Below are 49,570 nucleotides of genomic sequence, written 5' to 3'. Positions count from 1 at the left end.
GTGGCGCGAATGACGGGACTTGAACCCGCGACCTCCGGCGTGACAGGCCGGCGCTCTAACCAACTGAGCTACATCCGCATCAGGCTCCGCCGAAGCGAAGTGCGACCCGCCGTGCGGCGAGGGGCGTCTGATATGTCGCGCCGATGAACGTGTCAACGGCCATGTCGTGGAAGCTGTGAGTGAATGCTAGTTGCGATCGTTTCTCAATGTGTCGCAGGCGTTTGAAGCGCCGATGACACTGAGCTACAACCCGCTCGATTCAAGCCAAGGGCTGTCATGAACGCCTTCCTTCTCCAGTATCTGCCGATCGTGATCTTCCTCGGGATCGCGGCGGTGTTGGGCATCGCCTTTATCCTCGCGGCCGCGGTGCTCGCACCCAAGGCGCCGGACCCTGAAAAGCTGTCCGCCTACGAATGCGGCTTCAACGCGTTCGACGACGCGCGCATGAAGTTCGACGTCCGGTTCTACCTGGTCTCGATCCTGTTCATCATCTTCGACCTGGAAGTGGCCTTCCTGTTCCCGTGGGCGGTCGCGCTGATGAAGCTGCCCCACGACGTGGCGGCCTTCGCCTTCTGGTCGATGATGACCTTCCTGGGCGTTCTGACTGTCGGCTTCATCTACGAATGGAAGAAGGGCGCCCTCGAATGGGAGTGATCGTTCCCGCCAACAGCTCGCCCCCCAATGGCGCGTCGTTAGTTCCGGCCGGCTCCGCCGCCCGGTCGACGGTCGAGGGCTATGACCCCAAGCGGCACGACCCGTATTTCGACGGTCTGTCCGGTCAGCTGGCCGACAAGGGCTTCGTCACGGCGGCCGCCGACGACCTGATCACCTGGGCGCGCACCGGCAGCCTGATGTGGATGACCTTCGGCCTGGCCTGCTGCGCCGTCGAGATGATGCACTCGGCCATGCCGCGCTATGACCTGGAGCGCTACGGTTTCGCGCCCCGCGCCAGCCCGCGTCAGTCGGACGTGATGATCGTCGCCGGCACCCTGACCAACAAGATGGCTCCGGCCCTGCGCAAGGTCTACGACCAGATGCCGGAGCCGCGCTACGTCATCTCGATGGGCAGCTGCGCCAACGGCGGCGGCTACTACTATTACAGCTACAGCGTCGTGCGCGGCTGCGACCGCGTGGTGCCGGTGGACATCTACATCCCCGGCTGCCCGCCCACCGCCGAGGCGCTGGTCTATGGCGTGCTGCAATTGCAGAAGAAGATCCGTCGCACGGGGACGATCGAGCGATGACCGACGTTGTTTCCGCTGAAGTGACGCTTTCGCCGCTCGAGGCCCTGGGCCAGACCATCGTCGCCAACTCTGCCGGCGCGATCACCGCCTATTCCGTGGCGTTCGGCGAGCTGAACCTGCTGGGCCCGGCGGGCCGGGTCGTCCAGGCGCTGGAGTTCCTGCGCGACCATCCCGACTGCCGGTTCCACCAGCTGGTGGACCTGTGCGGTGTCGACTATCCGGAGCGCGAGCGCCGGTTCGACGTCGTCTACCACCTGCTGTCGCTGATCAAGAACCATCGGGTGCGCTTCAAGGTGCAGACCGACGAGGACACCGCCGTGCCCAGCGTCACGCCGGTGTTCCCGGTCGCCGACTGGTTCGAGCGCGAGGCGTTCGACATGTACGGGATCTTCTTCGAAGGCCACCCGGACCTGCGCCGCATCCTCACCGACTACGGCTTCCACGGCCATCCGCTGCGGAAGGACTTCCCGATGACGGGCTATGTCGAGGTCCGTTACGACGACGAGCTCAAGCGCGTCGTCTACGAACCCGTGAAGATCACCGAGTTCCGCGCCTTCGACTTCCTGTCTCCGTGGGAGGGCGCCAAGTACGCCCTGCCGGGCGACGAGAAGGGCGAGAAGCGGGCAGGGGACGCGTAAGCTATGACCGGTTCCAATTCACCCGCCGCTGCGACCGACTTCTTCCACGACGCGCCTTCGCTGCCGATCGTGCCGGAAACCCCGGTCCGCAAGTTCAACATCAACTTCGGCCCGCAGCACCCGGCCGCGCACGGCGTGCTGCGCCTGGTGCTGGAGCTGGACGGCGAGATCGTCGAGCGCGTCGATCCGCACATCGGCCTGCTGCACCGCGGCACCGAGAAGCTGATGGAGGCCCGCACCTACCTCCAGAACATCCCCTATTTCGACCGCCTCGACTACGTGGCGCCGATGAACCAGGAACATGCGTTCTGCCTGGCCATCGAGAAACTGCTGGGCGTGGACGTGCCCAAGCGCGGCAGCCTGATCCGCGTGCTGTTCTGCGAGATCGGCCGGGTGCTGAACCACCTGCTGAACGTGACGACCCAGGCCATGGACGTCGGCGCCCTGACGCCGCCGCTCTGGGGCTTCGAGGAGCGCGAGAAGCTGATGGTGTTCTACGAGCGCGCCTGCGGCGCTCGCCTGCACGCCAACTATTTCCGGCCGGGCGGCGTCCACCAGGACCTGACCCCGTCGCTGATCGACGACATCGAGACCTGGGCCAAGGCCTTCCCGAAGATCTGCGACGATATCGAAGGCCTGATCACCGACAACCGCATCTTCAAGCAGCGCAACGTCGACATCGGCGTGGTGAGCAAGGAAGACGCCCTGGCCTGGGGCTTCTCCGGCGTGATGGTGCGCGGTTCGGGCATCGCCTGGGACCTGCGCCGCAACCAGCCCTACGAGTGCTACAACGAGTTCGAGTTCGACATCCCGCTGGGCAAGAACGGCGACTGCTACGATCGCTATCTGTGCCGCATGCAGGAGATGCGCGAGTCGACCCGGATCATCCTGCAGGCCATTGAAAAGCTGCGGGTCACGCCGGGTTCGGTGATGACGCAGGACAACAAGGTCAGCCCGCCGCGCCGCGCCGAGATGAAGCGGTCGATGGAAGCCCTGATCCACCACTTCAAGCTCTACACCGAAGGCTTCCGCACCCCGGAAGGCGAGGTCTACGCCGCCGTCGAGGCGCCCAAGGGCGAGTTCGGCGTGTTCGTGGTCAGCAATGGCACCAACAAGCCGTACCGCTGCAAGATCAAGGCGCCGGGCTTCTCGCACCTGGCGGCGATGGACTGGATGAACCGCGGCCACCAGCTGGCCGATGTTTCGGCCATCCTGGGTTCGCTCGACATCGTGTTCGGCGAGGTCGACCGGTGAGTCTGGAAGACATCGCTCAAGCCCAGCTGGACGCCTACAACGCCCAGGACCTGGACGCTCACTGCGCCCACTTCACCGACGACGTCGTGGTCGCCGGCCTGAACGGCGAGGTGGCCCGCACGGGCATCGAGGCCTATCGCGCCTGGTACGAGGTCGCGTTCGCGCAGTTCCCGAACAACAAGGCCAAGCTTCTCAACCGCATCGTGGTGGGCGCCAACGTGATCGATCACGAGCACGTCGACCGCGGCAACGGCGACGCGCCCTTCCAGGTCGCCGCCATCTACACCTTCAGGGGCGACAAGATCGCCCGCGTGGATTTCGCACGATGAGCGTACGTCGCCTCGCCAAGGACCAGCCGGCCAGCTTCGCCTTCTCGAAGGACAGCCAGGCCAAGGCCGAATGGTGGAAAGCCAAGTATCCCGCCGAGCGCAAGCAGTCGGCGGTGATCCCGATGCTGTGGCTGGCCCAGAAGCAGGAGGGCTGGGTTTCCGAACCCGCCATCCAGGAGATCGCCAAGCAGCTGCAGATGCCGGTCATCCGGGTGCTGGAGGTGGCCACCTTCTACGTGATGTTCCAACTGCAGCCGGTCGGCAAGGTCGCCTTCGTCCAGCTGTGCGGCACCACGCCGTGCCAACTGCGCGGCGCGCTCGACCTGAAGGCCGTGCTGAAGGCCAAGATCGGCGAAGCCAACGACGTCTCGGCCGACGGCAAGTTCAGCTGGGAAGAGGTCGAGTGCCTGGGCGCCTGCTGCAACGCGCCGATGGCCGCCATCAACGACTACTATTACGAGGACCTGACGCCGGAGAGCCTGGCCCAGATCCTCGACGACTTCGCCGCCGGCAAGTCGCCCAAGCCGGGCAGCTACGACGGCCGCAAGGCCTCGGAGCCCAAGGGCGCGATCAAGACGCTGACGGACCCGAAGCTGTACGACGGCTCGCTGGCCAAGAAGATCAAGATCCCCAACCTGCCCGAAAAGCCCAAGAAGGCTCCGAAGAAAGAGCCGGCCGCCTGATGTCCAACGACGCCGCCCTGATGCAGAAGAAGCGCCTGACGACGATGTTCGCCATCGACGCCGTGTGCTTCGTGCTGGCCGGCGCGGCGATCATCGGTCACGTGGCCTTCAAGCAGGGCTGGCTGATGCCGGTGTTCCTGGTCTCGATCGCCGTGGGGCTGGGCGCCCAGATCTGGTTCATCCTGGGCTGGATGAAGGCCGCGAAGGCGGAAGAGGAGGGCAAGGCGTCGTGAGCGATGATCCCGTCCTGCTCGCCAAGCGCGTGGCCTATGTCCGGACCGTTCGCGGCCTCTACCGCGTCGAACGGCTCTCGGGCCTGGCGGCCTGCCTGGTCGGCGCCCTGGTGCTGATCTGGGGCCGCATGGCTCCCGCGGCGCCCGCCTGGGCCGTCCCCGTGGGCCTTGTGACGATTGCGGCCGGCTGGCTGCTTTTCGCCTATGTCATCCTTCGTCGGACGCGCTATGTGCGCGCCCATCCATTCGATCCGCAAAGCTGAGTCATGGTCGGTATCCTCGAAGACAAGGACCGCATCTTCACCAACCTCTACGGTCTCCACGATTGGGGCCTGGAGGGTGCGAAGAAGCGCGGCTGCTGGAATGGCACCAAGGACATCCTGGACGCCGGGCGCGACTGGATCATCGACAACATGAAGAACTCCGGCCTGCGCGGCCGGGGCGGGGCGGGCTTCGGCACCGGCCTGAAGTGGTCATTCATGCCCAAGGAAGTGAAGGACGGCCGTCCGCACTACCTGGTCGTCAACGCCGACGAGTCCGAGCCGGGCACCTGCAAGGACCGGGAGATCATGCGGCATGATCCCCACCTGCTGATCGAAGGCTGCCTGATCGCCTCGCGCGCCATGCTGGCCAACGCCTGCTACATCTACATTCGTGGCGAATATGTCCGCGAGCGCGAGGTTCTGGAAGAAGCCATCAAGCAGGCCTACGACGCCAAGCTGATCGGCAAGAACAATATCCACGGCTGGGACTTCGACCTCTACGTCCACCACGGGGCCGGCGCCTATATCTGCGGCGAAGAGACCGCCCTGCTGGAAAGCCTGGAAGGCAAGAAGGGCCAGCCGCGCCTGAAGCCGCCGTTCCCGGCCGGCGCGGGCCTGTACGGCATGCCGACCACGGTCAACAACGTCGAGAGCATCGCCGTCGCCGGCACGATCCTGCGGCGCGGCGCGGCCTGGTTCACCGGCTTTGGCCGTCCCAACAACGCCGGCACCAAGCTGTTCTGCGTCTCGGGCCACGTGAACCTGCCCTGCAATGTCGAAGAGGCGATGAGCATCCCGTTCCGCCAGTTGATCGAGGATCACTGCGGCGGCGTGCGCGGCGGCTGGGGCAACCTCAAGGCCGTGATCCCGGGCGGCGCCTCGGTGCCGATGATCCCGGCCGAGCAGTGCGAAGACCTGCCGATGGACTTCGACGCCCTGCGCAATCTGAAGTCGGGCCTGGGCACCGCCGCCGTCATGGTCATGGACAAGGACACCGACCTGGTCCGCGCCATCGCTCGCCTGAGCTACTTCTACAAGCACGAGAGCTGCGGCCAGTGCACGCCGTGCCGCGAAGGCACCGGCTGGATGTGGCGGGTCATGGAGCGCATGGCCACCGGCGAGGCCGATCCCAAAGAGATCGACACCCTGCTGGACGTCACGACCCAGGTCGAGGGTCACACCATCTGCGCCCTGGGCGACGCGGCCGCCTGGCCGATCCAGGGCCTGTTCCGTCACTTCCGCCACGAGGTGGAAGACCGGATCGCATCCTATCGTAGCGGTCGCCTGCACGTGCAGGGCGCCAGCCTGATCGCGGCGGAGTAAACGATTATGGCAATCGCCAAGGTCAACGGCGTCGAGGTCGAGTTCGAGCCCGGCATGACGGTTCTGCAGGTCGCGGAACTGGCCGGGGAAGAGATCCCGCGCTTCTGCTACCACGAGCGCCTGAGCATCGCCGGCAACTGCCGGATGTGCCTGGTCGAGGTGAAGCCCGGTCCGCCGAAGCCACAGGCGTCGTGCGCCCTGCCGGCCGCCGAGGGCCAGGAGATCTTCACCAAGACCCCGATGGTCAAGAAGGCCCGCGAAGGGGTGATGGAGTTCCTGCTCATCAACCACCCGCTGGATTGCCCGATCTGCGACCAGGGCGGCGAGTGCGACCTGCAGGACCAGGCCATGGGCTATGGCCGCGACGACAGCCGCTACGAAGAGAACAAGCGCGCGGTCGAAGAGAAGGCCATGGGCCCGCTCATCAAGACCGTGATGACCCGCTGCATCCAGTGCACCCGCTGCGTGCGCTTCATCACCGAGGTCGCCGGCTCGCCGGAGATCGGCCTGATCTCGCGCGGCGAAGACGTTGAAATCACGACCTATCTGGGCGCGGCGGTGACGTCGGAGCTCAGCGCCAACGTCATCGACCTGTGCCCGGTCGGCGCCCTGACCTCCAAGCCCTACGCCTTCGAGGCGCGGCCCTGGGAGCTGAAGAAGACCGAGAGCGTCGACGTCATGGACGCCCTGGGCTCGGCCATCCGCGTCGACGCCCGCGGCTCCGCGGTGCTGCGCGTGCTGCCGCGCGTCAACGAGGACGTCAACGAGGAGTGGATCAGCGACAAGACCCGCTACGCCGTCGACGGCCTGCAGCGCCAGCGCCTTGACCGCCCCTATGTCCGCGTCGGCGGCCGTCTGGCCCCCGCGACCTGGGCCGAGGCCTTCGCGGCCGTGGCCGGCAAGCTCAAGGCCGCCAAGCCGGAGCGCATCGGCGTCATCGCCGGCGACCTGCAGGACGCCGAGAGCCTGAAGGCCACCAAGGACCTGTTCACCGCCCTGGGCGTCAAGAACCTCGACGCCCGTCAGGACGGCACGGCGCTGGGCCATGGCCCGCGTGAGAGCTGGCTGTTCAACTCGACGATCGCCGGCATCGAGAACGCCGACGTCGTGCTGCTGGTCGGGACCAATCCGCGCCTCGAGGCGCCGGTGCTCAACACCCGCCTGCGCAAGCAGTGGCTGGCCGGCAAGGTCCGCGTCGGGGTGATCGGCGAGCAGGGCGACCTGACCTACGACTACGACTACCTCGGCGCTGGCGGGAAGACCCTGTCGGGCCTGGCCAAGAGCAAGTCCGACTTCGTCGCCGCCCTGAAGAACGCGCAGCGTCCGGCGATCATCGTCGGCCAGGGCGCCCTGACCCGCGCCGACGGCGCGGCCGTGCTGAAGGCCGCCGCCGCCGTGGCCAAGAGCTTCAACGTGGTCCGCGAAGGCTGGAACGGCTGGAACGTGCTGCACACCGCCGCCGCCCGCGTGGCCGGTCTCGACCTCGGCTTCACGCCCGGCGAGGGCGGTCTGACCGCCGGCCAGATGGTCCAGAAGGGCGCGCTGGACGTGCTGTTCCTGCTGGGGGCCGACGAGATCGACGCCTCGGCCTCGGACGCCTTCAAGGTCTATCTGGGCACCCACGGCGACGCCGGCGCCCACAAGGCCGACGTCATCCTGCCGGGCGCGGCCTATACCGAGAAGAACGGCCTCTATGTGAACACCGAAGGCCGCGTCCAGATGGGCGAGCGGGCGGTGTTCCCGAAGGGCGAGGCCAAGGAAGACTGGTCGATCCTGCGGGCCCTGTCCGAGATTCTCGGCCACAAGCTGCCCTATGACAGCCTGGACCAGCTGCGGGCCAGGCTGTTCGCCGAGCACCCGACCTTCGGCCAGATCGACTTCGCGCCGGGCTCGGTCCCGACCGTGTTCGACCTGTCGGGCCTGGGCGCCGCTGGCGAGCTGGCCGACACGCCGTTCGAAGGCACGGTGAAGGCCTTCCACCTGACCAATCCCATCGCGCGCGCCAGCGTGACCATGGCCGAATGCGCGGCCGTGGTTTCCGGCGCCGCCAAGATCGCGGCGGAGTAGACCGTGGCCAACATGTCTCCGCTTCTCTGGTTCGGCATCACCCTCGGGCAGATCGCCCTGGTGATGATCTGGATCCTGCTCAGCCTGGCCTTCCTGCTGCTGGCCGACCGCAAGATCTGGGCCGGCGTCCAGATGCGCAAGGGCCCCAACGTGGTGGGTCCGTTCGGCCTGCTGCAGTCCTTCGCCGACTTCCTGAAGTTCGTGCTGAAGGAAATCGTCATCCCGTCGGGCGCCGACAAGGTGGTGTTCATCCTGGCCCCGCTGTTGAGCTTCGTCCTGGCCTTCGTCGGCTGGGCCGTGGTGCCGCTGGCTCCGGGCTGGGTGGTGGCCAACCTCAATGTCGGCATCCTCTACCTGCTGGCGATGAGCTCGCTGGGCGTCTACGGCATCATCATGGGCGGCTGGGCTTCGAACTCGAAGTACCCGTTCCTGGGCGCGCTGCGCTCGGCGGCGCAGATGGTGTCGTACGAGGTCTCGATCGGCCTGATCATCATCACGGTGATCCTGCTGGCCGGCACCATGAACCTGACCTCGATCGTCGAGCAGCAGTCCGGCTGGATCTGGAACTGGAACGTGTTCGGCGGCGGGTTGAGGAACCTGATCCTGGCCCCGGTGATGATCATCGCCATGGGCATGTTCTACATCTCGGCCCTGGCCGAGACCAACCGCCCGCCCTTCGACCTTCCCGAAGCCGAATCCGAACTCGTGGCCGGCTACCAGGTCGAGTACAGCTCGACCCCGTACCTGCTGTTCATGATCGGCGAATATTCGAACATCGTGCTGATGTGCGCGATGATCAGCGTGCTGTTCTTCGGCGGCTGGAATCCCGGTTTCCCGACGCCGTTCCTGAACGGCCTGCCGCCGACGGCGGTCAGCATCTTCGGGTTCCTGGTGTTCTTCGCCAAGATCATCTTCTGGTTCTTCATGTTCGCCATGGCCAAGGCCATCGTGCCTCGCTACCGCTACGACCAGCTGATGCGGCTGGGCTGGAAGGTCTTCCTGCCGATGTCGCTGGTGCTGGTGGCGCTGGTGGCCGGCTGGCGCGTGTTCGGAATCCAGGCGTGATCGGCAAGACCACCATCCTGGCCTCCATGGCCCTGCTCGCCGGCCTCGGCCTGGCCCTGGCGGGCTGCGCGACCGACGACGTGGCCTCGGGCAAGACGTCCTATTCGCTGGGGCGTGGGGTGGCCAGCTATGACCAATTGCGTCGCGACAGCGAGAAATGCGCCGCAGACGGCGGCAAGATTGAATCCAAGCAGGACGGGGGCGACCCCGCTCAGCTTTCGAACTACACCTGCGTGATCTCGAAGGGTAAGCAGCGTCCATGATGCAACGCATTTCCCAAGCCATCAAAGGCGTGGCGCTGCTCGACTTCGCGGGCGCCTTCGGCCTGGCCATGAAGTACATGATCGCCCCGAAGAAGACGGTGATCTATCCGAACGAGCGCGGCCCGCAGTCGCCCCGTTTCCGCGGCGAGCACGCCCTGCGTCGCTATCCGTCGGGCGAGGAGCGCTGCATCGCCTGCAAGCTGTGCGAGGCCATCTGCCCGGCCCAGGCCATCACCATCGAGGCCGAACCGCGCGAGGACGGCAGCCGCCGCACGACCCGCTACGACATCGACATGGTCAAGTGCATCTATTGCGGCCTGTGCCAGGAGGCCTGCCCGGTGGACGCCATCGTCGAGGGGCCGAACATCGAGTACGCCGTCGAGACGCGCGAAGAGCTCTACTACGACAAGGAAAAGCTGCTCGACAACGGCGACCGTTGGGAGCGGCTGATCGCGAAGAATCTGGAGTTGGACGCGCCCTACCGCTAAAGGACGGGGCGCGATTCCGAGGGTAGACGGCGAGCCATCCGGCTCGTCTGTGTTTTACGGTTTTCAAGGGAGCACCTGGGCCGATGGCCTTGCAGGCGATAGCTTTCTATTTGCTGGCGGTAGCGACTGTGGTGGCGGGTCTTCTCGTCGTCTCGGCGCGCAACCCCGTGCACTCGGTGCTCTTCCTGATCACCGCCTTCTTCTCGGCCGCCGGCCTCTTCGTCCTGCTGGGCGCGGAGTTCCTGGCGATGCTGCTGATCGTCGTCTATGTGGGCGCGGTCGCGGTGCTGTTCCTGTTCGTCGTGATGATGCTCGACGTGGACTTCGCCGAGCTGCGACAGGGCTTCGCCCAGTACCTGCCGATCGGCGGGCTGGTGGCGGGCTTCCTGACGCTGGAGATGATCTTCGTCGCCGCGACGGTGGCCACCAACGGCGCGGCGGGCAAGAGCGCCGTCCCGATGGCCTCGGCGCCGGGCGTGCCCAATACCGAGATGATCGGCCGGGTTCTCTACACCGACTACATCTTCTTCTTCCAACTGGCGGGCCTGGTGCTGCTGGTGGCCATGATCGGCGCCATCGTCCTGACCCTGCGCCACAAGCCGGGCGTCAAGCGCCAGGACATCGGCAAGCAGATCGCCCGTACGCCAAAGACCGGGATGGAACTCGTGCAGATCAAGCCGGGCGAGGGGATCAGCGAATGATCGGCCTGTCTCACTATCTCGTCGTCGCCGCCATCCTGTTCACGATCGGCGTCTTCGGCATCTTCGTGAACCGCAAGAACATCATCGTCATCCTGATGTCGATCGAGCTGATCCTGCTGGCGGTGAACATCAACCTGGTGGCCTTCTCGGTCTATCTGCATGACGTGGTGGGGCAGATCTTCGCCATGTTCGTGCTGACCGTCGCCGCGGCCGAAGCGGCCGTCGGCCTGGCTATCCTGGTGACGTTCTTCCGTAACCGCGGAGACATCGCCGTCGACGACGCCAGCGTGATGAAGGGCTGATCGCAGTGCAGACTCTCGTCACCATCATCGTCTTCGCGCCGCTGCTCGCCGCGATCGTGGCCGGCCTGTTCGGCCGCCGCATCGGCGACGTCGCCTCGCAGGCCATCACCACGGGCGGCCTGATCCTGGCCTGCGCCCTGTCTTGGTACGTCTTCGGCCAATGGACCTGGGGCCACCTGGAGGCCTTCACGGTCGACCTGCTGCCCTTCATCCACGTCGGAAACTTCGTCTCCAACTGGTCGATCCGCATCGACGCCCTGTCGGCGGTGATGCTGATCGTGGTCACGACGGTCTCGGCCCTCGTCCACGTCTACAGCTGGGGCTACATGGCGCACGACCCGGACAAGCCGCGGTTCTTCGCCTATCTGTCGCTGTTCACCTTCGCCATGCTGGCGCTGGTCACCGCCGCCGACTTCATGCAGCTGTTCTTCGGCTGGGAAGGGGTGGGCCTGGCCTCGTACCTGCTGATCGGCTTCTGGTTCAAGAAGCCGACCGCCAGCGCCGCCGCCATCAAGGCCTTCGTCGTCAACCGGGTGGGGGACTTCGGTTTCGCCCTGGGCATCATGACCACCTTCTGGGCGTTCGGTTCGATCCAGTTCGCCGAGATCTTCCCGCAGATCGCCTCGGGCGCGGCGCGCACCTGGGAGTTCGCCGGCCACACCTTCCCGCTGGTCGACATCGCCTGCTTCCTGCTGTTCATCGGCGCGATGGGCAAGTCGGCGCAGTTCTTCCTGCACACCTGGCTGCCGGACGCCATGGAAGGCCCGACCCCGGTCTCGGCCCTGATCCACGCGGCGACCATGGTCACCGCCGGCGTCTACATGCTGTGCCTGCTGTCGCCGATGTTCGAATACGCGCCCGTCGCCAAGAACATCGTCACGGTGATCGGCGCGGTCACCGCCCTGTTCGCCGCCACGGTCGGCCTGACCCAGAACGACATCAAGCGGGTCATCGCCTATTCGACCTGTTCGCAGCTGGGCTACATGTTCTTCGCGGCCGGGGTCGGCGCCTACCAGGCGGCGATGTTCCACCTGTTCACCCACGCCTTCTTCAAGGCGCTGCTGTTCCTGGGGGCCGGCTCGGTGATCAACGGCATGCACCACGAGCAGGACATGCGGAAGTACGGGGCCCTGGCCAAGCTGCTGCCGGTGACCTTCATCGCCATGACCGTCGGCACCATCGCCATCACCGGTCTGGGCTTCCCGCCGCTGCACCTGGGCTTCGCCGGCTTCTACTCGAAGGACACCATCATCGAGGCGGCCTTCGCCGCCGGCGGCCACAACGGCATCGCGATGTTCGCCTGGGCGATCGGCGTGCTGGTGGCGGGCCTGACCTCGTTCTACTCCTGGCGCGTGGCCTTCTTCACCTTCAACGGCCACGCCCGCTGGGGCCATGACGATCACCACGCCCATGACGCGCACGGGCACGACGACCACGCGTCCGACGCCCAGATCGAGACCCATGACGAACCGCTCCCGAACGGGGACGACCATGGCCATGACCACACACCGCACGAGAGCCCCTGGGTGATGCTGGTGCCGCTGATCGTGCTGTCGATCGGCGCGATCTTCGCCGGCTTCCTGTTCACCGACTATTTCGTCGGCCATCATCAGGTCGAGTTCTGGCGCGGCGCGATCTTCAACGCCCCAACCAACCACGTGCTGCACGAAGCCCACGAAGTGGCCGAGTGGGTGAAGTGGAGCCCGCTGGTCGCCTCGATCCTCGGCCTCGCCATCGCCTTCTACGTCTACATCTGGAAGGAAGGCCTGGGCGCCAAGCTCGCGGCCCGCAACGGCCCGCTGTACGTGTTCTTCTACAACAAGTGGTTCTTCGACGAGCTGTACCAAGCCACCTTCGTGCGCCTGGCCAAGTTCCTCGGCGACCTGTTCTGGAAGGGCGGCGACCAGAAGCTGATCGATGGCCTCGGACCGGACGGCGTCAGCGCCGTCAGCTACGCGGTCGGTCGGCGGACCGGCAAGCTGCAGAGCGGCTACGTCTATCACTACGCCTTCGTCATGCTGCTCGGCGTCGCCGGCCTGCTGACGTTCGCCCTCTATGCATTCCGTTGAGGACGGATCGATGACCGGCCTGCTTAGCCTCACTACCTTCGCCCCGCTCGTCGGCGTGGCCGTCCTCCTGGCGGTTCGCGCCGCCTCGGGCGACAACGCCAAGACCGACAACCTGGCCAAGTGGATCGCCCTGGCGACCACCCTGGTCACCTTCGCCCTGTCGATCCTGCTGGTCGCCCAGTTCGACGCCAAGAACCCCGGCTTCCAGTTCGTGGAAGACGTGGCCTGGTTCGCCGGCCTGCACTACCGCATGGGCGTCGACGGCATCTCGATCCTGTTCGTGCTGCTGACGGCGTTCCTGCTGCCGCTCTGCATCATCGCCGGCTGGAAATCGATCGATAAGCGGATCGTCGAATACCTGATCTGCTTCCTGGTTCTCGAGACCCTGGTGATCGGCGTGTTCTGCGCCCTGGACCTGATCCTGTTCTACCTCTTCTTCGAGGGTGGCCTGGTTCCGATGTTCCTGATCATCGGCATCTGGGGCGGCAAGCGCCGGATCTACGCGGCCTACAAGTTCTTCCTCTACACCCTGCTCGGCTCGGTGCTGATGCTGGCGGCCATCCTGTCGATGATCGCCATCGCCCACACCTCGTCGATCCCGGTGCTGATGACCTACAAGTTCGCCCCGTGGCTGCAGACCTGGCTGTGGCTGGCCTTCTTCGCCAGCTTCGCGGTCAAGATGCCGATGTGGCCGGTCCACACCTGGCTGCCCGACGCCCACGTCGAGGCCCCGACGGCCGGTTCGGTGATCCTGGCGGGCATCCTGCTGAAGCTGGGGGGCTACGGCTTCATGCGCTTCAGCCTGCCGATGTTCCCCAACGCCTCGGAGATGTTCCAGCCGCTGGTGTTCGCGATGTCGGCGATCGCCATCGTCTACACCTCGCTGGTCGCCTTCCGTCAGACCGACATCAAGAAGCTGATCGCCTATTCGTCGGTGGCCCACATGGGCTTCGTGACCATGGGCATCTTCTCGGGCAACGCCCAGGGCGAGCAGGGCGCGCTGTTCCAGATGCTGAGCCACGGGGTGATCTCCGGCGCGCTCTTCCTCTGCGTCGGGGTGGTCTATGACCGCATGCACACCCGCGAGATCGCCTTCTACGGCGGCCTGACCAACCGCATGCCCTGGTACGCGGCGACGTTCATGCTGTTCACCATGGGCAATGTCGGCCTGCCGGGCACCTCGGGCTTCGTCGGCGAGATCCTGACCATGGTCGGCACGTACAAGGCCTCGACCTGGACGGCGATCGTGGCCACCACCGGCGTCATCCTGTCGGCGGTCTACGCCCTGAACCTCTATCGTCGCGTGATGTTCGGCGAGATCGTCAATCCGGACCTCAAGACGATCACCGACCTCGACAAGCGCGAGATCCTGATCTTCGCCCCGCTGATCATCGCCACCCTGGTGCTCGGCGTTTATCCCAATCTCGTATTGAACCTGACCGCGTCGTCCGTCGACGGGCTCGTCGGCGCCTGGCGCGCCGCCGTGGGCGGGTGAGGGACACCATGACGTTCGCCGCCAACTTCTCCCTCGTTCTTCCCGAAGCGATCCTCGGGGCCTCGGCCCTGGTGCTCCTGGTCTGGGGCGCGTTCCACGGCAAGGTCTCCCCGCTGTTCACCGGCGCGGCCGTCCTGGCCCTGCTGGGCGCGGCCGTGGCCGCCATGGCCGGGCCGCACGGCCACGCGTTCAACGGCGTCTATGCCGCCGACGCCGCCGCCACCTACGCCAAGGTCGCCATCTACCTGTTCAGCGCCATCGCCGTCGTGCTGGGCGACCGCTGGCTGGCCGTCCGCGGCGACCAGAAGTTCGAATTCGCCGTGCTGATCGTGCTGGCCGCCCTGGGCATGGGCGTCACCGCCTCGGCCGGCGACCTGATCAGCCTCTATATCGGCGTCGAGCTGCAGTCGCTGGCGCTCTATGTCCTGGCCGCCTTCCGCCGTGACGACGCCAAGTCGTCCGAAGCCGGCCTGAAGTACTTCGTGCTCGGGGCCCTGTCGTCGGGCCTGCTGCTGTACGGCGCCTCGCTGATCTACGGCTTCGCCGGCTCGACCCGTTTCGCCGACATCGCCGCCGTCGCCCACGGGGCGCACGGCATGGGCCTGCTGTTTGGCCTAGTGTTCCTGATCTGCGGCCTGGCGTTCAAGGTCTCGGCCGCGCCGTTCCACATGTGGACCCCGGACGTCTATGAAGGCGCCCCGACCCCGGTCGTCGGCTTCTTCGCCGCCGCGCCGAAGCTGGCCGCCATGATGATGCTGGCCCGCGTGCTGGGCGACGCCTTCCCGGACGCGGCGGGCCAATGGCGCCAGATCCTGATCATCACGTCCCTGGCCTCGGTGTTCGTCGGGGCCTTCGCCGGCCTGGCCCAGAGCAACCTCAAGCGCCTGTGGGCCTACAGCTCGATCGCCAATGTCGGCTACGCCCTGCTGGGCGTGGCGACCGGCGGCGAGACCGGCCTGGGCTCGATGCTGCTGTTCATGACCCTCTACATGGTCGACGTCACCGGCTTCTTCGCCTGCCTCCAGGCCCTGTCGCGCGACGGCAAGCCCATGGAGACCATCGAGGACATGGCCGGCCTGGTGAAGGAACGTCCGGGCGTCGCCCTGGCCATGACCGCGTTCTCGCTGTCGGCCCTGGGCCTGCCGCCGTTCTCGGGCTTCTGGGCCAAGTTCTACGTGTTCGGGGCCGCCATGGGCTCGGGCGACGTGCTGCTGCAATGGGCGGCGGTGCTGGGCCTGGTCGGCAGCGTGGTCGCGGCGTTCTACTATCTGCGCCTGATCAAGACGATGTGGTTCGACGCTCCGGCCAGCGCGGTGGACAAGCCGCAACCGACCGCCCGGGCGATCGGCTTCGCCGCGGCGCTGTTCTCGTTCCCGGTCGTGCTGGTCGCGCTGATCTGGCTCGACCCCGCAGCCAGGGCCGCCGCGGCGGCTTTTGGCCACGCGTGACGTGACGGGCGCTGTTTCGCCCGCGCCCGTCGTCGTCCTGGACGAGATCGACTCGACCAACGCCGAGGCCCGTCGCCGCGCGGAAGCGGGGGAGGCGGGCCCGGTCTGGATCGTGGGCCTGCGCCAGACGGCCGGTCGCGGCCGACGGGGCCGGGCCTGGGAAACCGGCGAGGGCAACCTGGCCGCCACCCTGCTGTTCTCGACCGACAAGCCGCCCGCGCAAGCCGCCCAGGTGTCGTTCGTCGCCGCCCTGGCGGTGGCCGACCTGCTGGCCGCCTACGTGCCCGCCAGCCTGGTCAGCCTCAAATGGCCCAACGACCCGCTGCTGGGCGGGCTGAAGGTCAGCGGCATCCTGGTGGAGTCCGGGGCGCGGCCGAACGGCGGGCTGTGGATCGCGGTCGGGATCGGGGTCAACCTGGCCCGCAAGCCGATCGACAGCGAACGCCCCGCCACCGCCATCCCGACCTACAGGGCCGCCCCGCCGCCGTCGCCCATCGAGGCGATCGAGGTCCTGGCCGCCGCCTTCGCGCGCTGGAACGACGTCTGGCTGCGGCTGGGCTTCCCGGCCATCGCCGACGCCTGGACCGCGCGGGCCCATGGCCTGGGCGAGCCCTGCGTCGCCCGCCTGGGGACCGAGACCCTGGAGGGGATCGCGGAAGGACTGGACGGCGACGGCGCGCTGCGTCTTCGTCTGGCCGACGGTCAATTGCGCCGGATCACCGCCGGCGACGTCTTTTTCGGAGGGGCCTCCTGATGTTGCTGGCCATCGAACAGGGCAACACCAACACCATGTTCGCCATCCATGATGGCAACGAGTGGATCGCCCAGTGGCGCGCCGCCACCGAGAGCACGCGCACGGCCGACGAGTACGTGGTCTGGCTGTCGCAGTTGCTGTCGATGCAGGGCCTGGGCTTCCGGGCCATCGACGCCTGCATCATCTCCAGCGTCGTGCCGCAGTCGATCTTCAACCTGCGCAACCTGTCGCGCCGCTATTTCAACGTCGAGCCGCTGGTGATCGGCGAGAACGCCGAGCTGGGCGTCGACGTGCGGATCGACAAGCCGTCCGAGGCCGGGGCCGACCGCCTGGTCAACGCCGTGGGCGCGCACATGGTCTATCCGGGCCCGCTGATCGTCATCGACAGCGGCACGGCCACCACCTTCGACATCGTCGGCGCCGACGGCGCCTTCGAGGGCGGGATCATCGCCCCCGGCATCAACCTGTCCATGCAGGCCCTGCACGAGGCGGCGGCCAAGCTGCCGCGCATCGCCATCCAGCGCCCGGCCAAGAACCGCATCGTCGGCACCGACACTGTCAGCGCCATGCAGTCGGGTGTATTCTGGGGCTATATTTCATTGATCGAGGGCCTGGTGGCCCGGATCAAGGCCGAGCGGGCGCAGCCCATGACCGTGGTCGCCACCGGCGGCGTCGCCTCGCTGTTCGAGGGCGCCACCGACAGCATCGACCACTTCGATTCAGATCTGACCATCCGTGGTCTCCTCGAAATTCATCGCCGTAACACCCATTTAGAGACCTAATGACCAAATATACCGACAAGCCTTCTCCCAAGGACGAACTCGTTTTCCTGCCGCTGGGCGGCTCGAACGAGATCGGCATGAACTTCAACCTGTACGGCTACGGCCCGGCGCATGATCGCAAGTGGATCGTCGTCGACCTGGGCGTGACCTTCGGCGACCAGACCACGCCGGGCGTCGAGATCATCCTGCCCGACCCCGAGTTCATCGAGGCCTATGCCAAGGACATCATCGGCATCGTCCTGACCCACGCCCACGAAGACCACCTGGGCGCCGTGCACTGGCTGTGGCCGCGCCTTAAGGCCCCGGTCTACGCCACGCCGTTCACCGCCTTCCTGCTGCGCGAGAAACTGCGCGACGCCGGCCTGCTGGGCGAGGTGCCGATCACCGAGATCCCGCTGGGCGGCAGTTTCGACCTGGGTCCGTTCCACCTGGAAATGATCACCCTGACGCACTCGATCCCCGAGCCGAACGGCGTGGCGATCAAGACGCCGCTGGGCACGATCCTGCACACCGGCGACTGGAAGATCGACCCTGATCCCCAACTGGGCGGCCCCACCGACATCGAGGCCATCCAGCGCCTCGGCGACGAGGGCGTCCTGGCCATGGTCTGCGACAGCACCAACGTCTTCGTCGACGGCGTGGCCGGCTCCGAAGCCGACGTCCGCGTGGCGATGAACCGGCTGATCAAGAGCCTGACCGGCAAGATCGCCGTGGCCTGCTTCGCCTCGAACGTGGCCCGCATGGACACCGTGATCCGCGCCGCCCAGGCCGCCGGCCGCAAGGTCTGCCTGGCCGGCCGCTCGATGCACCGCATGGCCGCCGCCGCCCGCCATGTCGGCCTGCTGGAGGGCCTGGAGCCCTTCATCACCGACGACCAGGCCAAGTACCTACCCGAGAACGAAGTGCTGTTCCTCTGCACCGGCAGCCAGGGCGAGGCGCGCGCCGCCCTGGCCCGCATCGCCGAGGGCACCCACCCGCACGTCAAGCTCTCGCAGGGCGACCACGTGATCTTCAGCTCGCGGGTCATCCCCGGCAACGAGATCCCGATCCGCAACCTGCAGAACAAGCTGGCCGACCGCGGCGTGCGCCTGCACACCGAACGCGACACCCCCGGCATCCACGTCAGCGGCCACCCGTGCCGCGACGAACTCAAGCAGATGTACCAGTGGGCCCGGCCAACCATCGCCGTGCCGACCCATGGCGAGCGCCGCCACCTGATCGAGCACGCCGCCTTCGCCAAGGACCTGCAGGTCCCGCACGCCGTCAGCCCGCGCAACGGCGACATGGTGCGCCTGGCCCCCGGCCATCCGGCGATCATCGATGAGGTGCCCTCGGGCCGCCTCTATGTCGACGGCGGCGTGGTGACGCCCGAGAACGGCGAGGCCCTGCGCGAGCGGCGTCACGCGGCGTTCAACGGCATGCTGGCCGTGTCGGTTGTGCTGGACGGCAGGAGCCGCATCGTCTCGGGCCCGCAGGTCCGCGGCCTGGGCCTGGCCGGCGACGCCGAATATCCGCTGGACGACGCGCTGGACGATCTGGCGGAAGAGGCCGAGACCGCCTTCAAGCGCATGAAGGACGACCAGCGCGAGATCGACGAGGCCATCGAAAGCGCCATCTCGCGGGCCGTCAAGAAGGCCGCCTTCCGCATCTGGGAACGCAAGCCCGTGGTCGAGACCACGGTGCTGCGGATCTAGCCGCGCGATGAGCGAGCAGCCGCCGCGCGTCTCCGAGGCCCCACGGCGCGAGGCGCTGTGGGGCAGGGGGCCCGCGATGCTGTGGTTCGAGGCCTGGCCGGTCCTGGTGATGACCGCCGTGATCTGGCTGGTCTTCGCCGGCCAACTGATCGGCGACGCGCGAGGTTACGGCGACGCGATCTTCGTCTATGGCGCGCTGTCGGCGCCCGGCTTCGCGCACGGTCTGTGGTGGACGATCCTGACCCACATGTTCCTGCATGCGGGCTGGCTGCACATCGCCATGAACAGCGCGGCGCTCGTCGCCCTGGGGCCGGCGATCGCGCAGCGCCTGGGCCGAGACGCCTTGGGCGGCTTGCTTTTCCTGGCGTTCTATCTCGTTTGCGGCCTGGCCGGCGGCGCGGTGTTCCTGCTGCTGTCGCCGGGGCAGGGCGCGGTCGTCGGTGCCTCGGGCGCGATCTTCGGGCTCTGGGGCGCCGTGGCCCGCCTGAGCGGACCCGGCGAGATCAAGCTGGCGCCGATCTTCTCCGGCACGGTGATGCGGCAGGTCGTCTCCGCGGTGATCTCGAACCTCCTGGTGGTCGGTCTTGGCGCGGCCTACGGCCTGGCCTCGGGCGTCGGGATCATCGGCATCGCCTGGCAGGCCCACCTCGGCGGCTTCGTCGCCGGCCTGTTGCTGGTCCAGGTGACGCCGGTGCGCTTCCACTGGCTGAAGGCCATGCCTGGGCGGGCCTAGCCCGTTCGCCGGGCGGCCGGCGCCTCGGAAACGCCTCGCCGGGGGTCCATGAAGTCGTCTATACCCTCGGAAAACAAGACAGGGTCGCGCGGTCCTCATCAACCGCGCGTCCCAGCGCGCAGGACCCGGAACGCATGATCGGCAAGCTCAACCACGTCGGCGTCGCCACGCCCTCCATCGACGACTCGCTGAAGATGTACCGCGACCTGCTGGGCGCGACGTCGCACACCGAGAAGTGGGCCATGCCCGAGCAGGGCGTCTGGGTGTGCTTCGTCAACCTGCCCAACAGCCAGATCGAACTGATCGAGCCCTACGGCGAAAAATCGCCGATCCACGGCTTCCTGGCCAAGAACCCCAAGGGCGGCCAGCACCACGTCTGCTTCGAGGTGGAAAACATCTACGAGGCCCGCGACAGCCTGGTCGCCAAGGGCGCCACCGTCCTGGGCGAGCCGCGGATCGGCGCCCATGGTACGCTGATCATCTTCGTTCACCCCAAGGACATGGGCGGCATGCTGGTCGAGCTCATGGAAACCCCTGCCAAAAACGAAAATGGGGAGGCTCACTGATGGGTCCGGTCACCTGCATCGCCGTCTATCTGACCATCTGGTGGACCACGCTGTTCGCCGTGCTACCGCTGGGCAACCGCACCTTCCACGAGATGGGCATCACGCCGCCGCCCGGCGCGGATCCCGGCGCGCCGGTCAATCCGAACCTGAAGCGCAAATTCTTCACCACCACCTGGGTTTCGGCCCTGGTGATGGCGGGTCTGCTGCTGGTCATCCATTTCAAGCTGATCACCCTGCCGAGCCTGCCGGCTACCTATTGATCATATGAATGGCGCCCAAGCCTTGGGCGGCGCGCGTCGAATTTACCGTCATTCGCCCAATCCCTGGGCGAACTTCGCCAAGTGGTCAGGCCAGACGCAATCTGGCGCCCCGAACAGTCGTTCGCGGCCTAGGCTCAGACTCACGAGGTCGGCTTTTCGACCTTGCTCTGTGGCGTCTTCCCCGACGATGACTTGAAAGGCCGCGCGTGAACCGCGCGGCCTTCTTTTCGTTCCTGACGGCGCTCCCTTGTTGGCGCGTTTTCTTCACGCGAACCGGCCGCCGCCTCGCCCGAAAGCGCTTGGCGGCCATCTTTTCGCCGCGCGCGTTGCCAAGCTGACGCCCAAGCGGCTATCTCAACGCCTCGAATTCCCCGGAGACGTCCGTTCCATGCGCCTGTCGCGCTATTTCCTGCCCGTTCTCAAAGAAGCCCCTTCCGACGCCCAGATCGTCTCGCACCAGCTGATGCTGCGGGCCGGCATGATCCGCCAGGAGGCGGCGGGCATCTATGCCTGGCTGCCGCTGGGCCTGCGGGTGCTCAACAAGGTCGAGCAGATCGTCCGCGAGGAGATGGACCGGGCCGGGGCGATCGAGCTCCTGATGCCGACCCTGCAACTGGCCGACCTGTGGCGCGAGTCGGGCCGCTACGACGCCTACGGCCCCGAGATGCTGCGCATCGTCGACCGCCACGAGCGCGAGCTGCTGTACGGCCCCACCAACGAGGAAATGATCACCGAGATCTTCCGCGGCTCGGTCAAGAGCTACAAGGACCTGCCCAAGAACCTCTATCACGTGCAGTGGAAGTTCCGCGACGAGCGCCGCCCGCGCTTCGGCGTGATGCGCGGCCGCGAGTTCCTGATGAAGGACGCCTACAGCTTCGACCTCGACGCCGAGGGCGCGCGCAAGTCGTACAACCGCATGTTCGTGGCCTACCTGAACCTGTTCGCCCGCATGGGTCTGAAGGCGGTGCCGATGCGCGCCGACACCGGCCCGATCGGCGGCGACCTGAGCCACGAGTTCATCGTCCTGGCCGACACCGGCGAGAGCGAGGTGTTCTGCCACAAGGATCTGGTCGAGATGGGCGCCCCCGGCCCCGACGTCGACTGGTACGGCGACCTGCAGCCGCTGGTCGACCAGCGCACGGCGCTCTACGCGGCCACCGAGGAAATGCACGACGCCGAGGCCTTCGCCAAGCTGCCCGAGGGCGACCGCCTGTCGGCGCGCGGCATCGAGGTCGGTCACATCTTCTCGTTCGGGACCAAGTATTCCGAGCCGATGAAGGCCCTGGTGGCTGGTCCGGACGGCAAGGACACCCCGGTGCAGATGGGCAGCTACGGCGTCGGCGTCTCGCGCCTGCTGGGCGCGATCATCGAGGCCAGCCACGACGAGGCCGGGATCATCTGGCCGGAGTCGGTGGCGCCGTTCGACGTCGGGATCATCTCCTTGCGGGTCGGCGACGCCGCCTGCGACGAAGCCTGCGAGGGCGCCTACAAGGCCCTGACGGCGGCCGGCAAGGCGGTGCTCTATGACGACACCGACGCCCGCGGCGGCGGCAAGTTCGCCTCGATGGACCTGATCGGGGTGCCCTGGCAGATGATCGTCGGGCCCAAGGGGATCGCCGAGGGCGTGGTCGAGATCAAGAACCGCAAGACCGGTGAGCGTCACACCGCGCCGCTGGCCGAGGTGATCGCCCAGCTTTCGGGCAAGGCCGCCTGATGGCCCTCGGCGCGGCCGGTCCGTTCGGAACCTGGGAGCGCACCGTCGCCTGGCGGTACTTGCGCAACAAGCGCAAGAACGGCGGCGTGGCGCTGATCGCCATCATCTCGTTCGCGGCGGTGATGCTGGCGGTCTTCGCCCTGATCACCGTGATGAGCGTGATGAACGGCTTCCGGGCCGAGTTGCTCGGCCGGCTGCTGGGTTTCAACGGCCACGTCTACGCCCAGGGGCCGTTGCTCAACGGTCCCGACCGCGCCGGCGTCATCACCCGCATCAAGGCCGTGCCCGGGGTGACCCAGGCCGCGCCGATGGTCGAGGCCCAGGCCATGGTCATCGGCCCCAGCCAGGTGTCGGGCGCGATCGTGCGCGGCGTCACCCCGGCCGACCTGCGCGGCATGAAGATGATCGCCAGCAACATCAAGCGCGGCTCGCTGGCCGGGTTCGGCGAGGGCGAATACGGCGGCGACATCGTGCTGATCGGCGACCGCATGGCCCGCAACCTGGGCCTGTCGGTCGGCGACGCCATCACCCTGATCTCGCCCTCGGGCCCGGCCACCGCCTTCGGGACCTCGACGCGCGAGAAGGACTACACGGTCGGCGGGATCTTCAGCGTCGGCATGAGCCAGTTCGACGAGAGCTTCGTCTACATGGCGCTGCCCCAGGCCCAGCTGTTCTTCGGCCGCGACACCTCGATCGACTATGTGGAGATCAAGGTCGCCGACCCGGACAAGGCCCGGGACATCAAGGCCTCGATCGAGCAGGCCAGCGGCCCGGGCGCCTTCGTCCAGGACTGGATGGACAAGAACTCCAGCTACTTCAACGCCCTGCAGGTGGAACGCAAGGTGATGCGGCTGATCCTGTTCTTCATCGTCGCCATCGCCACCCTTAACATCATCTCGGCCCTGGTCATGCTGGTGAAGAACAAGGGCCGCGACATCGCCATCCTGCGGACCATGGGGGCGGGGCAGGCCTCGATCCTGCGGATCTTCATCATGGCCGGCGCCTCGATCGGCCTGGCCGGCACCCTGGCCGGCCTGCTGCTGGGGGTGCTGTTCTGCGCCAACATCACCGCCATCCAGGCCTTCGTGGAATGGGTGACGGGCACGGCGGTGTTCAGCGCCGACATCTATTTCCTGGCCCACATCCCGGCCAAGATCGACTGGGCGGAGGTCGCCAGCATCGTCGGCATCTCCACCGCGATGAGCATCCTGGCCACCCTGCCGCCCGCCATCCGGGCCTCGCATCTCGATCCGGTTGAGGCCCTTCGCTATGAGTAGCCCCGCCGGCCATCCGGTCCCCAGCCCCGTCCTGGCCCTGCGCGGGGTCGAGCGCACCTATGTCACCGAGGCCGGGGCGCTCAACGTGCTGCGCGGCGTCGACCTGGACGTCTATCCGGGCGAGGTGGTCGGGCTGATCGGCCCGTCCGGTTCGGGCAAGTCGTCGCTGCTGCACGCGGCCGGCCTGCTGGAAAAGCCCAACGCCGGGCTGATCGCCCTGGACGGCCGCGACTGCTCCAAGCTGTCGGAGCGCCAGCGCACCAAGGTGCGGCTGTCGACCGTGGGCTTCATCTATCAGTTCCACCACCTGCTGCCCGAGTTCAGCGCGGTCGAGAACGTCGCCATGCCGGCGATGATCGCCGGCAAGAGCAAGGCCGAGGCGCGCGCCGCCGCGACCGAAATGCTGAACCAGCTGGGCCTGGCCGAGCGGCTCAACCACCAGCCGGGCCAGATGTCGGGCGGCGAGCAGCAGCGGGTGGCCATCGCCCGCGCCCTGGCCAACAAGCCCAAGCTGCTGCTGGCCGACGAGCCGACCGGCAACCTCGACCCGGCCAATTCGGCGGGGGTGTTCCAGGCGCTCTACGAGCAGGCCCGCCAGCGCGGCGTGGCAGCCCTGATCGCCACCCACAACATGGACCTAGCCCGCTACATGGACCGGGTCTTCGCCCTGAAGGACGGTCACCTGGTGGCGCAGACGTTCTAGCGCCTAGAGCAGGGCTTCACGCAGCGCGTCGTAGAAGCCCTGCTGGTCGATCCGCTTGATGACCCGGGCGTTGGGCGGACGGCGGCGCAGGGCCGGGTCGGCGACCTCGATGTCGGGCAGGATGTGATTGGAGACGCTGAGGTAGCCCCGCGTCAGCTCGCCCATCGTCTCGACGTCGACCACGGCCATTTCCGACTCCAGGATCAGGCGCTCGTCCAGGGCGACGGCGCAGGTCAGGGCGTCGGGATGCAGGCTGCCGTCCAGATGCTCGGTCTCCTGGGCGAAGGCCAGGGACGCGCGGTTGACCTGGGTGAAGAACGCCGCGCGTGGCGTGCCCAGGGCGTCCAGCGCCGCCAGCTGGTCCAGGGTCAACAGGCCGTCGCGCAGCGTTTGCGTCCAGGTGACGATGCTCATCGCGAAACCGGCGTTGACGACGATCTTGGCCGCTTCGGGATCGACATAGAGGTTGTACTCGGCCGCCGGCGTGACATTGCCCACGCCGTTGTCCGTGCCGCCCATGATCCACAGGTGCTTGACCGCCTGGGCGATGCGCGGCTCGCGCAGATAGGCGAGGGCGATGTTGGTCAGCGGGGCCTGGGCGATCAGGGTGATCTCGCCCGGCGCCGCCATCACCCGCCGCACGATCTCGTCGGCGGCGTGGCCGGGGGAGGGGCGCTGGACGGCGCGCGGAATGTCGCTGTCGCTCATGCCGTCGGCCCCGAACACATAGGCCGCGTCGAGGGGCGCGCGGGTGAACGGCCGCTGGGCGCCCAGATAGACCGGGACGCCGGACCGTTCGCACATCTCCAGCGTGACCAGCGCGTTCTCGGCGTGCTGCTCGAACCCGACATTGCCGTGGGCGATGGTGATGGCGTCCACGGTGACGCCCGGACGGCGCAGGGCGAGCATCAGGGAGAACACGTCGTCCCCGGCGGTGTCGGTGTCGATGATCAGGCGCATGGGGCGATCTGAGCCGATCCGCGTCTCAAATCCACCGGAAATGCGGGCCGCGAGCGATCATCGCCGAGGCCGCGACAAAAAAGCTCGCAATCGAACAAGGGTCTCTTGCGGAAGAGAACAAAAGTGGAATATAGAACAAACAAGCAACGACCGCAGGAGGGTTCCCATGGTCCGTATCGCGCGTGAGTCTTTGGCGCTTGTATCTGTCGCCAGCTTCGTCTGGATGATGTGCCAGGTCGCCCAGATGGTGGCCTGAGTCGTAGAACGAGGTGCGGTGATGTCGGGCAACGAAGGTCAGGGATTTGTCCACCTTCGCGTGCGCTCGGCCTATTCGCTGCTGGAAGGCGCGATCAAGGCCGACAAGATCCCGGGCCTGGCCGCGGCGGCCGGCATGCCGGCGGCAGGACTGGTCGACCGCAACAACCTGTTCGGCGCGCTGGAATATTCCGTCTACTCGAAGGACTACGGGGTCCAGCCGATCATCGGCTGCGCCCTGGCGGTCTCGGGCATCGGCGCCGGTCCGACCGAGCGCTGGGCGCGGACGCCGACCATCACCCTGCTGGTCCAGAACGAGCGGGGCTATCTCAACCTCTCCGAACTGTCGTCGATCGCCTATCTGGAAAGCGGCGAGATGTCCGAGCCCGTGGTCCCGTGGGCCAAGGTGGTCGAGCACGCCGAGGGGCTGATCCTGCTGTCGGGCGGAACCGACGGTCCGGTCGACGCCCTGTTCGCCTCCGGCAAGACCGGCGAGGGCGAGGCCGCCCTGGCCGAGATGCAGCGGGTGTTCGGCGACCGGTTCTATGTCGAGTTGCAGCGCCACGGCCTGCCGCGCCAGGCCGCCGCCGAGCCGGGGCTGGTGCACTGGGCCTACGAGCACGACGCGCCGCTGGTCGCCACAAACGACGTCTATTACGCCAAGCCCGCGCTGTACGACGCGCACGACGCGCTGCTCTGCATCTCCGACGGCGCCTTCGTCGGCCAGGACGAGCGCCGGCGGGTGACGCCCGAGCACTGGTTCAAGTCGGCCGACGACATGCGCAAGCTGTTCGCCGACCTGCCGGAAGCCTGCGACAACACCCTGGATATCGCCCGCCGCTGCGCCTTCATGGTCCAGAAGCGCGACCCGATCCTGCCCAGCTTCCCCACCGGCGACGGCCGCAGCGAGCCCGAGGAACTGAGCCACCAGGCCCGCGAAGGCCTGAAGAAGCGCCTCGAGGGCCTGACCTTGGCCGTCGAGGAACAGGTCTATTGGGACCGGCTCGAGTTCGAGCTCAACGTCATCATCAAGATGGGCTTCCCCGGCTACTTCCTGATCGTGTCGGACTTCATCAAGTGGGCCAAGGAGCACGGCATTCCCGTGGGCCCGGGCCGGGGCTCGGGCGCCGGGTCGCTGGTCGCCTGGGTGCTGACCATCACCGACCTCGACCCGCTGCGCTTTGGCCTGCTGTTCGAGCGCTTCCTCAATCCCGAGCGGGTCTCCATGCCCGACTTCGACATCGACTTCTGCCAGGAGCGGCGGGAAGAGGTGATCGTCTACGTGCAGGAAAAATACGGCCGCGACCGCGTGGCCCAGATCATCACCTTCGGCAGCTTGCAGGCTCGCGCCGTGCTGCGCGACGTCGGGCGGGTGATGCAGCTGCCGCTGGGCCTGGTCGACCGGCTCTGCAAGATGGTGCCCAACAACCCGGCCGCGCCGGTGACCCTGGCCCAGGCCATCGAGATCGAGCCGCGCCTCAAGCAGGCGCGCGACGAGGACGGCAACGTCAAGGCCTGCCTGGACGTCGCCCTGCAGCTGGAAGGCCTGTTCCGCAACGCCTCGACCCACGCCGCCGGCGTGGTGATCGGCGACCGGCCCCTGACCCAGCTGACCCCGCTCTACAAGGATCCGCGCTCGGACCTACCGGCCACCCAGTTCAATATGAAGTGGGTCGAGAGCGCCGGCCTGGTGAAGTTCGACTTCCTGGGCCTCAAGACCCTGACGGTCCTGGACCGGGCTGTGAAGCACCTGCGCAAGCGCGGCGAGGAGGTGGACCTTTCGCGGCTGCCGTTCGACGACGCCAAGACCTACGAACTGCTGGCCTCGGGCCAGACGGTGGGCGTGTTCCAGCTGGAAAGCCAGGGCATGCGCGACACCCTGCGCAAGATGCGCTGCGGCTCGATCGAGGAGATCACCGCGCTGATCTCGCTGTATCGACCGGGCCCGATGGACAACATCGACACCTTCGTCGACTGCAAGTTCGGCCGCAAACCCGTCGACAACCTGCACCCGTCGCTGGAGCCGGTGCTCAAGGAGACCTACGGCGTCATCGTCTACCAGGAACAGGTGATGCAGATCGCCCAGATCCTGGCGGGCTACAGCCTGGGCGAAGCCGACCTTCTACGCCGGGCCATGGGCAAGAAGAAGAAGGAGGAAATGGATCTCCAGAAGATCCGTTTCGTCGCCGGGGCCAAGGACAAGAGCGTCCCGGAAGAGCAGTCGGGTTCGATCTTCGAACTGGTGGCCAAGTTCGCCGGCTACGGCTTCAACAAGTCGCACGCCGCCGCCTACGCCCTGATCGCCTACCAGACCGCCTGGCTGAAGGCCAATACGCCGGTCGAGTTCCTGGCCGCCTCGATGAGCCTGGACCTGTCGAACACCGACAAGCTGGCGGTCTTCCACCAGGACGCCCGGCGGTTCTCGATCACTGTGCGCGCGCCCGACGTCAACCGCTCGGGCGCCGACTTCGAGGTCGAGAACGGCGAGGTGCTCTATGCGCTGGGCGCGGTGCGCAACGTCGGCCTGCAAGCCATGGAGCACCTAGTCGCCATCCGCGAGGAGGGCGGGCCGTTCCGCGACATCTTCGACTTCGTCGAACGGGTCGATCCCAAGCTGGTCAACAAGCGGGCGATCGAGAACCTGGCCCGGGCCGGGGCCTTCGACTCCTTCCACAAGAACCGCGCCCAGATCTTCGCCTCGGCAGACGTGCTGATCGCCCATGGCCAGAGCATCGCCGCCGACCGCCAGGGCGGGCAGCACGCCCTGTTCGGCGGCGACCCGGCCGCCGGCCGGCCGCGCCTGAAGAAGACCGAGCCGTGGAGCCAGGTCGACCTGCTCGACGAGGAACTGGCCGCGGTCGGCTTCTACCTGACCGGCCACCCGCTGGACGACCTGGTCGGAGTGCTGCGCCGCCGGCGCACCGCCATGCTGACCGAGGTCATCCCGCGCGCCGAGGCCGGCATGGAGGCCTTCCGGATGTGCGGCGTGGTGCGTCGCCGCCAGGAACGGGCCTCGCAGAGCGGCGAGCGCTTCGCCTTCGTGTCGCTGTCCGATCCCAGCGGCGAGTACGAGGTGCTGTTCCCGCCGGAGGCGCTGCGCAAGTGCCGCGAGGTGCTGGAGCCGGGCAAGGCGGTGTCGATCAAGGTCCGGGCCAAGGCCCGCGACGGCGAGGTGCGGTTCTTCGGCGACGACGCCGAGCCGATCGAGAAGGCCATCGAGAACATGGTGGCCGGCCTGCGCATGCACCTGTCGCCCTCGGCCACCGAGATCGACGCCCTGCGCAAGCGCCTGGAGCCCGCCGCCTCGCCGCGCGGCGGCGAGATTAGCCTGATCGCCGCCCTGGGCGGCGGCCGCGAGATCGAGATGAAGCTGCCCGGCCGCTACACCCTCGACGCCGCCCTGCGCGGCGCCCTGAAGACCGCGCCGGGGGTGGCGTTGCTGGAGGACGTGTGATGCGACCGGGCGCGGCGACTGGATTGCCGATCTTGGGCCGTTCCAGGATCGGGATGCCGTCGGCGTCGATCGCTTGCGCCCGTCCTGGTCTCAACCTTTTGGATTGGGGGGCATGATGGACGCGCTTGGAATTCCGCCGGCGGCGCTCCGCGATACCGACGCGCTGGAGCTTGCCCGCGTCTGGATCGCCGAGCGGGGGCTGCACTGCTCCTTGAGGGTGGGGCTCTATGCGGGCGACGGCGTGTCCAGGGAGACTGCGGCCTGGGGCGTCATTCTGGCGGACCTCGCGGGGCACGTCGCGGACGCGCTGAGCGCCGAGGGCATGGGATCCCGGGCGGACCTGCTGGACGCGCTGGTCGAGAGTTTCAATGACGAGGTGGCCGCGCCGTCATCCGAACGGACAGGCGGACTGGGCGCCGGGGCGGGCTGACGCCCCACGCAAGTGGACGGCGTCAGGTGTTCGCTGGAGTCCGCCGGACTTGCCGGCGCTTCGATCGCGTCGGGCGACAGGTTGGCGTGCGAGACTGTGTTGGTGGTCGGGCGTAGAGGCGCGCCGGCCCTGGTGGATACTGGGAAAGGAAGCAACGTCATGGCCACGCATCAGGGCGGCTGCCAGTGCGGACAGGTGCGCTACACGGTCGAGGTCGAGCTCGACAACCTGATCACCTGCAACTGTTCGCGCTGCGGCAAGCTGGGCTCGATCCTGGCCTTCGCCCCGGCCAGCGCCTTCACGCTGCAACAGGGTGGCGAGGCCCTGACCGAATATCGCTTCAACACCCACAAGATCTCGCACCTGTTCTGCCAGACCTGCGGCATCGAGTCGTTCGGCCGGGGCGTCGGGCCGGGCGGCGCCGAGATGGCGGCGATCAACGTCCGCTGCCTGGACGACGTGGATGTGTTTGCTCTCAAGCCTCACCAATTCGACGGCAAGTCGCGCTAGGAACTGCGGACAGTTATCTGCCCCAAGCCTACGAGCGCTGCTTCAACTCAAAAATTCCGTCATCATCCGCTTTATGCGGGGGACCCAAGCGGCGCTGGACATGGCGTCAGATTCCGCCTGGGTCCCCCGAACAAGTCGGGGGATGACGAATAAGGGGGGGCGCGGGCGCCAGAACGCATCCGCAGACGTGAAATCGCTCTACCGGACCAACTGTCCACAGCCTCTCTAGGGCCTTACCAGGCCGAGGCCCGGCTGTGCGGAAGCCCGGCGCGGCTGAGGCGCTGCTGGGCGGCCTGGCCGCCCTTGACGATCACCGGATGGTCGGCGCCCTGCAGCAGGGGCAGGTCGTCGAGGCTGTCGGTATAGGCGTAGGCCCAGCGCGTGCCGTGGCCGGCCTCGGCCAGGGCCTGGCACTTTCGCCGGTTGCGGCAGTGGATGTCGGCGACCCAGCCCCCGGCCCTGGGCTTCAGGGAGGTGCCCAGCACGACGATGGGGCGGCCGAGCGGCGTGACCAGGGCCTGGGCGAGCAGGGCGGGGGCCGCCGTGACGATCACGACGCGCGCGCCGCCGTCGAGATGCGCGTCGAGCGCCGCCAGGCCTTGCGCCCGCCAGCCGAGGGCCAGGGTCCCCGCGTGAAACCGGGCGGCGAAATCGGCGAAGGACCGGTGGAGCGCGGGCTCGTCCAGGCCAAACGTGGCGATCCACAGCAGGGCCGAGGCGCCGGCCCGCCGGGAGCAGGGGATCAGCACCATCGGCACGGCGACGGGGGCGGCCAGCAGGGCGACGGCCAGGCGCGGAACCGAGCGCCGGAACCGGTCCCATAGCCAAAGCGCGGTGGAATCGCCGTCCAGCAGCGTTCCGTCGAGATCGAAGACCGCGAGCATGGTCTGGCCCGTCAACCGCGACCCGCGAGAGGCCGGGCCGTCGCCATCAAGCCGTCGTTTGATGTCAGAATGACGTGCGGATTGCGGCGAGCTGTGGATGGAATCCAGCCCGAACCGCTTTTGTTGTTCAAGCTTCGACGAAGGCCTGGCGGTGGCGCGCGACATAGGTCGGATGCGGTCGCAGGCGTGGATCCACCGGCAGGTGGATGCGATCCATCTGGTTGGCGAACAGGCCCCGCAGCTCACTCGGAACCTTGTTGTGCGACACCAGCAGCCGGTAGTCGTCGGTCAGCGAGATCAGGTGGCGATCGAACAGCCAGTGGATCGTGCCCGACAAGGCGATCCCGTTCTGCACGACGTCGGGACCACCGCCGGCCACTGGCCAGATGTGCGCGGCCTGGACCTCGGAGCGGCCGCCGCCATTGATAATCCGCAGGCCCGTGATCGCGCAGCGATCGTCGTAGGCCTCGCAGACCTGTCGCCGGAAGTTCGCGTCGCGAATTTTGCGGTTGATCAGCATCGCCTCGACGCGTCGCGCCTGCTCAACGGGCGGGGCGTCGAACACGAAAGGTTCGCCGGTATCGTGGAAACCTTCGAGCGGACCCAGCCGCCGAGCGTTGGCGGGCTCCAGGGTCTGGCTCAGGCCCGCTAGGACGATGGCGGCGAAGTCTGCATCGTCCAGCGGACGCATCGCCCGACCTTGCACGCCCGCGCCAACCCGGCTGGCGTCCTCGATGGCGCGGAGCGGTGTCTCCCAATAGCCGTCGGGTCCGAGGAAGGGCACGGGCGCATCGAAGGGAAGGTAGTCACCGAGCTTGGCGTAAGCATGATCCGGCCGCAGCGGATCGGGCCTGACGTCGAGAACCTTCGCCACGGCGACATAAGCCCGTCGGCCTCCGTTGCGCTGGGGTTCGCGCAGGACGACCCAATCGCCTTGCGCCGCGAGCGCGGCCGTCATGTAGTTGCTGCGCGTGGGAAAGTGGTACTTGTCGAAGGCGTCGTCGTAGCCTGAGTTGGGCTTGGTATCGAAGACAGCCTTCACAGATCACCCCGGATGCGTCGCCCGCGAACATAGCCGTCGAAGCAATGGAGCTTCGCTCGTCGGGCGGGTCAAGGGCGCGAACGTGCGCCTAAGGGCTTGCTTTTTGGTCCGTTCGCGCCTATCTGCGCGGCCATTCCACACGTGGACGTGCGGCGACGCCGGGGAGACATCCCGACGTTACCGTTCCGGTCCCGGTCCGAATCGTCGGAGCGGGGGTGTCCACGGAGGTTCAACCGGAAGAAGGAGACCTATCATGGCGCTTCCCGAATTCTCCATGCGTCAGCTCTTGGAAGCTGGCGCCCACTTCGGCCACCAGACGCACCGCTGGAACCCGAAGATGGACCGCTACATCTTTGGTTCGCGTTCGAACATCCACATCATCGACCTGTCGCAGTCGATCCCGCTCCTGCACCAGGCCCTGGTGAAGGTGCGTGAAGTGGCCGCCGCCGGTGGCCGCGTGCTGTTCGTCGGCACCAAGCGTCAGGCCAGCGACCCGGTCGCCACGGCCGCCAAGCGCTGCGCCCAGTATTATGTCAACCACCGCTGGCTCGGCGGCACCCTGACCAACTGGCGCACCGTTTCGGGCTCGATCGCGCGTCTGCGCGAACTCGAAGGCGTCCTGGGCGGCGAAGGCGCCGGCCGTTCCAAGAAGGAACTGCTGCAGCTGACCCGCGAACGCGACAAGCTGGAACTGTCGCTGGGCGGCATCAAGGACATGGGCGGCATCCCCGACATCATGTTCGTGATCGACACCAACAAGGAAGCGATCGCGATCCTCGAGGCCCGCAAGCTGAACATCCCGGTCGTCGCCATCCTCGACACCAACTGCGATCCGGACGGCATCACCTATCCGATCCCGGGTAACGACGACGCCGCCCGCGCCCTGCAGCTGTACTGCGACCTGATCGCCGACGCCGTGCTCGACGGCCTGGCCGCCGGCCAAGCCTCGTCGGGCGTCGACCTGGGCGCTTCGGTCGCTCCGATCGAACCGACCCTGGCTCGCGAACTGACCCCGGAGCCGGTGGCTGAAGCCGCCGCCCCGGTCGCCGCCGCCGAAGTCGCCGCGCAGGAAGCGGCGTTCGAAGCCGCCGCAGCTCCTGAAGCGGCCCCGGCCGTCGAAGCTGCTCCGGAAGCGACTGCCGAAGCCGTCGCCGACGAGCCGGCCGCGAGCTGATATTCCAGCCGCCGCTTTCCGGCTCAGGTCGGGAAGCGGCTGTTGTGACCCTGACATGCGACCGGGCTATCAAGCCCGGTCGTAGTTTTGTTTCACGCGTTTCCCCAGGCGAGCCGGTTTCGGTCGCGGTTGGAAACGCTCCGAATATTCAATGGAGGAACTCATGGCTGAAGTGACTGCTGCGCTGGTGAAAGAACTGCGCGAAAAGTCCGGCGTCGGCATGATGGACTGCAAGAAGGCCCTCGTCGAAAACAACGGCGACATCGAAGCGTCCATCGACTGGCTGCGCTCGAAGGGTCTGTCCAAGGCCGCCAAGAAGGCCGACCGCGTCGCGGCCGAAGGCCTGGTGGGCATCGCCGTGCGCAACGACGGCGCCGGCATGACCGCCGCCGCCGTTGAAGTGAACGCCGAGACCGACTTCCTGTCGCGCAACGAGCTGTTCCAGAACGCCGTCCGCAAGATCGCGGCCGTCGGCCTGGACAACGAAGGCGTCGACGCCATCGCCGCGGCCAAGACCGCCGACGGCGACGTCGTGTCGGACGTGCTGACCAACCTGATCGCCACCATCGGCGAGAACATGGTCGCCCGTCGCTCGGCCCGCTTCAGCGTGGCCAAGGGCGCGGTGTCGTCCTACATCCACAACGCCACCGCTCCGGACCTGGGCCGCATCGGCGTGCTCGTGGCCATCGAAGGCGAAGGCGACCAGGCCAAGATCCTGGAGCTGGGCCGCAAGATCGCCATGCACGTGGCCGCGACCGCGCCGCTGTCGCTGTCGCCGGACGACCTGGACCAGGCCGCGATCGAGAAGGAACGCCAGATCTTCACCGAGCAGGCCCTGGAGTCGGGCAAGCCCGCCGCCGTGGTCGAGAAGATGGTCGAAGGCCGGATCCGCAAGTTCCTGGAAGAAGTCGTGCTGCTGAAGCAGGCCTTCGTCATGAACCCGGACCAGACCGTCGAGCAGCTGGTCGCCGAGACCGGCAAGGAACTGGGCTCGCCGCTCACCGTGAAGGGCTTCGTTCGCCTGGCCCTGGGTGAAGGCGTCGAGAAGGCTCCGGCCGGCGATTTCGCCGCCGAAGTCGCCGCCATGACCGGCGGTCAAGCCTAAGCCCTGTTCGCCGCCCTGGCCTAGAACCGGGCGGCGAAGCAGATCGCCTATGAGGGCGCGGCGCGTTTCGACGCGCGCCGCGCCCTTTTTGCGCGCGGGTCGCGTCGCTGCACGCGATCTCACCGGTTTCCGACCGGAAAACCGATCCCACTTTTCCGGAACGCGCACTATGTTGCGTCCCGACGACTCAAGAAGAGCCTGCCGCATGTCCGAACCCACGCACAAACCGTACCGCCGCGTGCTCCTGAAGGTGTCGGGCGAAGTGCTGATGGGCGACACGCCTTACGGCATAGACACCAAGACCGTGGAGTCGGTGGCCGAGGACATCCGCGAAATCGTCCAGTCCGGCGTCGAGCTGTGCCTGGTGATCGGCGGCGGCAACATCTTCCGCGGCATGGCCGGCGCCGCCAAGGGCATGGAACGCTCCAGCGCCGACTACATGGGCATGCTGGCCACGGTGATGAACGCCTTGGCCATGCAGGACGCCCTGGAGCGCATCGGCGTCTCCACCCGCGTGCAGTCGGCCATCCCGATGGCCACGGTCTGCGAGCCCTACATCCGCCGTCGCGCCCAGCGGCACCTGGAGAAGGGCAGGGTGGTGATCTTCGCCGCCGGCACCGGCAACCCGTTCTTCACCACCGACACCGCCGCGGCCCTGCGCGCCGCCGAGATGCAGTGCGACGCGCTGTTCAAGGGCACCAGCGTCGATGGCGTCTACACCGCCGATCCCAAGAAGGATCCGGCCGCCAAGCGCTACGACAAGCTCAGCTACATGGACGTGCTGGCCCAGGACCTGCGGGTCATGGACGCCTCGGCCGTGGCCCTGATGCGCGACAACAACATTCCGATCGTGGTCTTCTCGATCAAGGGACGTGGCAACCTGCTCAACGTCCTGCGAGGCGGCGGTGTCCACACCGTCGTGTCCACCGACCGCGCCGCTTAAATTCCCAGCGAAGAGAGCCCAAGCCATGGCCACCGCCGAAAAGCCCGTTCTGCCCCGCTACAAGGACCGCATGGACAAGGCCGTCCTGTCCCTGAAGGAAGACTTCGCCGGCCTGCGCACCGGCCGCGCCTCGTCGGGCCTGCTCGACCAGATCGTGGTCAACGCCTACGGCTCGATGGTGCAGCTCAACACCGTGGCTTCGATCAGCGTGCCCGAGCCGCGCCAGATCAACGTCAACATCTGGGACAAGGGCGTCGTCTCGGCCGTCGAGAAGGCGATCCGCAACTCGGACCTTGGCCTGAACCCGGTCGTGGAAGGCAACAACCTGCGCATCCCGATCCCGCCGCTGACCGAAGAGCGCCGCAAGGATCTGGTGAAGATCGCCGGCAAGTACGCCGAGGCCCAGAAGGTCGCCGTGCGCAACATCCGCCGCGACGCCAACGACGACCTGAAGAAGGCGGAGAAGGCCAGCGTCATCAGCGAGGACGAGCTGAAGAAGATGGAAACCGAGGTCCAGAAGATGACCGACGCGGCCATCAAGCAGGTCGACGAGGCCTTGAAAACCAAAGAACAAGAGATCATGCAGGTTTAAGCATCGACCCGTTTTAGGGGGCGATGAGGGAAGGCTGAAGCGCATGGCGCCGACGACCGGCCTGCAGAACGTGTCGACGCGCGCCGGGGGCGCCAAGTCGGCCCGGCCTCTGCATGTGGCCATTATCATGGACGGCAACGGCCGTTGGGCGAAGCGGCGCAACCTGCCGCGCGTCCTGGGCCATCGCGCCGGCGTCAACGCGCTGAAGCGCACCGTCGAGGGCGCCGCCGCCCTGGGCGTGGGCGTGCTGACGGTGTTCGGCTTCTCGACCGAGAACTGGAGCCGTCCGCCGCAGGAAGTCTCCGAACTGATGGGCCTGCTGAAGGCCTATCTGGAATCCGATCTCGACCGCCTGGCCCGAGAGGGCGTGCGGGTGCGGATCATCGGCCGTCGCACGGGCCTGGCGCCCGACGTGCTGGACGTGATCGATCGCGCCGAGCGCCGCACCGCCCAGAACGACGCCTTCCTGCTGCAGGTGGCCTTCAACTATGGCGGCCGGGCCGACATCGTCGACGCCGCCCGCGCCTTCGCCGAAGCGGTCGAGCGGGGCGAGGCCCGGGCCGCCGATCTGGACGAGGCGGTGTTCGAGCAGCGGCTGTCGACCGCCGACGCTCCGGCCCCGGACCTGATCGTCCGCACCAGCGGCGAACAGCGAATCTCGAATTTCCTGCTTTGGGAATGCGCCTACGCCGAACTCGTGTATCAGGACGTTCTGTGGCCGGACTATGGGCCCGAACACCTGGCCGCCGCGCTGACGGAATATCGAAGCCGCGACCGTCGCTATGGAGGCATTGCCGTCGATGACGTCGCCGTCGCCGGCTAAGCGTTTCAACTGGGGGAACCTGCGGATCCGTGTCGCCTCGGCCACGGTGCTGGTGCCGACCGTCGTGGCCGCCGTCTGGTTCGGGGACGTCTGGTTCCTGGCCCTGATCCTGGTGGGCGTGGCCCTGCTGGCCCGCGAATGGGCCGAGATGAGCGCCAAGCGTTCGGCGCTGGGCGTGGCCCTGGCCATCGGCGCCGCCGTGGCGATCTCGGTGATCGTCGCCTTCCGCGGCCACTACTACATCACCTGGCCGGTCGTGGTCGTCGGCGCCGTGGCCGCCGCCCTGATGGCGCGGGGCGCGCTCGAGCGCCGGGCCGACGCGGCCTATGGCGTGATCTACATCGCCCCGGCGGTGATCGCGATGATCTGGCTGCGCCGGATGGACGCCGGCCTGAGCTGGACCCTGCTGCTGTTCACGGTCACCTGGTTCGCCGACATCTTCGCCTTCGTGGTCGGCAGCATCCTGAAGGGCCCCAAGCTGTGGCCGCTCTATTCGCCCAACAAGACCTGGTCGGGCTTCTTCGGCGGACTGGTCGCCGCGTCGCTGGGCGCGATCGGCATCGTGGCCCTGTCCTTCGCCCTGCCGGCCCTGCCGGACCTGCATCTGGCCTGGCCCGTCGCCGCCGCCGTCGGCCTGCTGGGCGGTTTGGCCACCATGATGGGCGACCTGTGGGAATCGATGCTCAAGCGCCGGTTCGGCGTGAAGGATTCCGGTGACCTGATTCCCGGCCACGGCGGTATGCTGGACCGGGTCGACGGCCTGATGTTCGCGGCGATCGTCGTGGCCGGGGCGCGGCTGCTCGACCAGTGGGGATGGTTGCCTTGACCCAGAACCGCAAGGTCGTGGTGCTGGGCTCGACAGGCTCGATCGGCGTGTCGACCCTGGACCTCTTCGAGCAGGCCGGCGTGGCCGTCGAGATCCTGGCCCTGACGGCTGGGCGCAACGTCGCCAAGCTGGCCGAACAGGCCCTGCGCTGGCGGCCCCGGGTGGCGGTCATCGACGACGAGACCGGCCTGCCGGAGCTGCGCGAGCGCCTGGCGGGCTCGGGAATCGAGGCCCGGGCCGGCGCGGCGGCGGTGACCGAGGCCGCGGCCATGGGCGCCGACTGGGTGATGTCGGCCATCGTCGGCGCGGCGGGCCTGGCGCCCACCCTGGCGGCCGCCCGCACCGGCGCGGTCATCGCCCTGGCCAACAAGGAAAGCCTGGTCTGCGCCGGGCCGGCCCTGCTGCGCATCGCACGCGAGGCCGGCGGCTCGGTGATTCCCGTCGATTCCGAGCATTCGGCGATCTTCCAGGTCTTGCAGCGCGATTGTATCGACCGGGTATCGCGCCTGATCCTGACGGCCTCCGGCGGCCCGTTCCGCACCTGGGACAAGGCCGCCATGGCCCTGGCCACGCCGGAGCAGGCGGTCGCCCACCCCAACTGGTCGATGGGCGCCAAGATTTCGGTCGATTCCGCGACGATGATGAACAAGGGCCTCGAGATGATCGAGGCCTCCTACCTGTTCGACACCCCGCAAGAGCGCATCGACGTCGTGATCCACCCGCAGTCCGTGATCCACAGCCTGGTCGAATATACCGACGGCTCGACCCTGGCCCAGATGGGCCCGCCGGACATGCGCAGCCCGATCTCCTGCGCCTTCTCCTGGCCCCAGCGCCTGTCGTGGCCCGCCCAGCGCCTGGACCTGGCCGCCTATGGCCAGCTGACCTTCGAGGAACCGGACCTGGACCGCTTCCCGTCCATCGCCATCGCCCGCGAGGCCCTGCGCCTGGGCGGCGGCGCGCCGGCGGCGATGAACGCCGCCAACGAGGTGGCCGTCGCGGCCTTCCTTGACCGCCAGATCGGCTTTCTGGATATTGCCGGCGCGGTGGCGGGGACACTTGAACGCATGAACGGGCTGGGAAACCTCGCCGACAACGACGCCGACGCGCTCGACAGCGCGATGATGACCGACGCCAGCGCTCGCCGCATTGCGGCCGAGGTTGTCGGTCAAGTTCGCCGCTCAAACTGAAGACGAGAAGAAATCCGACATGCTCGGCTTCATCCAGTCCGCCGCGACCTACCTGATCGCCTTTCCGCTGGTGATCCTGCTGGTCGTGACCGTGCACGAGCTCGGCCACTTCTGGGCGGCCAAGGCCTGCGGCGTGGCGATCGACCGATTCTCCATCGGCTTCGGCAAGCCGATCGCCAAGTGGCGCGACAAGGCCGGCGTCCAGTGGCAACTGGGCTGGCTGCCCCTGGGCGGCTATGTGCGCTTCTCGGGCGACGAGAACGTGGCCAGCGTGCCCGACCAGGACGACCTGAAGGCCCTGCGCGCCGAGATCGAGCGCATCGAGGGCAAGGACGCCGTCGCCCGCTACTTCCATTTCAAGCCGCTGTGGCAGCGCGCCTTCGTGGTGGTCGCCGGGCCGGCGGCCAATTTCATCCTGGCGATCGCGCTGTTCGCCGTGTTGGCCGGGGTGTTTGGCGAGGTGGTTCGACGGCCGATCGTCAGCGGCCTGGACGCCGCCGGCCCGGCCGCGGCGGCCGGCTTCCGCCAGGGCGACATCATCCTGTCGACCGACGGCCGCAAGCTGAAGAGCTTCGACGACCTGGACCGCTACGTGATGCTGCGCAGCGACGTGCCGATCCGGTTCGAGGTGCGTCGGGGAACCGAAGAGCTCAACCTGACGGCTACGCCCGTGCTGGCCGACATCTCCGACGGCCTGGGTGGAACTCAGAAGGGCGGGGTCCTGGGCTTTGGCCTTCCGGCCGTGGTCGGCGAGGTGTCGCCGGGCAGCGCGGCCGCCGCCGCCGGCTTCCAGCGCGGCGACGTGATCCAGCGCGCCGACGAGACCCAGATCGCCAGCTTCGAGGACCTGATCGCCTATGTGAAGAAGCGCGGCGCCCAGTCCATCCGCTTCGATGTCTATCGTGGCGGAGAGACGATCCAACTCGTGGCCACCCCGACCCTCGGCGAGGTTCCGGTCGCCAACGGCAAGACGGAGCGGCGGCCGATTCTGGGCCTGAGTCGGACCCTGCCGCGCCAGTATATCGAGCGTATCCGCTACAACCCGATCCAGGCGCTCGGCGTCGGCGTGACCCGCACCTGGGACGTCCTGGACACCACCGTCTATTATCTGGGCCGCATGATCCGCGGCCAGGTCTCGGCCGACCAGATCGGCGGGCCGCTGGGCATCGCCAAGACCTCGGGTCAGGTCGCCCAGGCCGGCGCCGCCAATGGCGGTACGAGCCTGCCCATGATGTTGCTGGGCGCGGGCGTCGCCCTGCTCAGCCTGGCGGCGTTCCTCTCCGTCAGCGTCGGCTTCATGAATCTTCTCCCCATCCCGGTTCTGGACGGCGGGCACCTGCTGTTCTACGCCTACGAGGCGGTCGCCCAGCGGCCGTTGGGGGCGCGGTTGCAAGCCGCCGGTTACAGGGTTGGTCTTGCGCTGCTGCTGGGTTTCATGTTGTTCGCGACCTGGAATGATCTGCAGCGCTTGAGCGTGTTTAAATTCTTCGGCGGTCTGTTCTCTTGAGCGGTCGCCTTCCGTCCATGATTGGTCCCATGAACAAAATTCGCGCCCATAGCGCCGCGTTCGCCACCGGCGTTGCGCTTCTTCTCGGTTCCACGGCGCTGACCGCGCCGCAGGCCGCCTTCGCCCAGGCCCAGACGGGCGTGGTCCAGCGCATCGTGGTGCAGGGCAACGAACGGATCGAGCAAGGGACCGTGCTGTCCTACCTGCCGATCCAGCCCGGCGAGACGGTCGATCCGGCCCGCCTCGACCTGGCGCTGAAGACCCTGGCCCGCACCGACCTGTTCGCCGACGTCAAGATTGAATTGGTGGGCGGCGACCTGGTCGTCAAGGTCGTCGAGAACCCGATCATCAACCAGGTGGTCTTCGAGGGGAACTCGGCGCTCAAGGAAGACAAGCTGAAGGACGAGGTCCAGATCCGTCCGCGCGGCATCTTCACGCGCTCGAAGGTGCAGGCCGACGTCCAGCGGATCATCGAACTCTACCGCCGCTCGGGCCGCATCTCGGCGACCGTGACCCCCAAGGTGGTCGAACTGCCGCAGAAGCGCGTCGACCTGGTGTTCGAGATCAACGAGGGCCCCAAGAGCGGCGTGCTCGGCGTCAACTTCCTGGGCAACAGCGAGTTCTCGGACAACGACCTGCGCGACGTGATCGTGACCAAGGAGTCGCACTGGTACAAGTTCCTGACCAGCAACGACAACTACGACCCCGACCGGATCGAGTACGACCGCGAGCAGCTGCGCAAGCACTACCGCAACCGCGGCTTCTTCGACTTCCGCGTCGTGGCCTCGGTCGCCGAACTGGCCACCGACAAGAACGGCTTCGCGGTCACCTATACGATCGACGAGGGTCCCAAGTACAAGTTCGGCAAGGTCACCGTCGAAACCGAGCTGAAGAAGCTGGACGGCAACCTGCTGGCCCAGATCCTGCCGATCCGCACCGGCCAGCTCTATGAAGACGAACGCATCGAGCAGGCCACTGACGCCCTGACCTTCGCGGCGGGCGCGGCGGGCTTCGCCTTCGTGGACGTTCGCCCGCGCTATGTGCCCAACCGCGAGACCAACACCGTCGACGTGGTGTTCTCGGTCCGTGAAGGCCCGCGCGTCTATGTCGATCGCATCGATATTGTCGGCAACACCCGCACGCTCGACTATGTGCTGCGGCGTGAACTGGAAGTCGCCGAGGGCGACGCCTACAACCGCGTGCTGGTCGATCGCTCGAAGAACCGGATCCGCAGCCTTGGGTTCTTCAAGGACGTCAACATCGAGGAAATCCCCGGCGCCCAGCCCGACCGCACCGCCCTGCGGGTCAAGGTCGAGGAGCAGCCGACGGGCGAACTGTCGTTCAGCGCCGGCTACAGCTCGGTGGACAAGCTGGTGCTCGACGTCGGCATCACCGAGCGCAACTTCCGCGGCCGGGGCCAGAACCTGCGGGCCCGGGTCTCGGTCGGCTCGCTGCGCCAGCAGATCGACTTCGGCTTCACCGAGCCGCGCTTCCTGGGCCGCGACCTGCGCGCCGGTCTGGACCTCTATTCGTACCGCTACGACCTGAGCGACTACGCGTCCTACGACACCAAATCGACCGGCGGCACGCTGCGGCTCGGCTTCCCTCTGACCCAGAACGCCTCGATGAGCCTGCGCTATCAGCTTCGCCAGGACGAAGTCACCGTCGCCGACAGCCTGTGCTCGGGCACGACCCAGACGGTCTCCAGCATCCTCTGCCTGCAGCGCGGCGCCTACATGACCTCGCTGATCGGCTACGGCCTGCGTCTCGACAAGCGCAACGACCCGATCCAGCCGACGCGCGGCTGGTTCGCCGACCTGAACCAGGACCTGGCCGGGCTCGGCGGCGACGTGAAGTACCTGAAGACCGAGGCCGACGCGGGTTGGTACTGGGGCTTCAACAAGGACTTCATCTTCAGCGCCACCGGTTCGGCGGGCTATATCGAAGGTTGGGGCGGCGACGACATCCGCATCAACGACCGCTTCTACAAGGGCGGCACCTCGTTCCGGGGCTTCGAGATCGCCGGTATCGGCCCGCGCGACACCACCACCCAGAGCAACTCGCTGGGCGCCAAGCTCTACGCCATCGGTACGGTGGAGCTGACCGTTCCGACCTTCCTGCCCGACCAATACGGCATCAAGGCCGCGGTGTTCAGCGACTTCGGCACCGCCGGCCAGCTGGACGATGTCGATCGTCTGGGCGCCGACGGCCAACCCAACCTCGCCATCAAGGATGGCCTCGGCCTCCGGGCCTCGGCGGGGTTGAGTATCGACTGGAAATCGCCCATGGGTCCGATCCGGTTCGATTTCAGCCGCATTCTCGCTAAAGAAAACTACGACAGAACCGAAACCTTCCGGTTCTCCACCTCCACAAGGTTTTAATGAGCATGACCTCCAAGTTCTTCGCCGCGACCGCTTCGGGTCTGACGGCGCTTGCCATGGCGTCGAGCGCCTTCGCTCAGGCCGCCGCTCCCGCCGCGCCCGCGGCTCCCGCCGTCACGCACGGCGCGCCGATCGCCGGCGTCTGCATCTTCTCGAGCCAGCGCGCCGTCGCGACCTCGCAGGTCGGCAAGGCGGTCGATGCGCGCCTGAAGACCATCATCTCGCAGGTCAACGCCGAGCTGACGACCGAGCGCACCGCCCTGGACAACGAGGCCAAGGCCCTGGACGCCAAGAAGGCCACCCTGGACCAGAGCACCCTGGAACAGCAGGCTTCGGCTCTGCAGGTGCGCGCCAACGCCTGGCAGCGTAAGGGCCAGCTGCGCCAGCGCGAAGTCGAGGCCACCGAGCAGAAGCAACTGGCTCGCGTCTATCAGGAACTCGACCCGGCCATCCGCCAAGCTTATCAGGCCAAGACCTGCTCGGTCCTGATCGAGCGTGAATCGGTTCTGCTGGGCAACCCGGCCATGGACATCACCGACAGCGTGGTGGCCGCGGTCGACGCCCGCATCAAGACCCTGACCTTCGATCGCGAACGTCTGGACCAAGCGGCTCCGGCGGCCCAAGCTCTCCAGCCCAAGAAGCCGTAAGCGAGTCGGCCCGGACCTGACGTCCGGGCCGCTCCCGAGAGGACCCATGCCGGACCCACGCTTTTTCGAAGACCTGGGTCCGGCGAGCCTCGCGGAACTGGCCAGCCTGAGCGGCGCTCGGCTGGCCGACCCCGCCGTCGGCGACCATCATGCCTCGCATGTCGCGCCGCTCGAAAGCGCCGGCGCCGGCGCCGTGACCTTCCTGTCCGACCCCAAGCGCCTGCCTGACCTGGCGGGGCTGCGGGGCGGCGCCTGCTTTCTCAAGCCCGAACACGCGGCGGACGCGCCCGCCGGCTGCGCCTTGCTGCTGACCAGCCACCCGCAAGCCGCCTGGGCGGCCGCCGCCCAGCGCCTGCATGCGCCCCGGCGACATGAGGGCGTGCAGCACGTCCATCCCGACGCCGAGCTGGAAGAGGGCGTCATCCTGTCTCCCGGCGTCGTGGTCGGGCAGAGGGCCAGGATCGGTCGCGGGACCTATCTGGCCCCGGGCGTGGTCATCGGGCCGGGCGTCGCCATCGGTCGCGATTGCCGGATCGGGGCCAATGCGGTGATCGGGTTCGCCCTGATCGGCGATCGGGTGGCGATCCATGCCGGCGCGGTGATCGGCGAGGCGGGCTTCGGCGCGGCCGGCGGGCCGACCGGCGTCGTGGACCTGCCGCAGCTGGGGCGCGTCATCCTGCAGGACGGCGTGACGATCGGGGCCAACAGCTGCGTCGATCGCGGCGCCTTCGGGGATACGACGATCGGCGAGAACAGCAAGATCGACAATCTTGTCCATGTCGCTCACAACGTCCGGCTCGGTCGCAACTGCGTCGCCGCCGCCCATACGGGCATATCCGGCAGCACGGTGGTGGGCGATGGCGTCGCGTTCGGCGGCAAGGCCGGCGTGGCGGACCATCTGACGATCGGAGCGGGCGCCAGCATCGGCGCCGCCGCCTCGGTCTTCAAGGACGTTCCGGCCGGCGAAACATGGACTGGGTTTCCGGCGCGACCGCTCAAGCGGTGGCTCCGAGAGACCGCGTGGCTGTCGCGCAAGGCGGGCAGCCGGGAACCAAGGGGCTAGAATGAGCCAATCCAAAGTCGAAGAGCCCCACGCTAATGAGGCTCTGACGAACATCGACATCGCCGAGATCCTGAACAGGATCCCGCATCGCTATCCGTTCCTGCTGGTCGACCGGGCCGAGGCCTATCGGGCGCATCAGTCGATCGTCGGCATCAAGTGCGTGACGATCAATGAGCCGTTCTTCCAGGGCCATTTCCCGGGCAATCCGGTGATGCCCGGCGTGCTGATCATCGAGGCCCTGGCCCAGACCGGCGCGGTGCTGATGAGCAAGTCGCTCGAGGTCGCCACCGAGGGCAAGACCATCTTCTTCATGTCGGTCGACAACGCCCGCTTCCGCACGCCCGTGCGGCCCGGCGACGTGATCCGCATGGAGGTCGAGGTGACGCGCGCCCGCTCGAGCATCTTCAAGTTCAAGGGCGTGGCCAAGGTCGGCGACAAGGTGGCCGCCGAGGCCGAGTTCGCGGCCATGGTGGTGGAGACGCCGACCAAATGACCCAGATTCACCCGAGCGCCATCGTCTCCCCCGGCGCGCAGCTGGGCCAGGACGTCGAGATCGGCCCCTTCTGCACCGTGGGTCCCAAGGTCCGGCTGGGCGACGGCGTCCGTCTGGTCTCGCACGTGGTGGTCGACGGCGCGACGACGATCGGGGCCGGCACCCAGGTCTATCCGTTCGCCTTCCTCGGCGGCGCGCCCCAGCACCTGGCCCACAAGGGCGAGGACACCCGTCTGGTGATCGGCGAGCGCAACACCATCCGCGAGCACGTCACCATGCACACCGGCACGGTGGGCGGCGGCGGGGTGACGACGGTGGGGTCGGACAGCCTCTACATGGTCGGCGCCCACGTGGCCCACGACTGCGTGATCGGCGACCGGGTGACCTTCGCCAACAACGCCACCCTGGGCGGTCACGTGGTGATCGGCGACTTCGTGTTCATGGGCGGGCTTTCGGCCGTCCACCAGTTCACCCGCATCGGCCGCTATTCGTTCGTCGGCGGCGGTGGCGTGGTGACCAAGGACATCATCCCCTACGGCTCGGTCTGGGGCAACCACGCCCACCTCGAGGGTCTGAACCTAGTGGGCCTCAAGCGTCGGGGCTTCACGCGCGAGGCGATCAACGCCCTGCGCGCCGCCTATCGGCTGCTGTTCGCCGACGAAGGCACCTTCCAGGAGCGCCTGGACGACGTGGTCGAGGCCCATGCCGGCACGCCGGAGGTGATGGAGATCGTCGACTTCATCCGCGCCGAGGCCAACCGACCCCTGTGCCTTCCCGAGCGCGAGGTCTAGAGAGGGCCATGCGCAAGCTTGGTCTGATCGCCGGCGGGGGCTCCCTGCCGCTGGAACTGGCGGCCCATTGCGAGGCGGCCAACCGTCCGTTCGCGGTGATGCGCCTGCGCGCCTTCGCCGACCCGGCCCTGGCCCGCTATCCGGGCGTCGAGGTCGGGCTGGGGGAATTCGGCAAGGTGTTCAAGGCGCTGCGGGCCGAGGGCTGCGAAGCCGTGTGCTTCGCCGGCGTCGTCGATCGTCCCGACTTCGCGGCGATCAAGCCCGACCTGCGCGGCCTGACCGTGATCCCCGGCCTGATCAGCGCCGCGCGCAAGGGCGACGACGCCCTGTTGCGCCGGCTGCTGGCCGAGTTCGAGAAGGAAGGTTTCGCCGTCGAGGGCGCCCATGAGGTGCGCGGCGAGATGACCCTGCCGCGTGGCCCGCTGGGCCGTCATGCGCCCACGGACGATCACCGCGCCGACATGGACCGGGCCCTGACGGTGGCCCGGGCGATCGGCGCGCTGGACGTCGGCCAGGGGGCCGTGGTCTGCGACGGCCTGGTCCTGGCCGTCGAGGCCCAGGAGGGCACCGACGGCATGCTGCGCCGGGTGGCCGAGCTGCCCCAGGCGATCCGCGGCAACGCCGAGCGTCCGCGCGGCGTGCTGGCCAAGGCGCCCAAGCCGATCCAGCACACCAAGGTCGACCTGCCGACCATCGGCGTGGCCACCCTGCAGCGCGCGGCCCGGGCCGGCCTGGCCGGCGTGGTCGGCGAGGCGGGGCGGCTGCTGATCGTCGACCGCGAGCAGGTCATCGCCTGCGCCGACGACCTGGGCCTGTTCGTGTACGGGGTCGAACCGCGGGTCGAGGCGTGACCTCCGGGCCCCTGACGGTGATGCTGGTGGCCGCCGAGGCTTCCGGCGACGCCCTCGGGGCCGGTCTGGCCCGAGCCCTGCGCGCCCGGCTGGGGGCCGACAAGGTCCGCTTCGTCGGGGTCGGCGGCGCCAAGATGGCGCTGGAGGGCGTCCAGAGCCCCTTCGACATCGCCCAGCTGTCGATCCTGGGCATCGTGGAGAGCCTGAAGGCCTATCCCCGGGCCATGGCCCGCCTGAAGGACACCCTGGCCCTGGCGGCTCGGGAAAAGCCCGACGTGGCCGTGCTGATCGACTCCTGGGGCTTCAACATCCGCCTGGCCAAGGCGCTGCGGAAGCAGGATCCCGGCCTGCCGCTGGTCAAGTATGTCGCGCCCCAGGTCTGGGCCTATCGGGCCGGCCGCGCCAAGGACCTGGCCGGAGCCGTGGACCTGCTGCTGTCGATCCAGCCGATGGACCGGCCATTCTTCGACGCCGTGAACCTTCCCAGCGTGTTCGTCGGCAACTCGGCCCTGGCCCATGACTTCAGCCAGGCCGACCCCGCGCGTTTGCGCGCCGCGATCGGCGCCGGCCCCGGCGAGCCGATCCTGCTGGTCCTGCCCGGCAGCCGCCCCTCGGAGATCGAGCGGGTCATGCCGCCGTTCGAGGACGCCGTGCGCCGCCTGAAGGCCGAACGCCCGGATCTGCATGTCGTGGTGCCCGTCGCCTCGACCGTGGCCGACGCGGTCAAGGCCCGGGTCGCCGCCTGGCCGTTCCGCGCCCACCTCATCGAAGACGACGCCGCGAAGGACGACGCCATGACCGCCGGCACGGTCGCCCTGGCCTGCAGCGGTACGGTGACCACCGAACTGGCCCTGGCCGGCTGTCCCATGGTCGTCGGCTATCGCACCGGCGCGGTGACCTACTGGCTGCTGAAGCGGCTGTTCAAGCCGCGCTGGGTGACACTGTTCAACCTCGCCGCCGACGACACCGTCGCGCCGGAGCTGCTGCAGGACGCCTGCACGGGGGAGGCGCTGGCCGTCGAGGTCGCGCGGCGTCTGGACGACCCGGAGCTTCGCGTTCGGCAGACCGCCGCCCAGAACGCCGCCCTGATCCGCATGGGCCGGGGCATGCCCGACCCGTCCGAGGCCGCCGCGTCGGCCTTGCTGGACTTCCTCAAGGGGCGTGGACGCGCGGTCTAGACCGCCGGCATCCGCTGGTCGGCGACGCGCGTCAGGGCTCGGTCCAGGGCCAGGAACAGCGTCGCCACGTCGATCGGCTTGGCGACATGGTCGTCGAAGCCCTCGGCGAGCAGGTTCTGCACCTGATGGCTCATGGCGTTGGCCGTCAGGGCGATGATCGGCGTCCGGGCCCGACCCTCGGCGGCCTCGCGGCGGCGGATCTCCTGGGTGGCGGCGATGCCGTCCATCAGCGGCATGTGGACGTCCATCAGCACCAGGTCCCAGTCGCCGTCTCGCCAGGCCCCCACCGCCTGGGCGCCGTTGGCGACCACCACCGGCTCGATCCCGGCCTGGCCGAGAATGGCCCACAGCACCAGCTGGTTGACGTGGTTGTCCTCGGCGGCCAGCACCCGCAGCGGCGAGGACCGGGCCGCGGCGGGGTCGTCGAGCGGGGTCCTGGCCGGGGCGACGGGGGCGGCGCTCAGCCGGTCGGCGGGCAGGAAGACGGTGAAGGTCGAGCCGTGGTCGACCGCGCTGGCGACATCGATCGCGCCGCCCATCAGGCCGCACAGCTCGCGGCAGATCGCCAGGCCCAGACCGGTGCCGCCATGCCGCCGGGTGCTGGAGGCGTCCAACTGGCTGAACTTGCCGAACAGCCGGTCCAGATTGTCCGGCGCGACGCCGACCCCGGTGTCCGACACCGCGATCTCCAGCACGCCGTCGTTCAGCCGGGCCGAGAGGTCGACGCCGCCCTGCGGCGTGAACTTCACCGCGTTGGACAGCAGGTTGCCGATCACCTGCCGCAACCGCAGCGGATCGCCGTGATAGAGGCCGCGCGCCTCGGGGGCGATGGTCAGGGTGTAGCGAAGACCCTTCTCGACCGCGAGCACCGAGAAGGCGTGGTGGCAGCCGACCAGCAGTTCGGGCAGGTCGAAGGCGACGGTCTCGATCTCCAGCCGGCCGGCCTCGATCTTCGACAGGTCGAGCACGTCGTTGAGCACCGCGGTCAGGCCTTCGCCGGACTTGCGGACGATCTTCAGGCGCTCGCGCTGGATCTCGCTGAGCGGGTCGGCCTCCATCACCTGCAGCATGCCCAGAACGCCGTTCAGGGGCGTGCGGATCTCGTGGCTCATGGTGGCCAGGAAGGTGGTCTTGGCGGTGTTGGCGGCGGCGGCCTCGGCCTCCTTGTCGCGGGCGACGGCCAGGGCCGTCATCAGTCGCTGCTGCGCGGCGGCGCGGTGCAGGGCGGCGACCAGCACATAGGCCAGGAAGGCGGCGGCGGCGATGAAGGCCACCAGGGATTGGCCCAGCGTCTCCTCGGCCTGCGGGCGCAACAGGGCGGCGGCCGCCGCCAGCAGCACGGCGAGCAGGGAGGCGGAGCCGATCGGCCGTGAGATCGGGAATTCGGCGGTGCTGCTCAAGGCCACGGCCCCGAGCATGGCCGCGCCGGCCACGGCGGCGGCCCGGGCGCCGTCGACGGCCATGGCGAACGGCAGCAGGCAATAGACGCCGGTATAGACGAAGGTCACGCCGGCGATCAGCCACTCCTGCCGCCGGCTGGGCGCGGGCGTGCGATCGACCCAGCGGCCGAGCGTCAGGTTGAGGCCGATGAACGCGCAGATCGCCACCAGCCAGCCGATGATCAGGCGGGTGTCCAGCCACACCGCCGAGCCGGCCGCGGCCACCAGCGACATCGGCAGGATCGTCAGGACATCGCGGCGCCGATGGGCCGTGATGCCGGTCCAGGCCTGGGAGGGGTCGCGGATCGTCAAGCTGAACTCCGGAAGACCCCGGCAATGTCGGCCTCGGGCGTTAAGCAAGCCTTTAAGATACGCTTCATGGCTCTCCATTAGGTTGGAATCACTGGTGAAGTTCTCGTCGCCAGGTCTGGAGCCCTTGCGTGCCGATCTTTTCGATCGCCCCTCTGACGCCCCTGACGCCGAACACTCCGGTGAACCGGGGCGAGTCGAGCGCCGACGCGCTCGCGCGGGCCGCGATCGTCCAGACCGTCGAGACCCTGGGCGCGATGATCGGCCAGTCCCATTCCGAGGTCGCCAATCCCGCCGTCAAGGACGGGGTGGGGGAGGGCGAGCTGGACCGCGCCAATGTGGCCGAGGCCGCCCGCGCCGCCGCCAAGACCCTGATCG

The 49,570-nt window shown here is 67.8% G+C and carries 51 protein-coding genes and 1 tRNA gene; 47 read left to right on the top strand and 5 right to left on the bottom strand.

The window, feature by feature from the left end; genetic code table 11:
* Position 1 precedes the first annotated feature (1 nt).
* Positions 2 to 78 (bottom strand) — tRNA-Asp (locus PMI01_RS24900).
* Between the two features lie 198 nt (positions 79 to 276).
* On the opposite strand from PMI01_RS24900, the gene PMI01_RS24895 reads away from it, so the two are divergent.
* The 27 genes from PMI01_RS24895 to PMI01_RS24765 all read left to right on the top strand — a co-directional run bounded on the left by PMI01_RS24895 (position 277) and on the right by PMI01_RS24765 (position 24,348).
* Positions 277 to 654, top strand: coding sequence for an NADH-quinone oxidoreductase subunit A (locus PMI01_RS24895; RefSeq protein ID WP_007676174.1), 378 nt, complete (start codon positions 277 to 279; stop codon positions 652 to 654).
* Positions 624 to 1,244, top strand: a complete 621-nt coding sequence (locus tag PMI01_RS24890; RefSeq protein ID WP_085954911.1) for a NuoB/complex I 20 kDa subunit family protein — start codon at positions 624 to 626, stop codon at positions 1,242 to 1,244. The genes PMI01_RS24895 and PMI01_RS24890 overlap by 31 nt, the downstream gene beginning before the upstream one ends.
* Positions 1,241 to 1,882, top strand: a complete 642-nt coding sequence (locus tag PMI01_RS24885) for an NADH-quinone oxidoreductase subunit C (protein ID WP_007676171.1) — start codon at positions 1,241 to 1,243, stop codon at positions 1,880 to 1,882. The genes PMI01_RS24890 and PMI01_RS24885 overlap by 4 nt, the downstream gene beginning before the upstream one ends.
* Before the next feature lie 3 nt (positions 1,883 to 1,885).
* Entirely contained in the window at positions 1,886 to 3,136 is a 1,251-nt protein-coding gene (locus PMI01_RS24880) for an NADH-quinone oxidoreductase subunit D (RefSeq protein WP_007676169.1), read from the top strand.
* A complete protein-coding gene (locus PMI01_RS24875; RefSeq protein WP_007676166.1) occupies positions 3,133 to 3,465 on the top strand; it encodes a nuclear transport factor 2 family protein in 333 nt (110 codons plus the stop codon). The genes PMI01_RS24880 and PMI01_RS24875 overlap by 4 nt, the downstream gene beginning before the upstream one ends.
* Positions 3,462 to 4,148: an NADH-quinone oxidoreductase subunit NuoE gene (nuoE, locus tag PMI01_RS24870; RefSeq protein ID WP_007676164.1), complete on the top strand. Its 687-nt coding sequence runs from the start codon at positions 3,462 to 3,464 to the stop codon at positions 4,146 to 4,148. Before PMI01_RS24875 ends, nuoE begins: the two co-directional genes overlap by 4 nt.
* Positions 4,148 to 4,381, top strand: a complete 234-nt coding sequence (locus PMI01_RS24865) for a hypothetical protein (RefSeq protein WP_007676161.1) — start codon at positions 4,148 to 4,150, stop codon at positions 4,379 to 4,381. Before nuoE ends, PMI01_RS24865 begins: the two co-directional genes overlap by 1 nt.
* Positions 4,378 to 4,644 carry a hypothetical protein gene (locus tag PMI01_RS24860; RefSeq protein ID WP_007676159.1) on the top strand — a complete coding sequence of 89 codons (267 nt, stop codon included), beginning with the start codon at positions 4,378 to 4,380 and terminating at the stop codon, positions 4,642 to 4,644. Before PMI01_RS24865 ends, PMI01_RS24860 begins: the two co-directional genes overlap by 4 nt.
* 3 nt (positions 4,645 to 4,647) lie before the next feature.
* Positions 4,648 to 5,967, top strand: coding sequence for an NADH-quinone oxidoreductase subunit NuoF (nuoF, locus tag PMI01_RS24855; RefSeq protein ID WP_007676158.1), 1,320 nt, complete (start codon positions 4,648 to 4,650; stop codon positions 5,965 to 5,967).
* A 6-nt stretch (positions 5,968 to 5,973) separates the two neighbouring features.
* The gene (nuoG, locus tag PMI01_RS24850; protein WP_007676157.1) at positions 5,974 to 8,034 is read left to right on the top strand and encodes an NADH-quinone oxidoreductase subunit NuoG; all 2,061 of its coding nucleotides are present in this window, start codon (positions 5,974 to 5,976) and stop codon (positions 8,032 to 8,034) included.
* 12 nt (positions 8,035 to 8,046) lie between these two features.
* A complete protein-coding gene (gene nuoH, locus PMI01_RS24845) occupies positions 8,047 to 9,099 on the top strand; it encodes an NADH-quinone oxidoreductase subunit NuoH (RefSeq protein ID WP_035038384.1) in 1,053 nt (350 codons plus the stop codon).
* Complete coding sequence (locus PMI01_RS24840; RefSeq protein WP_007676155.1) at positions 9,096 to 9,362, top strand: hypothetical protein; 267 nt, start codon at positions 9,096 to 9,098, stop codon at positions 9,360 to 9,362. The genes nuoH and PMI01_RS24840 overlap by 4 nt, the downstream gene beginning before the upstream one ends.
* Positions 9,359 to 9,850, top strand: coding sequence for an NADH-quinone oxidoreductase subunit NuoI (nuoI, locus tag PMI01_RS24835; protein WP_007676154.1), 492 nt, complete (start codon positions 9,359 to 9,361; stop codon positions 9,848 to 9,850). Before PMI01_RS24840 ends, nuoI begins: the two co-directional genes overlap by 4 nt.
* An 83-nt stretch (positions 9,851 to 9,933) precedes the next feature.
* Complete coding sequence (locus PMI01_RS24830) at positions 9,934 to 10,551, top strand: NADH-quinone oxidoreductase subunit J (protein WP_007676153.1); 618 nt, start codon at positions 9,934 to 9,936, stop codon at positions 10,549 to 10,551.
* The gene (gene nuoK / locus PMI01_RS24825) at positions 10,548 to 10,853 is read left to right on the top strand and encodes an NADH-quinone oxidoreductase subunit NuoK (RefSeq protein WP_007676152.1); all 306 of its coding nucleotides are present in this window, start codon (positions 10,548 to 10,550) and stop codon (positions 10,851 to 10,853) included. Before PMI01_RS24830 ends, nuoK begins: the two co-directional genes overlap by 4 nt.
* Positions 10,854 to 10,858: 5 nt before the next feature.
* Positions 10,859 to 12,922, top strand: a complete 2,064-nt coding sequence (gene nuoL / locus PMI01_RS24820; RefSeq protein WP_007676151.1) for an NADH-quinone oxidoreductase subunit L — start codon at positions 10,859 to 10,861, stop codon at positions 12,920 to 12,922.
* Between the two features lie 10 nt (positions 12,923 to 12,932).
* Positions 12,933 to 14,417 (top strand): NADH-quinone oxidoreductase subunit M, encoded by a 1,485-nt coding sequence (locus tag PMI01_RS24815; protein ID WP_007676145.1) that lies wholly within the window; start codon positions 12,933 to 12,935, stop codon positions 14,415 to 14,417.
* A gap of 8 nt (positions 14,418 to 14,425) precedes the next feature.
* A complete protein-coding gene (nuoN, locus tag PMI01_RS24810) occupies positions 14,426 to 15,865 on the top strand; it encodes an NADH-quinone oxidoreductase subunit NuoN (protein WP_007676143.1) in 1,440 nt (479 codons plus the stop codon).
* Between the two features lies 1 nt (position 15,866).
* Positions 15,867 to 16,619: a biotin--[acetyl-CoA-carboxylase] ligase gene (locus PMI01_RS24805; protein WP_007676141.1), complete on the top strand. Its 753-nt coding sequence runs from the start codon at positions 15,867 to 15,869 to the stop codon at positions 16,617 to 16,619.
* Positions 16,616 to 17,401, top strand: coding sequence for a type III pantothenate kinase (locus PMI01_RS24800; RefSeq protein WP_035038378.1), 786 nt, complete (start codon positions 16,616 to 16,618; stop codon positions 17,399 to 17,401). The genes PMI01_RS24805 and PMI01_RS24800 overlap by 4 nt, the downstream gene beginning before the upstream one ends.
* Positions 17,401 to 19,095: a ribonuclease J gene (locus tag PMI01_RS24795; protein WP_007676137.1), complete on the top strand. Its 1,695-nt coding sequence runs from the start codon at positions 17,401 to 17,403 to the stop codon at positions 19,093 to 19,095. The genes PMI01_RS24800 and PMI01_RS24795 overlap by 1 nt, the downstream gene beginning before the upstream one ends.
* A 7-nt stretch (positions 19,096 to 19,102) precedes the next feature.
* Complete coding sequence (locus tag PMI01_RS24790; RefSeq protein WP_007676135.1) at positions 19,103 to 19,828, top strand: rhomboid family intramembrane serine protease; 726 nt, start codon at positions 19,103 to 19,105, stop codon at positions 19,826 to 19,828.
* A 134-nt stretch (positions 19,829 to 19,962) separates the two neighbouring features.
* Positions 19,963 to 20,394: a methylmalonyl-CoA epimerase gene (gene mce, locus PMI01_RS24785; RefSeq protein WP_007676133.1), complete on the top strand. Its 432-nt coding sequence runs from the start codon at positions 19,963 to 19,965 to the stop codon at positions 20,392 to 20,394.
* Entirely contained in the window at positions 20,394 to 20,654 is a 261-nt protein-coding gene (locus PMI01_RS24780) for a DUF1467 family protein (protein WP_007676130.1), read from the top strand. The genes mce and PMI01_RS24780 overlap by 1 nt, the downstream gene beginning before the upstream one ends.
* Positions 20,655 to 21,042: 388 nt before the next feature.
* Positions 21,043 to 22,368: a proline--tRNA ligase gene (gene proS / locus PMI01_RS24775; protein ID WP_007676122.1), complete on the top strand. Its 1,326-nt coding sequence runs from the start codon at positions 21,043 to 21,045 to the stop codon at positions 22,366 to 22,368.
* Positions 22,368 to 23,645, top strand: coding sequence for a lipoprotein-releasing ABC transporter permease subunit (locus PMI01_RS24770; protein ID WP_007676120.1), 1,278 nt, complete (start codon positions 22,368 to 22,370; stop codon positions 23,643 to 23,645). Before proS ends, PMI01_RS24770 begins: the two co-directional genes overlap by 1 nt.
* Positions 23,638 to 24,348, top strand: coding sequence for an ABC transporter ATP-binding protein (locus tag PMI01_RS24765; protein ID WP_007676117.1), 711 nt, complete (start codon positions 23,638 to 23,640; stop codon positions 24,346 to 24,348). The genes PMI01_RS24770 and PMI01_RS24765 overlap by 8 nt, the downstream gene beginning before the upstream one ends.
* Positions 24,349 to 24,351: 3 nt before the next feature.
* Here PMI01_RS24765 and PMI01_RS24760 read toward each other — a convergent pair whose 3' ends face one another.
* Positions 24,352 to 25,308 carry a nucleoside hydrolase gene (locus tag PMI01_RS24760; protein ID WP_007676114.1) on the bottom strand — a complete coding sequence of 319 codons (957 nt, stop codon included), beginning with the start codon at positions 25,306 to 25,308 and terminating at the stop codon, positions 24,352 to 24,354.
* Here PMI01_RS24760 and sidA point away from each other — a divergent pair.
* From sidA to PMI01_RS24740, 4 genes are all read left to right on the top strand, one after another.
* Positions 25,211 to 25,564 (top strand): cell division inhibitor SidA, encoded by a 354-nt coding sequence (gene sidA / locus PMI01_RS28270; RefSeq protein ID WP_369744228.1) that lies wholly within the window; start codon positions 25,211 to 25,213, stop codon positions 25,562 to 25,564. The genes PMI01_RS24760 and sidA overlap by 98 nt on opposite strands.
* 21 nt (positions 25,565 to 25,585) lie before the next feature.
* Positions 25,586 to 29,017, top strand: a complete 3,432-nt coding sequence (gene dnaE / locus PMI01_RS24750) for a DNA polymerase III subunit alpha (RefSeq protein ID WP_007676108.1) — start codon at positions 25,586 to 25,588, stop codon at positions 29,015 to 29,017.
* Positions 29,018 to 29,129: 112 nt separating this feature from the next.
* Positions 29,130 to 29,447, top strand: coding sequence for a DUF5076 domain-containing protein (locus PMI01_RS24745; protein WP_007676105.1), 318 nt, complete (start codon positions 29,130 to 29,132; stop codon positions 29,445 to 29,447).
* A 159-nt stretch (positions 29,448 to 29,606) separates the two neighbouring features.
* On the top strand, positions 29,607 to 29,957 hold the full coding sequence (locus tag PMI01_RS24740; RefSeq protein ID WP_007676103.1) for a GFA family protein: 351 nt from the start codon (positions 29,607 to 29,609) through the stop codon (positions 29,955 to 29,957).
* 233 nt (positions 29,958 to 30,190) lie between these two features.
* Here PMI01_RS24740 and PMI01_RS24735 read toward each other — a convergent pair whose 3' ends face one another.
* Both PMI01_RS24735 and PMI01_RS24730 read right to left on the bottom strand, forming a co-directional pair.
* The gene (locus PMI01_RS24735; RefSeq protein WP_007676101.1) at positions 30,191 to 30,841 is read right to left on the bottom strand and encodes a haloacid dehalogenase-like hydrolase; all 651 of its coding nucleotides are present in this window, start codon (positions 30,839 to 30,841) and stop codon (positions 30,191 to 30,193) included.
* Positions 30,842 to 30,968: 127 nt separating this feature from the next.
* Positions 30,969 to 31,883, bottom strand: a complete 915-nt coding sequence (locus PMI01_RS24730) for an HNH endonuclease (RefSeq protein ID WP_007676099.1) — start codon at positions 31,881 to 31,883, stop codon at positions 30,969 to 30,971.
* Positions 31,884 to 32,136: 253 nt separating this feature from the next.
* Here PMI01_RS24730 and rpsB point away from each other — a divergent pair, with 253 nt between their 5' ends.
* The 15 genes from rpsB (at position 32,137) to lpxB (ending at position 47,444) form a co-directional block, all read left to right on the top strand.
* Positions 32,137 to 33,057, top strand: a complete 921-nt coding sequence (rpsB, locus tag PMI01_RS24725; RefSeq protein WP_007676097.1) for a 30S ribosomal protein S2 — start codon at positions 32,137 to 32,139, stop codon at positions 33,055 to 33,057.
* A gap of 163 nt (positions 33,058 to 33,220) precedes the next feature.
* Complete coding sequence (tsf, locus tag PMI01_RS24720) at positions 33,221 to 34,162, top strand: translation elongation factor Ts (RefSeq protein ID WP_007676095.1); 942 nt, start codon at positions 33,221 to 33,223, stop codon at positions 34,160 to 34,162.
* Positions 34,163 to 34,367: 205 nt separating this feature from the next.
* On the top strand, positions 34,368 to 35,105 hold the full coding sequence (gene pyrH / locus PMI01_RS24715) for a UMP kinase (protein ID WP_007676093.1): 738 nt from the start codon (positions 34,368 to 34,370) through the stop codon (positions 35,103 to 35,105).
* A gap of 25 nt (positions 35,106 to 35,130) precedes the next feature.
* Entirely contained in the window at positions 35,131 to 35,697 is a 567-nt protein-coding gene (gene frr, locus PMI01_RS24710) for a ribosome recycling factor (protein WP_007676090.1), read from the top strand.
* A gap of 43 nt (positions 35,698 to 35,740) precedes the next feature.
* Positions 35,741 to 36,520: a polyprenyl diphosphate synthase gene (gene uppS / locus PMI01_RS24705; protein ID WP_007676088.1), complete on the top strand. Its 780-nt coding sequence runs from the start codon at positions 35,741 to 35,743 to the stop codon at positions 36,518 to 36,520.
* Positions 36,498 to 37,346: a phosphatidate cytidylyltransferase gene (locus PMI01_RS24700; RefSeq protein WP_007676085.1), complete on the top strand. Its 849-nt coding sequence runs from the start codon at positions 36,498 to 36,500 to the stop codon at positions 37,344 to 37,346. Before uppS ends, PMI01_RS24700 begins: the two co-directional genes overlap by 23 nt.
* Complete coding sequence (locus PMI01_RS24695; protein WP_007676082.1) at positions 37,334 to 38,533, top strand: 1-deoxy-D-xylulose-5-phosphate reductoisomerase; 1,200 nt, start codon at positions 37,334 to 37,336, stop codon at positions 38,531 to 38,533. Before PMI01_RS24700 ends, PMI01_RS24695 begins: the two co-directional genes overlap by 13 nt.
* Positions 38,534 to 38,552: 19 nt before the next feature.
* The gene (rseP, locus tag PMI01_RS24690; RefSeq protein ID WP_007676079.1) at positions 38,553 to 40,040 is read left to right on the top strand and encodes an RIP metalloprotease RseP; all 1,488 of its coding nucleotides are present in this window, start codon (positions 38,553 to 38,555) and stop codon (positions 40,038 to 40,040) included.
* Positions 40,041 to 40,057: 17 nt separating this feature from the next.
* Positions 40,058 to 42,421, top strand: coding sequence for an outer membrane protein assembly factor BamA (bamA, locus tag PMI01_RS24685; protein ID WP_035038360.1), 2,364 nt, complete (start codon positions 40,058 to 40,060; stop codon positions 42,419 to 42,421).
* Between the two features lie 5 nt (positions 42,422 to 42,426).
* Entirely contained in the window at positions 42,427 to 43,068 is a 642-nt protein-coding gene (locus PMI01_RS24680; protein ID WP_035038371.1) for an OmpH family outer membrane protein, read from the top strand.
* A gap of 46 nt (positions 43,069 to 43,114) precedes the next feature.
* Positions 43,115 to 44,131, top strand: a complete 1,017-nt coding sequence (gene lpxD / locus PMI01_RS24675; RefSeq protein ID WP_007676072.1) for a UDP-3-O-(3-hydroxymyristoyl)glucosamine N-acyltransferase — start codon at positions 43,115 to 43,117, stop codon at positions 44,129 to 44,131.
* A 1-nt stretch (position 44,132) separates the two neighbouring features.
* Positions 44,133 to 44,624: a 3-hydroxyacyl-ACP dehydratase FabZ gene (fabZ, locus tag PMI01_RS24670; protein ID WP_007676070.1), complete on the top strand. Its 492-nt coding sequence runs from the start codon at positions 44,133 to 44,135 to the stop codon at positions 44,622 to 44,624.
* Positions 44,621 to 45,415, top strand: a complete 795-nt coding sequence (gene lpxA, locus PMI01_RS24665; protein WP_007676069.1) for an acyl-ACP--UDP-N-acetylglucosamine O-acyltransferase — start codon at positions 44,621 to 44,623, stop codon at positions 45,413 to 45,415. Before fabZ ends, lpxA begins: the two co-directional genes overlap by 4 nt.
* 8 nt (positions 45,416 to 45,423) lie before the next feature.
* Positions 45,424 to 46,266, top strand: coding sequence for a UDP-2,3-diacylglucosamine diphosphatase (locus tag PMI01_RS24660; protein WP_007676067.1), 843 nt, complete (start codon positions 45,424 to 45,426; stop codon positions 46,264 to 46,266).
* A gap of 20 nt (positions 46,267 to 46,286) precedes the next feature.
* Positions 46,287 to 47,444: a lipid-A-disaccharide synthase gene (lpxB, locus tag PMI01_RS24655; protein WP_035038368.1), complete on the top strand. Its 1,158-nt coding sequence runs from the start codon at positions 46,287 to 46,289 to the stop codon at positions 47,442 to 47,444.
* Here lpxB and PMI01_RS24650 read toward each other — a convergent pair.
* The gene (locus tag PMI01_RS24650; RefSeq protein WP_007676062.1) at positions 47,441 to 49,195 is read right to left on the bottom strand and encodes an ATP-binding protein; all 1,755 of its coding nucleotides are present in this window, start codon (positions 49,193 to 49,195) and stop codon (positions 47,441 to 47,443) included. The genes lpxB and PMI01_RS24650 overlap by 4 nt on opposite strands.
* Positions 49,196 to 49,323: 128 nt before the next feature.
* Between PMI01_RS24650 and PMI01_RS24645 the strand changes: the two genes are divergently transcribed.
* Positions 49,324 to 49,570: hypothetical protein (locus PMI01_RS24645; protein ID WP_007676054.1), on the top strand; the 247-nt coding region annotated here is incomplete at its 3' end.

This window comes from Caulobacter sp. AP07 (assembly GCF_000281955.1).
Classification (GTDB): Bacteria; Pseudomonadota; Alphaproteobacteria; order Caulobacterales; family Caulobacteraceae; genus Caulobacter.
This window is presented reverse-complemented; position numbering and strand designations above follow the sequence as displayed.

What these genes read in the sequence shown, in the direction of transcription:
- PMI01_RS24790 (WP_007676135.1), top strand. Translation starts at nt 19,103, where the DNA reads ATGAGCGAGCAGCCGCCGCGCGTCTCCGAGGCCCCACGGCGCGAGGCG.
- PMI01_RS24695 (WP_007676082.1), top strand. Translation starts at nt 37,334, where the DNA reads ATGGTTGCCTTGACCCAGAACCGCAAGGTCGTGGTGCTGGGCTCGACA.
- lpxD (WP_007676072.1), top strand. Translation starts at nt 43,115, where the DNA reads ATGCCGGACCCACGCTTTTTCGAAGACCTGGGTCCGGCGAGCCTCGCG.
- nuoF (WP_007676158.1), top strand. Translation starts at nt 4,648, where the DNA reads ATGGTCGGTATCCTCGAAGACAAGGACCGCATCTTCACCAACCTCTAC.
- dnaE (WP_007676108.1), top strand. Translation starts at nt 25,586, where the DNA reads ATGTCGGGCAACGAAGGTCAGGGATTTGTCCACCTTCGCGTGCGCTCG.
- uppS (WP_007676088.1), top strand. Translation starts at nt 35,741, where the DNA reads ATGGCGCCGACGACCGGCCTGCAGAACGTGTCGACGCGCGCCGGGGGC.
- PMI01_RS24700 (WP_007676085.1), top strand. Translation starts at nt 36,498, where the DNA reads ATGACGTCGCCGTCGCCGGCTAAGCGTTTCAACTGGGGGAACCTGCGG.
- PMI01_RS24765 (WP_007676117.1), top strand. Translation starts at nt 23,638, where the DNA reads ATGAGTAGCCCCGCCGGCCATCCGGTCCCCAGCCCCGTCCTGGCCCTG.
- nuoK (WP_007676152.1), top strand. Translation starts at nt 10,548, where the DNA reads ATGATCGGCCTGTCTCACTATCTCGTCGTCGCCGCCATCCTGTTCACG.
- tsf (WP_007676095.1), top strand. Translation starts at nt 33,221, where the DNA reads ATGGCTGAAGTGACTGCTGCGCTGGTGAAAGAACTGCGCGAAAAGTCC.
- PMI01_RS24830 (WP_007676153.1), top strand. Translation starts at nt 9,934, where the DNA reads ATGGCCTTGCAGGCGATAGCTTTCTATTTGCTGGCGGTAGCGACTGTG.
- PMI01_RS24745 (WP_007676105.1), top strand. Translation starts at nt 29,130, where the DNA reads ATGATGGACGCGCTTGGAATTCCGCCGGCGGCGCTCCGCGATACCGAC.
- PMI01_RS24895 (WP_007676174.1), top strand. Translation starts at nt 277, where the DNA reads ATGAACGCCTTCCTTCTCCAGTATCTGCCGATCGTGATCTTCCTCGGG.
- lpxA (WP_007676069.1), top strand. Translation starts at nt 44,621, where the DNA reads ATGACCCAGATTCACCCGAGCGCCATCGTCTCCCCCGGCGCGCAGCTG.
- PMI01_RS24770 (WP_007676120.1), top strand. Translation starts at nt 22,368, where the DNA reads ATGGCCCTCGGCGCGGCCGGTCCGTTCGGAACCTGGGAGCGCACCGTC.
- nuoH (WP_035038384.1), top strand. Translation starts at nt 8,047, where the DNA reads ATGTCTCCGCTTCTCTGGTTCGGCATCACCCTCGGGCAGATCGCCCTG.
- mce (WP_007676133.1), top strand. Translation starts at nt 19,963, where the DNA reads ATGATCGGCAAGCTCAACCACGTCGGCGTCGCCACGCCCTCCATCGAC.
- pyrH (WP_007676093.1), top strand. Translation starts at nt 34,368, where the DNA reads ATGTCCGAACCCACGCACAAACCGTACCGCCGCGTGCTCCTGAAGGTG.
- PMI01_RS24815 (WP_007676145.1), top strand. Translation starts at nt 12,933, where the DNA reads ATGACCGGCCTGCTTAGCCTCACTACCTTCGCCCCGCTCGTCGGCGTG.
- nuoN (WP_007676143.1), top strand. Translation starts at nt 14,426, where the DNA reads ATGACGTTCGCCGCCAACTTCTCCCTCGTTCTTCCCGAAGCGATCCTC.
- nuoG (WP_007676157.1), top strand. Translation starts at nt 5,974, where the DNA reads ATGGCAATCGCCAAGGTCAACGGCGTCGAGGTCGAGTTCGAGCCCGGC.
- rpsB (WP_007676097.1), top strand. Translation starts at nt 32,137, where the DNA reads ATGGCGCTTCCCGAATTCTCCATGCGTCAGCTCTTGGAAGCTGGCGCC.
- rseP (WP_007676079.1), top strand. Translation starts at nt 38,553, where the DNA reads ATGCTCGGCTTCATCCAGTCCGCCGCGACCTACCTGATCGCCTTTCCG.
- fabZ (WP_007676070.1), top strand. Translation starts at nt 44,133, where the DNA reads ATGAGCCAATCCAAAGTCGAAGAGCCCCACGCTAATGAGGCTCTGACG.
- lpxB (WP_035038368.1), top strand. Translation starts at nt 46,287, where the DNA reads ATGCTGGTGGCCGCCGAGGCTTCCGGCGACGCCCTCGGGGCCGGTCTG.
- PMI01_RS24780 (WP_007676130.1), top strand. Translation starts at nt 20,394, where the DNA reads ATGGGTCCGGTCACCTGCATCGCCGTCTATCTGACCATCTGGTGGACC.
- PMI01_RS24865 (WP_007676161.1), top strand. Translation starts at nt 4,148, where the DNA reads ATGTCCAACGACGCCGCCCTGATGCAGAAGAAGCGCCTGACGACGATG.
- PMI01_RS24660 (WP_007676067.1), top strand. Translation starts at nt 45,424, where the DNA reads ATGCGCAAGCTTGGTCTGATCGCCGGCGGGGGCTCCCTGCCGCTGGAA.
- frr (WP_007676090.1), top strand. Translation starts at nt 35,131, where the DNA reads ATGGCCACCGCCGAAAAGCCCGTTCTGCCCCGCTACAAGGACCGCATG.
- PMI01_RS24680 (WP_035038371.1), top strand. Translation starts at nt 42,427, where the DNA reads ATGACCTCCAAGTTCTTCGCCGCGACCGCTTCGGGTCTGACGGCGCTT.
- PMI01_RS24735 (WP_007676101.1), bottom strand. Translation starts at nt 30,841, where the DNA reads ATGCTCGCGGTCTTCGATCTCGACGGAACGCTGCTGGACGGCGATTCC.
- nuoE (WP_007676164.1), top strand. Translation starts at nt 3,462, where the DNA reads ATGAGCGTACGTCGCCTCGCCAAGGACCAGCCGGCCAGCTTCGCCTTC.
- PMI01_RS24760 (WP_007676114.1), bottom strand. Translation starts at nt 25,308, where the DNA reads ATGCGCCTGATCATCGACACCGACACCGCCGGGGACGACGTGTTCTCC.
- PMI01_RS24890 (WP_085954911.1), top strand. Translation starts at nt 624, where the DNA reads ATGGAAGAAGGGCGCCCTCGAATGGGAGTGATCGTTCCCGCCAACAGC.
- PMI01_RS24885 (WP_007676171.1), top strand. Translation starts at nt 1,241, where the DNA reads ATGACCGACGTTGTTTCCGCTGAAGTGACGCTTTCGCCGCTCGAGGCC.
- sidA (WP_369744228.1), top strand. Translation starts at nt 25,211, where the DNA reads ATGGTGATGGCGTCCACGGTGACGCCCGGACGGCGCAGGGCGAGCATC.
- PMI01_RS24880 (WP_007676169.1), top strand. Translation starts at nt 1,886, where the DNA reads ATGACCGGTTCCAATTCACCCGCCGCTGCGACCGACTTCTTCCACGAC.
- PMI01_RS24740 (WP_007676103.1), top strand. Translation starts at nt 29,607, where the DNA reads ATGGCCACGCATCAGGGCGGCTGCCAGTGCGGACAGGTGCGCTACACG.
- PMI01_RS24795 (WP_007676137.1), top strand. Translation starts at nt 17,401, where the DNA reads ATGACCAAATATACCGACAAGCCTTCTCCCAAGGACGAACTCGTTTTC.
- proS (WP_007676122.1), top strand. Translation starts at nt 21,043, where the DNA reads ATGCGCCTGTCGCGCTATTTCCTGCCCGTTCTCAAAGAAGCCCCTTCC.
- bamA (WP_035038360.1), top strand. Translation starts at nt 40,058, where the DNA reads ATGATTGGTCCCATGAACAAAATTCGCGCCCATAGCGCCGCGTTCGCC.
- nuoI (WP_007676154.1), top strand. Translation starts at nt 9,359, where the DNA reads ATGATGCAACGCATTTCCCAAGCCATCAAAGGCGTGGCGCTGCTCGAC.